The sequence below is a fragment of the Sphingobium sp. C100 genome (assembly GCF_000508185.1).
Lineage (GTDB): Bacteria > Pseudomonadota > Alphaproteobacteria > Sphingomonadales > Sphingomonadaceae > Sphingobium.
Genome location: NZ_AYOY01000144.1, coordinates 1 through 52,465 on the forward strand (window position 1 = coordinate 1; position 52,465 = coordinate 52,465).

A 52,465-nucleotide genomic window follows, 5' to 3' on the forward strand; every position below is an offset into this window, starting at 1 on the left:
TACAGAATTGACTATTCTGTCACTCATTGGATCTGTGAGGGGCGATATGGTTGGCGCAGGAGCACAAGGCACGATATTAAGCAAGGCTTGCTCCACCAGAGAATATCTTGCGATCTTCTTGGGTGTTGATGATGGCGACAAGGCCTGCGTTGCATATGCCCTCGCGCCCGTTCAGCCGCTGGTGGATCATAGAACCAATCATCGGCTACCAACTAGTCACACCTCATCTTCGTCAACGCGGACAGTTCTACAGGCCCAAATGCACGCGAACCGCTCCTTGCACGGAATGCGGCGATCAAAAGCAGCGCATCACAACCGGACAAGTGTCCTCCGGCAATTTCATGCCGCGATCCGCGATCAATTCAGACAAAAACCTTCTTTGCCATAGAAATATTGGAGCTTTTCAGTCCAAATAGTGTCCGATTTGGATTAGAATTAACATTTCATGGAATTTAATCCGCAATAATATTCCCGGATCATCAATATTGCTGATTAAATAAGGCACTACCCCCCCAACAACAGGGAGATTGATCATGGCAATTCTCAACCTTGACCTTCTAGCTAGCGATCAAACGATCAACAGCGAAAATGCAGATGACACGAACACCATCAATCTCACAGCGCTGGGGACCCACACGCTGACGGTCGATGGCGTTAGCGCAACCGTATCCTCCATTGCAGGTGTACAGGCGGCATCCTCTCCCACCTTCTCGGCCATTAACGATGGCAATCTGAATATCGATTACGGCGTGCTGGGCGCAACCGCATTGTCGGGCGTCACTTATAATGTCGGCGACACCTCGAGCATCTCGGTTCAGGGTCCAGCGCTGCTCGGCATCAACCTGGGCACCCAGACGGTCAACTTTTCCGGCAACGGCTTTGGTTCCTTCACCTATGACAAGGGCCTGATCGACACCACCTCGTCCTTCAATGTGAACGGCTTCCACTGGGGCGACAGCGTCGGCGTCGATGGGTATGAATTTGACGACTTCGACTATGACTCCGTCTCGGGCAACGCCACGCTTGTTCTGACCAATGGCGCGCTCATCGGCGCCCAGACGGTCACGTTCAACCTCAACGGCATCGATCCCGATCTGGCCGCCGCCATTCTGGCGGATCCGTCCAGCTTCGTCGATGGCACAGGCCAGTTCGTTGCGCCGGTCTGCTTCCTGCGTGGCACCATGATCGACACCGATCGCGGTGAAGTCGCAGTCGAGGACATTCAGGTTGGTGACAAGGTGCAGGGTCGCAGCGGTCTCCGCGAAGTCCGCTGGGTCGGCTATCGCCATGAATGGGCGCATCGCATTCCGCAGGCCCATCTCGACGACATCTGGCCGATCCTGATCAAGCGCGATGCCGTCAGCGAGAATGTCCCCAGCAAGGACATTCGTGTTTCACCCTGGCACCATCTCTATGTCGATGGGCTGCTGGTCCGCGCGAAAGACCTGGTGAACGGCTCGACCATCGTTGCCGACAAGAGCCTGAAGCGCATTTCCTATTATCATATTGAGCTCGACCAGTTCGACGTGATCCGCGCCCACGGCATCTATTCGGAGAGCTACACCGACGGCGGCAATCGCAACTTCTTCCATAATGCGGATGTCACCAGCCTGACCTCTGTGGACCAGATGCGCCGCGAAGGCAGCCGTCCGGGCTTCCATGCGGTGCGCGACCAGAAGACGATCCGCGCGATGCACAAGCGCCTGGCCGACCGTGCCATCGTGATCGAAGGTCAAGTGCAGCCGCTCAAGCGCTCTGCCTGATCTACCCGGTCCGCGCCGGCCCCTTGACCGGCGCGGACCACCCTTACTGCGCGCAACGGCTGATCAAGAGCCGGGAAGAGGATGAAATGGACCAGCCCGTCGCCTCCTTCGAAACTATTTCGTTCGACGATGAGCGCGACCTCGTCCCAGGCACAAGCCATGAAGCGGATATCCGGCAGCCCGATTCACACCAGCTGCCTGCGCTCATTCCCGTGGCCGATGCAATGGCGGGCGCTCGCCTGGTCTCCTATCCCGACTATACGGCCTCCAATCCCTATCAACACGGCCTGTACAGCGCCTTCCGCCTTTCCGGCGAGGTCGAATATGGCACTATTCAGCGCGCTTTGGAGCTGATCGCAACCGCTGCGCCTGACCGCCCTATAATCTTCCATCTTCACTGGCCCGACCCCCTTTTCGCGGACGTCAAAGATGCTTTCGACTATCAGTCGAGGGCGAGCAATTTCCTGCGGGCCGTGCGTGCGTTCAAGGCGATGGGCGGCATCTTCCTGTGGACGATTCACAATAGACTGCCGCACGAAACGGCATTCGGCGAGGTCGGCGCCGATTTTCATCGCCGGCTGGCGGATGCCGCGAATATCATCCACCTGCACGACGACGCAGCCATCGCGCAGGTTTGCCAAAGCTATCCCATCGACCAGCGCAAATGCATCATCGTGCCGCACGGCAGCTATGAGGGCTGCTATGGCCCTGCCTTCAACAAATATCAGAGCCGCCAACTGCTGGGCCTGAAGGACGTGGACGCGCTGATCCTGCTTTTCGGGCAGATCCGTCCCTACAAGGGACTAGATGAACTGCTCCACGCATTCCAGGCGCTGGGCGACGACGCCGATCGGGATCAGGTGCATTTGTTGATCGCGGGCAAACCCATGGCGGGCTTCACGGCAGCCCATGCCCGGCTGATCGAAGAGAATAATCCCCGCATTCACATATTGGATGGTTTCATCCCGGATACGAAGGTGCCGCTGTTGTTTGGCGCGGCGGACCTGATCGCCCTGCCCTATAACGACGTCCTGACATCCGGCACGATGATGCTGGCGGCCCATTATGGAAAGCCGGTCGTCGCCCCACGCTCACCCGCGCTCGCCCTGGTGGACGAGGCGGGGCTGGGCATCACTTATGACGCCGAAGTGCCTGGCGCCTTGACCACGGCGCTGGGCCGGGGGCTGGACCTCGATCATGATGCGCGGACCGCCATTTCAATGGCCGGTCGCAAGCTGTCCACATCGCTGTCCTGGACCAACGTCAGCGCCCGGTTTCATGAAGCTTTAGCTCAACGGATCACCCCGAAAGCGGAAGTCGTCCGCGTCGGCCGATCGTCACGCACGGTGCACTATATCCGTCGACAGGATGCGGAACAGGCGCAACTGGGCGTTGGCATCGTCAACACCGGGTGCGCGGCTCGGGTCGCCGCTCAGCTCGCCGAAATCAGCATGATGACGGACCGCAGCATCCGGACCTATGTGTTCGATGCCGCGTCGAACGGAATTCCTCATTATGGGCTGCAAACGCTGACTGACGTCCTCGCCTATATCAACACCCCTGCCAGCCTGGCCTGCGCGACCAACTTGCTGCTCGCGATGATGCGCGACGACGGCTGTGAGCAAGCGTTGCTGCTCAATCCCGACATGCTCCTCGACAAGGAGGCCGTCACCGCGCTGCTCGCCCAGGGGAGAGCGGATGCGATCGTCGCGCCGCTGGCTTTGGCCGATAATGGTCGTATCGATCAGGGCGGTTATCGCAGTTACCATGGCCCTGGCGGTTGCCTGGAACTGGAGCCCTTGCTCGCTGGCGACAAACCGCTGCTCGATCGCCAGCCCTATCTGGCGCAAGCGCTGGACCATTACGGCCTGCTCCTGCCGACGATGCTGCTCGACAAGACGGGATTTCTGCCTGAAGACCATGTTACGTCGCAAGCGGTGGTCGAGTGGAGCATGGCCGCAAAGCGCAAGGGTATAGCCCTTATAGTCCAGCCGAGCAGCCAGGCACGGCCGATCGCCGAGCCGACGCAAAACGCCTTTCCGGGCATCGAACCGCTCTATTACCTTATCCGCGGCCGGTTCCATCTTGCGCGTAAATGGGCGCCTCGCAACATGCGTCCCACCCCTGCCGCAATCATCGATCACCTGAACGGCGGCCTCATCACGCCGCTGCGCAAGATGGTTGCCAAATCATCTACAGATCTTCTCCCCCTGTTCGATCGATGTGTGCACGCCGCCATCGAGGATGGCGCTGACAATGTCAGGGGGATGATCGATGTCGGGCAACGGATCGACGAGGTTATACTGTTCGATGAAGGGGAAAGCCAAGGCCGTATCGATCGGAAAACTGATGCCCAGTTATGTGGGTGGATCGCCGAACGCGCGGCCCCGACGGCTGAATGGCGACCCGGCGTCGCCTGGCTATTCAGGAACGGCCAACCGGTGAGCCGCATCGAGCCTAGCCTGCCGCGAGCGGATGTAGTCGAAGCCGGCTATGGCGAAGGGACCGGATTTACCTTTCCCATCCCGCGACGCATTGATGAGGACCGCGCCCATTTCGAGCTGCGCAATAGCATCAACGGACGGCGTCTGCCGGTGTCCGGCAGCTTGAAAGGTGATGTCTGGAGCACGGACAAAGGCGTGGGAGCGCCCAGGAAACCGATCCTGAAGGCCATGGTCGAGACCGTCAGCGACGGAATGCTCAGGGGTTGGGCGGTCGATCTTGCCCATCCCGACATCAAGATACGGCTGGACATTTTTATCGACAATGATCTGGTCGCAACCGCAATCGCCGCCGATATCGACCGGGAAGATCTGCGGAGGGCGCGGATTGGCGACGGTCGCCATGGCTTTTCGTTGCAGTTGCGCAACCGGCATCTTCTTCAGGAGAGCCTTCAGGTCGAATTGCGGCTGGCCGGCGAAGACAAGAGTCTGACCAAGAAGACCGTCGCCGTAAAGAACGACAATCGCGGCTTCTCTCCTTATTTTTCCATGCGCTCGTTCCTGCAATGGGCCTATTGCGAAGATCGAATGGGCGCCGGTCATTCCGAACTCGCGACCAGCCTGCTGCGGCAACTGGAGATGGAAAAGCGCCTGCTCAAGAAACGCACCGCGCCATCGGACGCCGGCGAACTCGTCTCCATCATCATGCCAGCCTATAATCGCGCCAGCGTCATCAACATGGCGATCCAGTCCGTACTGGACCAGAGCCATGAGAATTTCGAGCTGATCATCGTCGATGACGGCAGCACCGACGAAACCGCAGCAATCGTTCAGGCCATCGACGATCCCCGCATTATCCTGATCCGCCTTCCGGAAAACAGGGGCGTTTCGGTCGCGCGCAATCGGGCCCTGGATGAGGCAAAGGGAGACATTATCGCCTATCTGGATACCGACAATCTGTGGGACACGGACTATCTGGCGATCATGACCGGCGCGCTGTCGGAACGGCGCGGATATCAATCCGCCTATGCCGGTCAGGTCATCTATCAGACGGTGGCCGGATCAGGCGACATTCCGGACAGGCAAGAGCAAAAGGCCATCCGCCTATGTCCGTTCAACCGGAGCCGGTTGGAGGAGCGCAACTTCATCGACCTGAACGTCTTCGTCCATAGACGGCATCTCCATGGCCTTCATGGCGGCTTTGACGAGCAACTCCGCCGACTCGTCGACTGGGATCTGATCCTGCGCTACACGCGGGATACCCCGCCGCTGATGGTGCCCGCGCTGCTTGGCGGCTATCAGGCCGGCAGGGTCGATAACCAGATCACCGCGACCGAGGACTTCAACAGCAACCGCAGCCGGCTGCATGTTCCCACGCCCGCCACCATGGTGCAGACCGCCCGTCACGAGCCCCGCGGGCTGAACATCGTGGTGCAGGCGCAATCGGAAGAAGATCTGAAGAATTGGATGAAGGCGAATGGCAACCTGCTCGGTTCGGCGATCGGCACGGTCGCGGGCGTATGGGAAACCGCCGATGGCGCCTGTTGCCTCGCCTTTGACGCGCAATCTCACCAACCAGGGGAACGAACCGCACTCGCCACCACGACAGCGCTATTCGATCGGTTCCTGCACGACGACCCACCCCGTTCGCTCCTGATCACGCGAAGCGACCATGCTATCCGGGGCGATTGGGCGCGGACGCTCGATCGGTTGCGATCGACCGAGGCCTTCGCCGCGGCGACCGGCCGGCTTTATCAGCACTCCACCCATGGCCGGTTCGGCAGCGTCTATCACGACATGACCCCCGCAAGGATCAAGGGCCATGTCCTCGACTGGACGATCAGCCCCTCCATCTCCGGGCAAAAGAGCCGACAGCTTCCGCGCGACTATCTCTTCATCCCTGCGGACCATGTCGACCGGATGCAGGTGGCGGCCGCATTGACCAGGGATTTTGAAGACATGCTGGATCGTTATTTCGACTCCTTCGCCCTGTCCGACACCGCCTGCCTCTATGCCTCCGACCTGATCGCCTGCCATCGGGACGATGTGCTGCCATGGTCATGACGAACAGAGCCTACACTTATTTTCTGCTTAACATCGGTTCCGCAGGCCCCCGACCCGCGGAACCGCCCCGGCGGCACGCCCCCCACACTCGCTGAAGCGATGCGGCCGCCGGGGGTTCGCTCACATCGGCAATATTGGTCGGGGTTGGATACCGTTCTCTGCTTATTGAAGTCTTTACCAAGGCGGGTCTAGGAAAGCGCATCTGTCGATTGCCGGGATTTGCGATGCGCCACCTCCTCGCCCTGCCCTTTTTTGTCCTGATCGCCTTGCCGCAGCCCGCCCTGGCCCAGATCGCCGCCGCCGACAGTGGTGATACGGGGTGGTCGATGCTCTGCTCGATCCTGCTGCTTGCGGCTGCGCTGCCGGGGCTGATGCTGCGCCATGCGGGGCAGGTCAATGTCCGCAACGCGCTGTCGGTCATGGCGCAAGGCGCAGCGGTGGCGGCAACCATATCGATCGGCTGGGGGATTGCAGGATATAGCCTGGTCTATGCGCCGGGCGGCGACTGGATCGGCGGCGGGGCGAACCTGATGCTGGCCAACCTCGCAGCGCTGCGTGATGGGCTCACCATTCCCGAATCCGCCTTTGTGCTCTTCCAGATGGGTCCAGCCCTGATCGCTGCTTGCCTGTTGGTCGGCGCGGTTGCCGAAAGGACGCAGATCGGCTGGTTTCTGGGCTTTGCGCCGCTGTGGCTGTTGCTGGTCTATGTGCCCCTGGCTCATGCCATCTGGGCGGGCGGTTGGCTTGCGACGGCGGGTGTGATGGACTTTGCCGGCGCGCTGGTCGTCCATGTCACGGCGGGCTTTTCCGCCCTCGCCCTCGCCCTCATCGCCGGACCGAGGCGCGAGCGCACCGGCGCCGGTCACAGTCCGGTGCTCGGCCTCGCCGGCGGTGCGCTGCTCTGGATCGGCCTGTCAGGGCTGGTGGGCGGCTGGGCGCTGGGCGCCACCGATGATGCCGCCGCCGCGTTGCTCAACCATCATTTCGCCGCCTGCGCTGGTGCGCTGACATGGGGCCTCCTTGATCGCGTGTTTCCCGGACGCGGCAGCGCGACCGGTTTCATGTCGGGTGCGTTGGCGGGGATCGCCGCCATATCCGCATCCGCGGCGTTGGTCGGCACGGGCGGGGCAATGCTGATCGGCATCATCACAGCGTTGGTCTGCCGGCTCTGCACAGGGCTGGTTGCACGGCGCGTGGATGACGGGGCGGCCATTTTCGTTATTCACGGCCTTGGCGGGGTCACGGGCGCATTGTTGCTGCCGCTGTGTGTGATGCCCCTGCTGGGCGGCGTCGGTTTCGACCCGAGCATCAGCTTGACGAGCGCCCTGACCAGCCAGGTCATCGGCGTAGTGGTTGTGGCCCTTTGGGCGATGGTGGGCAGCGCGATTGCTGCGCTGGCGGTGTCGGTCGTCATTCCCATGCGCGCGAGTGCGCAAGCCGAAGCCGATGGGCTGGACGGCGCGCAGCATGGTGAACAGAGCTGGGACTTCCGCTAAGGCTATGACGGTCGCCGTCGCTATCTTCGCGCATCAGGAGGAGCGGCGGATCGGCGTCTGCCTTGCCTCGTTGTCGCTGGATCGACCGGACACCCTTTTCCATGTGCTGATCAACGGAACGACCGATGCGACCGCAGAGCGCGCCAGGGTGGCGGCCGGTGGCCGCGCCAATGTGATCGTCCATGACATAGCGCAAGGCGGCAAGTCGCGGACCTGGAATCATTTCGTCCATGATCTGCTGACCGGCGAGGATGAAGTGGTGATCTTCATGGATGGGGACGCCGAAATCGAACCCGGATCGCTCGACGCGCTTGTGGTCGCGCTGGGCGCCCACCCCAATGCCAACGCCGCGGCGGGGATGCCGCTGAACGGCCGGATGGCGGCCGCTTATCAACAAGGGCTGCGCGACGAAGGCGGGCTGTTCGGCGACCTTTATGCGTTGTCGGGGCGGTTTCTGGCGGACATTCGCAAGCGCGGGTTGCGCCTGCCCGAAGACCTGATCGGCGACGATGGCATGGTCGCGGCCTGGGCGCATACCGGCCTGGAGCGCGACAGCCAATGGGTGCACGAGCGCGTGCTGGCCTGCGAAGGTGCGGGCTTTCGCTGCGAGCAGGTGAGCCTCTTCCGCCCTTCGACGTGGCGGATGCAATATAAGCGGCTGATCAACTACTCGGTTCGCTTCTACCAGAACCGGATCGTGTCGGACATCATGACGCGGGAGGGGCCCGATGGCCTCCCCGCGCGTCTTTCAAGCCTTTATGAGGAATGGCTGCCCCGCTGGCATCCGCGCCCCGGTCTCACCGGCTGGTTCGACCGTAAGGCGCTGGCGCGGATGCGGGACGCGGTCTAGCGGTCCTTGCCCGCCAGTTCCTTGTTGACATAGAGCGCCACCATCGTCGCCACGGCACCCGAGAGCAGGTAGATGCCCGATGCGGCAAGCCCGAACTTGACCGACAGCAACAGGGCGACCAGCGGTGCGAAGCCCGCCCCGACCAGCCAGGCAAGGTCTGACGTCAGCGCGGAACTGGTATAGCGCGCTTCGGTGGCGAAGTTCGAAGCGACGACGCCGGAGGACTGGCCAAAGGCGAGGCCCAACAGCATGAAGCCCAGGATCATGAAGGCGACTTCACCCAATTCCCCGCCGGTCAGCAGCAGCGGCGCCATGACGCTGAAAATCGCGATGCCGAGCGCCGACCAGCCGAGCAGCGATCGACGGCCGATCTGGTCCGCAACGAAGCCCGACACGACGATGGCCAGCAGGCCGACCGACGCTCCAATCATTTCGATCACCAGAAAACGGTCAAGCGGCTGATCGGTGTACAGCGCGATCCAGCAGAGCGGGAAGACCGTAACCATGTGGAACAGCGCAAAGCTGGCCAGCGGCGCGAACGCACCGATGATGATGTTGCGTCCTTCGGCCTTGACCGTCGGCAGAACCGGCGAGGGCACCAGGTCGCGTTGTTCGAACAGTCGTTCGAACTCATGCGTCACGACAATGCGCAGGCGCGCAAACAGGGCCACCACGTTGATCGCAAAGGCGACGAAGAAGGGATAGCGCCAGCCCCAGCTTAGAAAATCCGCTTCCGACATGTTGGTCAGGAAGAAGGCGAACAGGCCGCTCGCCACCACCAGTGCCAGCGGGGCGCCCAGTTGCGGTACCATGGCGTACCAGCCGCGCTGATGCTGCGGCGCGTTCAGTGAAAGGAGCGAGGCGAGGCCATCCCATGTCCCGCCGAGCGCAATGCCCTGTGCGGCGCGCAAGATGACCAGTACGACCGCTGCATAGTGGCCAATCGTCTCGTAACCGGGCATGAAGGCGATGGCCGCCGTCGATCCGCCCAGCAGGAACAGGGCGCCGGTCAGCTTCGTTCCGCGGCCATAATGCCGGTCGATCGCCATGAACAACAACGAACCGATCGGCCGCGTGATGAAGGCGACGGCGAAGATGGCAAAGGAATAGAGGGTGCCGGTCAGCGCATCCACATAGGGAAAGACCAGGCTGGGGAACACGATCACCGAAGCGATGGCGTAAACGAAGAAATCGAAGAACTCGGAGGTGCGACCGATGATCACCCCTATCGAGATATCCCCCGGCGCAATCCTGTGGTCGCGCGCATTGATCTTGCGCGCGTCATCCTCAAGTGGCTTGGAGGTGAAGGCAATGGCCCCAGAACTCATATACATCCGCTCCTTGGCTGGGCCACCGGCGCGGTTTTCTCGTCTGCCAGCGGCCTGGGAATGGCAACATAACAGAAAACCTGCAGAATCTAAGCAGTATCCCATAGCCAAAACATTTTTTGCGTCCGCACATAATTGGACAAATTGCCCACTGGCCGACTCGTCGCGGAACGGTTAGGCGCGCTGCCATGTCACAGCCAAACTCACCCAAATGGATCCCGCTTTTGCGCTGGTCCGCCCCGATCCTTGCGGCGCCGCTGGCGGGCTGCAACTGGGTCGTGATGAACCCATCGGGCGATATTGCAGTGCAGCAACGCGATCTGATCCTGATCTCGACCGCGTTGATGCTCCTGATCGTCATCCCCGTCATGGCCTTGGTGGTCTTCTTCGCGATGCGCTACCGTGCGACAAACAAGTCCGCGGATGCAGATTATGATCCCGACTGGGATCACAGCACCAAATTGGAGCTGCTGATCTGGTCGGCGCCGCTGTTGATCATCATCTGCCTTGGCGCTCTGACCTGGGTGAGCACGCACAAGCTGGACCCCTATCGGCCGCTCGACCGGATCGACGCGACGACCGCGATCGATCCCAAGGTCAAGCCGCTGACAGTGGAAGTGGTCGCGCTGGACTGGAAATGGCTGTTCATCTATCCCGAACTCGGCATCGCCACCGTCAATGAATTGGCGCTGCCCACCAATGTTCCGGTTCGTTTCGACATTACGGCATCGACCGTCATGAACAGTTTCTATGTTCCTGAACTGGCCGGCCAGATCTACGCCATGCCGGGCATGAAGACGCAGCTTCACGCCGTCGCCAACAAGCCCGTCACCGGCACCGGCTTTTCCGCCAACTATTCAGGCGCGGGTTTCACCCATATGCGCTTTGGCTACAAGGCGATGGACCGGGCCGGCTTCGACGCCTGGGTCGCCAAGGTGAAGGCAAGCAGCACCCAGCTCGACCGGAATGTCTATCTCGCTCTTGCCAAGCCCAGCGAGAAGGCGCCCACCGCCTATTTCGGCGCGACCGACCCCAAGCTGTTTGACGCGGTCGTCAACCTCTGCCCCAAGCCCGGCCAGCGCTGCATGGGCGAACTCATGCACATCAACATGATGGGCGGCGCGGGCAAAGAGTCGGCCAGGGAGACCGAGGGGCTGCAATATGACTTCCCCGACAGTCATGTGATCGACCAGAGCGACCGGAATAAAGGGCAGGAAACGGCCCCGGACGCGCCGGGCGCACCCGGCCCGCACCATGAACCCGCGATCGACCTTAATCCCCACAGCGGCGCTGACGCGCACGCGCAGCATCGGTAAGGCCCATGACTGGCACACTCACAACAACGCAGATGATCTTCGGTCGTCTGACATGGGATAGCTTCCCATGGCATGAGCCCATCGTCGTCGCGACCTTCGTCGCGGTGGTGCTGGGCGGCGCGGCGGTCGTCGGCGCGCTCACCTATTTCCGCCTCTGGGGCTATCTCTGGAAGGAGTGGTTCACCAGCGTCGACCATAAAAAGATCGGCATCATGTACATGGTGCTGGGCCTCATCATGTTCCTGCGCGGCTTTGCCGACGCGATCATGATGCGCCTGCAACAGTCGCTCGCCTTCAACGGGTCCGAAGGCTATCTCAACGCCCATCACTATGACCAGGTGTTCACCGCGCACGGCGTCATCATGATCTTCTTCGTGGCGATGCCGTTCATCACGGGTTTGATGAACTATATCGTCCCGCTCCAGATCGGCGCGCGCGACGTCAGCTTCCCGTTCCTCAACAATTTCAGTTTCTGGATGACCACGGGCGGCGCGGTGCTGGTGATGTGCTCGCTGTTCCTGGGCGAATTCGCCCAGACCGGCTGGCTCGCCTATCCGCCGCTTTCGGGCATCGACTATAGCCCGGCCACGGGGGTCGACTATTATATCTGGGCCTTGCAGGTGGCAGGCGTCGGCACGACATTGTCGGGCATCAACCTGATCGCGACTATCGTGAAGATGCGCGCACCGGGCATGTCCCTGATGAAGATGCCGGTCTTCACCTGGACGTCGCTGTGCGCGAACATCCTGATCGTCGCCTCCTTCCCGATCCTGACCGCCACGCTGGTCCTGCTGTCGCTCGACCGCTATGCCGGCACCAACTTCTTCACGAACGACTTCGGCGGTAATCCGATGATGTACGTGAACCTGATCTGGATCTGGGGCCACCCGGAAGTCTATATCCTCATCCTGCCGCTGTTCGGCGTTTTCTCCGAAGTCGTGTCGACTTTCTGTGGCAAGCGCCTCTTCGGCTACACGTCCATGGTCTACGCGACCTGCTGCATCATGGTGTTGTCCTATCTGGTGTGGCTGCACCACTTCTTCACCATGGGATCGGGCGCCAGCGTCAACAGCTTCTTCGGCATCACGACAATGATCATCTCGATCCCGACGGGCGCCAAGCTGTTCAACTGGCTCTTCACCATGTATCGTGGTCGCATCCGCTTTGAGCTGCCAATGATGTGGGCGATCGCGTTCATGCTGACCTTCACGATCGGCGGCATGACCGGTGTACTGCTGGCGGTGCCGCCCGCCGACTTCGTGCTGCACAACTCGCTGTTCCTGATCGCGCATTTCCATAACGTGATCATCGGCGGCGTGCTGTTCGGCCTGTTCGCAGCGATCAACTATTGGTGGCCCAAGGCCTTCGGGTTCAAACTCAACCAGTTCTGGGGCCATGTGTCCTTCTGGTGCTGGCAGGTCGGCTTCTGGCTTGCCTTCGGTCCGCTCTATGTCCTGGGCCTGATGGGCGTCACTCGCCGGATGCGGGTGTTCGACGATCCTTCGCTGCAAATCTGGTTCGTCATTGCCGCTATCGGCGCTGTCATCATCGCGGCGGGCATCGGCGCCATGCTCATCCAGTTCGCCCTTTCGATCTGGAAGCGCAAGGAACTGGCTGTCGAAGGCGATCCCTGGGACGGCCGCACGCTGGAATGGGCGACCAGTTCGCCTCCGCCGGAATATAATTTCGCGTTCACCCCGGTTGTCTATGACACCGACAGCTGGGCGGACATGAAGCGGAACGGCTACCAGCGCCCGCTGAGCGGCTACAAGGCGATCCACATGCCCAGCAGCACTGGCACCGGCGTCATCCTGGCCGCTCTGGCCACGCTCTGCGGCTTTGCGCTGATCTGGTATATCTGGTGGCTTGCGGGCATCAGCTTCATCGGGATCGTCGCGGTCGCCATCGGCCACACCTTCAACTATAAGCGCGACTTCTACATCCCGGTCGAGGATGTGACGCGCACCGAGGAAGAGCGCACGCGCATCCTCGCGGCGGGAGTCTGACCCTCATGAGCAGCGCAACTGCAACCATGGAACCTCGGGCCTATCATCTGCCCGAGGAACCCCACCTCCACGAAGGCCACAGCACCATGCTGGGCTTCTGGATGTACCTGATGAGCGATTGCCTCATCTTCGCCATCCTGTTCGCCACCTATGCCGTGCTGGGCGGCAGCTTCGCCGGCGGCCCCGGTCCCAAGGACTTGTTCGACCTGCCGCTGATCGCGCTCAACACCGCGATGCTGCTCTTTTCATCGATCACCTACGGCTTTGCCATGCTGGCGATGGAGAAGAACAAGATCAGCGCCACCCAGGGCTGGCTCTTCGTCACCCTGCTGTTCGGCGGCGCATTCCTGTTCATCGAACTCTACGAATTCTCGCACCTCATCCATGAGGGCGCGGGTCCGTGGCGCAGCGCGTTCCTGTCGGCCTTCTTCACGCTGGTCGGCACGCACGGGCTGCACGTCACTTTCGGTTCGATCTGGCTGATCACGCTGATGGTGCAGGTCGCCAAAAAGGGCCTGATCCCCGCAAACAAGCGCCGCCTGATGTGCCTTTCCATGTTCTGGCATTTCCTGGACGTCATCTGGATCGGCGTTTTCACCTTTGTCTATCTGATGGGAGTGCTCCGGTGAGCGACGCCGTCCACACGCATGATCACGGTCATCATGACGAGCATCATGATGATCATTCGCATGGCAGCTTCGGCAGCTACATGATCGGATTCGGCCTGTCGGTCATCCTGACGGCCATCCCCTTCTGGCTGGTGATGTCGGGAACGCTCGGCGACCCGCAACTGACCGGCTTCATCATCCTGGCCTTTGCCGCGGTGCAGGTGATCGTCCACATGATCTACTTCCTGCACATGAACACCCGCGTCGAGGGCGGCTGGTCGTTCATGGCGATGATGCTGACGATCGTGCTGGTCGTCATCGTCCTGTCGGGTTCGATGTGGGTCATGTATCATCTTAACGCCAACATGATGCCGCATCCCGAAATGCACATGGACATGGGTTCGACGCAGGAAATGCGCACCATGGATAATATGAGCGGGATGCCGTGACATCCGCAGGCACCGGGGAACGCCGCCGGCGTTCCCCGGGCTTTCTGATCGGCCTGACGCTGATCACCCTGCTTCTTTTTGCCGGCTTTGGCGCTCTGGGCGTCTGGCAGGTCCAGCGCCTGGCGTGGAAACGCGATCTGATCGCACGGGTCGATGCCCGCATCCATGCCGCGCCGGTGCCGGCGCCGCGCGCAGCGACACGCGACGACGAATATCGCCGCGTCACGACCAACGGCATATTCCTGCATGACCGCAGCGCCCTGGTCCTGGCGTCTACCGTCCGGGGCGCGGGCTATTGGGTGCTGACCCCGTTGCGCCATCCCGACGGCACCATCCTGATGGTCAACCGCGGTTTCGTGCCGCCCGACGCAAAGACTCATTATGATCGGCCCAACGGCCCGGTGCAGATCACGGGCCTCATCCGCCTGACCGAACCGGGCGGCGGCTTCCTGCGGGCCAATAATCCCGCCGCCGACCGCTGGTATTCGCGCGACGTCGCCGCGATTGCATCGGCACGTCGGCTGGCGCCGGCCGTCACAAGCTATTTCATCGACGCGCAGGCCGGATCATCCCCCGGCCGCCTACCCATCGGCGGGCTGACCGTCGTAAGTTTCCCCAATAATCATCTGCAATATGCGATCACCTGGTTCGCACTGGCGATCATGACCGTCGGCGCCTACATCATCGTCATGCGACAGACGGGCAAAGACAACCGGAAATGACCGATCAGGGGCCGACCCGCGCGCGCTGGTTGCCCAGCCGGTGGCCCGCCGACGCCGCCGGGCGCAAGAATATGGCGCTGCTGGTCCAGTTGCGATGGATTGCCATTGCCGGACAGGTCGCCACCATCCTGATCGTCCATTTCGGCATGGGCATTCGCCTCCCCTTGCTGCCCATGCTGGTGGTGCCATGCATCGCCGTGGCCATGAACCTGGGCAGCCTGATGGTGTTGCGTGGCCGGACCGACATCAGTCATGCCGAACTGTTTCTGGCGCTGTTGTTCGATGTCATCGCACTCACAACCCTCCTCTATCTGAGCGGCGGCGCGACCAATCCCTTCATGTCCCTCTACCTGGTGCAGGTCGCGCTGGGCGCGATGCTGCTCCATCACTGGAGCGCCTGGGGAATCGTTGCAGTCTCGGCGCTATGTGCGGCGGGGCTGGCTTTTGCCTACCGTCCGCTGAACCTGAGCGAAATGCTCGAAGGGCGGCTGTTCGACCTGCATATCGTGGGTACGTGGATCTGCTTCACCATGATCGCGGTTTTGCTGGTGCTGTTCATGACCCGCATCAACCGCAATTTGCAGGATCGCGAGTCCTACATGGCGCAGATGCGCCAGCAGGCGGCGGAAGAAGAACATATCGTGCGCATGGGGCTGCTGGCGTCGGGTGCGGCGCACGAACTGGGCACGCCCCTCGCGCAACTGGCGGTCGTATTGGGTGACTGGCGCCACATGCCCGAAATAACCCGCCATCCCGTCCTGATCGAAGAGGTGGAGGAAATGCAGGCGGCGGTCACGCGCTGCAAGGCGATCCTCAGCGGCATCCTGTTGTCCGCCGGAGAAGCGCGGGGCGAGGCCCCTCAGGCCACCGACATCCGCGCCTTCATCGACGGCATCGCGCATGACTGGCGCAGCGCCAATCCGGCTATGCCGCTGCGCTGCGACTTCGGCCCGCATGACTATCCCCGGATCGTCGCCGACCCCGTGATCCGCCAGGCCGTAACCAATCTGCTGGACAATGCCCGCGAAGCCGGCGCAACCTATATCAACCTGATGGTGAGCCGCGACAGCCAGTGGCTGAACATCGCGGTGCGCGACAATGGGCGGGGATTCAGCCCGGACATGCTGACCGACTTCGGCAAGCCCTACCGGTCGAGCAAGGACAGGCAGGGCAGCGGCCTGGGCCTGTTCCTGGTCGTCAATGTGGTTCGCAAGCTGGGCGGCCGGGTCGATGCCAGCAACGGCGCAGAAGGCGGCGCGATGATCCAGTTGCGCCTGCCCTTCGCCACTCTGGCGCTGGAGGAGATGACCGATGGTGAGTGAAAAGCAGCTTTTGATCGTCGAGGATGACGAAGGCTTTTCCAGGACGCTCAAACGCTCCTTCGAACGGCGCGGCTATGATGTGCTGGTGGCAAGCAGCCTGGAACAAGTGAATAGCCTTCTGAAAGAAAACAGGCCCGGTTTCGCCGTGGTCGATCTGAAGCTCGGCCCGCAGTCGGGACTTGCCTGCGTCCAGGCGCTCCACGCCCATGACCCGGCAATGCTGATCGTCGTGCTGACCGGTTTCGCCAGTATCGCCACAGCAGTCGAGGCGATCAAGCTGGGCGCGGCCAACTATCTGGCCAAGCCGTCGAACACCGATGACATCGAAGCGGCCTTCGCCCGGTCCGGCGGCGATCCCGACGCGCCGCTGGCGCCGCGGCCGACGTCGATCAAGACGCTGGAGTGGGAACATATCCATGAAGTGTTGAAGGATAGCGACTTCAACATTTCGGAAGCCGCCCGCCGACTGGGAATGCACCGCCGCACCTTGGCCCGTAAGCTGGCCAAGCGGCAGGTTGGATAGAAGAGCAAAAAACGGGTTCGGATTTCCTGTAGATAGACAATTTTCGGCACCCCGATCGGACATGTGGCGGTGGTCGCCCGGATCAATGTCCCGGCCCTGACGTTGAAGGCCGATATGCCAAAGGGCATGTTGGGGGCACGCTATGACGGATTTGCTGAAGACCTTCCTCAAGGCCACGCGACTGGTGAAGAAGCGACGCCCGTTATCGGCGGCGTTCGCGTTGCAGGACATGTTGAAGCCTCCACCATCGCCGGCCAAAAAAAAGCGCCCTAAAACAGCGACCCGGCCGCTGGTTGCGCGCGCGCGCCGCCCAGCCAAGGATACACCCAGCCGCCCCGCGCCCGGAAGTTTCATCACCGGCCGACATGAAACCCGGTATGGCGCGATCGGCTACAAGCTCTACACACCGGAAGGATCGTCGCGTCGGCGAATGCCGTTGGTCGTGATGTTGCATGGCTGCACGCAAACGGCAGATGATTTCGCTACCGGAACGAGAATGAACCGGCTCGCCGACGAGCTGGGCTTTCTGGTGCTCTATCCCGAGCAATCCCAAAACGCCAATTTTGCGCGCTGCTGGAACTGGCATGCCCCGGAAAACCAGAGCCGTGGTGGTGGCGAGGCGGGGATGATCGCTGCCCTCACCCGCCATGTGATGAGCCTGTGCAACGCCAATCGATCCCGCATCTATATTGCGGGCATTTCCGCAGGCGGGGCGGCGGCAACGATCGTCGGCGCGGCCTATCCCGATCTATATGTCGCAGTCGGTGTCCATTCAGCTGTGCCGCAAGGTGACATCCGCTCGCTCCGCGCGGCGCTGGCCGCCATGCAGGGGAAAGGCGGCACCATACAGACCGCCAAACTGCCCCGGCAATTGCCGACGATCGTTTTCCACGGGGACAAGGATCGGGTGGTCCACCCCTCCAATGCCAGCGGCTTCCTTCGCAATCTGGAACGCACGAGCGTCGGCCCGCTCACGCTGCGCACTCTGGCCGGACGTTCGGAAGGCGGCCGGGATTTCACCCGGCGCATCTATCAGGATCGCTTCAAGACCGTATTGCTGGAGGATTGGACCATTCACGGCAGCGGCCATAGCTGGTCCGGCGGCAGCGCGATGGCCTCCCACACCGATCCCGCCGGACCCGATGCCTCGCGCGAAATGCTACGCTTTTTCCTGGCACGGCGTCGCGCTCTCTAGCCCGAAGCGCGATATGTCGCGGGGAATTGGAGCGGGTGAAGGGAATCGAACCCTCGTCGTAAGCTTGGGAAGCTTCTGCTCTACCATTGAGCTACACCCGCCCGATCCTGCGTCCATGGCCCAGCCATCAGGCGCTGTCAACGGGACTTAATAAGGGGCTTCGGCGTCCCTGGCGGGGATGGCGCCGCGGCGGCCGATGTTCCATCCAGCCAGGCGATGGCCCGACAGCGCCGCGTCGTCCGGCGCGGCGCCGGCCAACCGCGCGTGCAAATAGCCCGCGTTAAAAGCGTCGCCCGCGCCGCTGGAATCGATCACATCGATCAGCCGCGGTGGCGCGACCAGCTGCTCGCCGACCCAACACCCCTCGCCGCCCAGCTTGACGATGATTTCCCGCCCAAGGCCAGCGCCCCAACGCAAGGCGGCGTCACGGGCATCGTCGGCTTCGCCCATCTCCACCTCATCGGCCAGGGTCGGCAGGCCAATGTCGGCAAGTGCGATCGCCCGGTCGCGCCAGTGCCGCGCGACGGCAGGGTCGGACCAGAGCCGCGCCCGATAGTTGCCGTCGAACGCGACCCTGCCCCCCTGTGCGCGCACCCGCTGGCAGAGCGCCAAGAGCGCCTCCCGCCCCTCGTCCGGCAGGATGGCAAGGGTGATGAGCGAGAAGTAGAGCAGGTCGGACTGCGCGGCCTGCGCGATCATGGACTCGCTTTCGGGCAGCGCGAACATCTGACGGGCCGCCGCCTCACTGCGCCAATAGTGAAAGGTCCGCTCGCCCACGGCGTCGGTCTCGATCGCATAGAGGCCCGGCAAGCGATCGGCCGCTGCCAGCACCAACCGGGTGTCCACGCCCTCCGCTTCCCATTGCGCGCGCAGGTCGGCGCTCATTGGATCGCAACCCAGCGCGCTCGCGAGACGCACCGTGTCGCCACTGCGCGCCAGATGCACCGCCGTATTGATGACATCGCCGCCATAGCGCAGGTTCCAGCCATCCCCGTCGCCGCGGCTGAGTTCCAGCATCGCTTCGCCAATGACCGTAATCGTTCCGCCCGGCCCCATGTTCATGCCCCGTCGCGCTCCTTCACCTGCGCTGCGTGGTGGGGAGACGCGTCGCCTGAGTCAAGACATGACCTTGTTTCAGCGCAACGCTTTCTACCCTATGGGAACGATCGCCGCGATGCCGCGTTTTGCGGAGGCAAAAGAGGCATATGCCACATTCAGACGATCCGATCGGGGAATTCATGACGACGGTCACTTCGGACTATAGCGGTAACCGTTTCGAGCTTCTGGTCCAGAGCGTGACGGATTACGCGATCTTCATGCTGAACCCCGATGGCATTGTCGAAAGCTGGAATGCCGGGGCCCGCAGGTTCAAGGGGTATGAAGCCGAAGAAATCATCGGTCAGCATTTTTCCCGCTTCTACACAGCCCAGGACAAGGCGGACGGCGTGCCTGCGCGTGCGCTGTCCGTCGCCGAGCAAGAGGGGCGATTCGAAGCCGAAGGATGGCGTGTTCGCAAGGATGGCACGAATTTTTGGGCGAATGTCGTCATTGATCCGATCCGGGATCCTCAAGGGCATCTGCTGGGCTTCGCGAAGGTCACGCGCGACCTCACGGAACGCCGCGCATCGCAGGAAGCGCTCCGCAAAAGCGAGGAGCGATTCCGCCTGCTGGTCCAGAGCGTCACGGATTATGCGATCTACATGCTCGATCCGGTCGGCACGATCACAAGTTGGAACAGCGGCGCGGAAAGGTTCAAGGGCTATAAGACTGACGAAATATTGGGCGAGAATTTCGCCCGCTTTTATTCCGAAGAGGACCGCATCGCCGGCCTCCCCTCCCGCGCATTGAACACAGCCGAGCGCGAGGGTCGATTCGAGGCCGAAGGATGGCGAATCCGCAAGGATGGCACGCGTTTTTGGGCCAACGTGGTCATCGATCCGATCCGCGATTCCCAGGGGGCGTTGCTCGGCTTCGCCAAGATCACACGCGACCTCACCGAACGGCGCGAATCGCAACAGGCGCTGGAGGATGCGCGGATCGCCATCATCCAGGCCCAGAAGATGGATGCCATCGGCAAATTGACCGGCGGCGTCGCCCATGATTTCAACAATCTGCTCGCAGTCATTGTCGGCAGTCTCGACCTTGCCCGCCAGCGACGGGCCAATGGCGGCGAGATCGACCGTTTTCTCGACAATGCGATGGCTGCGGCCGAACGGGGCGCGACCCTGACGCAACGGATGCTGGCGTTCGCGCGGCGGCAGGAACTCAAACTCCAAAGCGTGGACTGCATGGCGCTGGTGCAGGGCATGGCGGACTTGCTGCAAAGCACGATCGGTCCCACCGTCACCATCGACACGCGCTTTCCGCTGAACCTTTCCCCCGCCCATGCCGACCCGGCCCAGTTGGAACTCGCACTGCTGAATCTTACCGTCAATGCACGCGACGCCATGCCGCTAGGCGGCCGGATAATCATAGAGGCGAGCGAAGCGCAGCTCGCGGATGGGGCCGTCGCTGTTGCAGGTGCCTATATCCGGCTGTCGGTAATCGACGAGGGCGAAGGTATGGATGCCGCGACGCTGGAACGCGCGCGTGAGCCTTTTTTCACGACCAAGGGGGTGGGCAAGGGAACGGGCCTTGGCCTTTCGATGGTGCATGGCTTTGCCGAGCAATGCGGCGGCGCGCTGACTATCGACAGTATCGTGAACGCAGGCACGACCGTCTCCCTGTGGTTGCCGGTATCGCAAGGAAATCCTGTTCACCAGGAGGACGCCACCCAATATATCATCGACGATGCAGACACGCCGCTAGTCATTCTCGCCGTCGATGACGATGATCTTGTGCTGATGAACACGGCGGGGATGCTTGAGGATCTGGGCCACACCGTATTCCAGGCGGCGAACGCGGCCGACGCACTGCGGATGCTGGCGCAGTCCAGCGTCGACCTGGTGGTGACGGACCACGCCATGCCCGGCATGACCGGCGCCCAACTCGCCGACGCCATTGAGGAAGCGCATCCGGGACTGCCGGTCATCATCATCACCGGTTTTGCCGAACTGCCACCGCATGTTAGCGGCCGTCCCCGGCTCGACAAACCATTCAAGCAGATCGAGCTGGCAAAAGCGGTGACGGCCGCCCGCCGTCAGGCCACCGCCGGGCGGGTGATCCATTTTGCAACGCCCCTCGACCAGGATTAAACGATGGCACGGGCAGTGACAGTCTTTCCAGACGTCACTTCTTTTCATCGCATGGCAATATTTCCGCCTATTCCTGTATAGAAATATAAGGAAAATAAGCTTTTTATTCATTCGCGCTTGCAAGAGCGCGTAGGGTCGCCAATGGGATGCAGACCGCCCATCCTACCACCCACCGCAGGATATTGGACATGCCGGCCGCACCGACCCCGACTTCGCATTTCTTCACGTCGCTGCGGTCGCGGCTTCACTATCTGGATTGGGGCAATCCGTCCGCGCCCTTGCTGATCCTGGTCCATGGGGGTTTCGACCATGCGCGCAGTTGGGACTGGACGGCGCGCGCCCTGGCGCAGGACTATCATGTCATCGCCCCGGATCTGCGCGGTCATGGCGACAGCGCCTGGTCGCCCGACGGATCCTATATGATGGCGAATTTCGTCTATGACCTAGCGCAACTGGTCGACCTGTTCGACCGGACGCCTGTCTCCATCATTGGCCATTCACTCGGCGGATCGATCAGCCTACGCTATGCCGGACTATTTCCCGACAATGTCGGCAAGCTGATCGCCCTCGAAGGATTGGGCCTGTCGCCCGGCCGGTTGAAGCAGAAGGCGGAGGAACAGGCGCCCGACACCTGGCGCAAATGGATCGACGGCCGCCGCGCCAAGGCTCAACGCACGGCCCGACGCTATCCCACGATCGAGGCCGCTGTCGGCCGAATGCGCGAGCGCAATGAGCAACTGTCGCTCGAGCAAGCGATGCATCTCACCCAACATGGGGTCAACCGCAACGAGGATGGCAGTTACAGCTGGAAATTCGATCCCTATATGAACAGCAGCGCGCCGCAAGCGGGCACCGATGATGAACTTCCCGCTTTCTGGGCACGAATAACCTGTCCCACATTGCTATGCCTGGGCAACAATAGCTGGGCGTCCAATCCGGCCAAGGACGGGCGCATGGCGCATTTCCGCAACGCCCGCCTGGTGGAGTTTGAAGATGCCGGTCATTGGCTGCATCATGACCAGTTCGAGCGCTTCATCGCTGAACTGCGCGTCTTTCTCCAGCCCGAGCCAGCATCGAGCGCGATCGACAGCGCAGTCCGAAGCATCAGGCCGTAAAGCCCGCCACCGTGTCGCGATAATCCGCCTTCAGCCCGGCGATGAAATCAGCCGCCGGCTGCACCTCGCTGATCGCGCCGATGCCCTGCCCCGCGCCCCACACGTCCCGCCACGCTTTTTTCTCGCCACCGGTCATGGTCGCGAAATCCATGTCCTTCGCCTTGGGCAGGGCATCGGGGTCAAGACCAGCGGCTACGATGCTGGGACGCAGATAATTGCCAAGAACGCCGGTGAACACGTCAGAATAGACGATGTCGGCTGCGTTGCTGTCGACGATCATCTGCTTGTAGGCGGCGTCGGCATTGGCCTCCGCCGTGGCAATGAAGGGCGTACCCATATAGGCGAGATCGGCCCCCATCATCCGCGCGGCGGCAATCGCCCGCCCTGTCGCGATCGACCCCGACAGGGCTAGCGGCCCGTCGAACCATTGGCGGATTTCCTGGATCAGGGCGAAGGGCGACAAGGTGCCAGCATGGCCGCCCGCGCCCGCCGCAACGGCGATCAACCCGTCAGCGCCCTTCTCGATCGCCTTGCGGGCGAAACGGTCGTCAATAACGTCATGCAGGACGATGCCGCCATAGCTGTGGATCGCCTGGTTCACATCCTCCCGCGCGCCGAGCGATGTGATTACGATCGGCACACGATACTGGACGCAAAGCTTCAGATCCTCCTCCAGCCGACTATTGGTCCGGTGGACGATCAGGTTGACGGCGAAAGGCGCGTCCTTGTCGGTCAAGCCCTCGCCCAATTGCTGCAACCAGATCTCGAACATGCCGGACGGTCGTGCATTGAGGGAGGGAAAAGCGCCGACGACGCCGCTGCGGCACTGCGCGATGACCAGTTCGGGCTGCGAGATGATGAACATCGGCGAGCCGATCAGCGGTAGCGAAAGGCGGTCGCGAAGCAGCGGCGGCAGGGTCATGAATTACGTCCTCTCTTGTAGTCCTTCCCGCGCTATCATCGCTCAAGCCGCGGAAAAAGCCGAAAAACACTGTATTGATAGAATAATACAGTGGTGGTAGCATCGTCACATCCGAAGCATTCGGGAGCAGGACCAATGTATAGCGAAAGCGATTTGCAGGATGCCGTAACGGCCGGTGCATTGACGCCGCAGGCGGCGCAGGCCTTGCGCGACCATGTTGCGCAGTTGCAGGCCACTTCGGTCGTCGATGAAGAACATTTCCGGTTGTTGACCGGGTTCAACGATATCTTTGTCGCCATCGCCAGCGTCATCCTGCTGTTGGCGCTCGGATGGCTCGGCAACAGCCTGCGATTCGGCGCACCCGAACATCATCCCGCCTTCATGTCGGGCCTGCTGGTCGCGGTGGCGAGTTGGGGCCTGGCCGAATATTTCACCCTTCAGCGGCGTATGGCGCTGCCATCCATCCTGCTGCTCTGCGGTTTTGTAGGGGGCATCGCTTTCGCGGCAGGCGCATTGGGCGCGCAACTGGTTCCCGATGCCGGGGACCGGGAGGCCGCTCTTATCCTGTCCGCCGCAGCCGCCGTGGGTGCAGCGGGCGCCGGGCTGCACTGGCGGCGCTTCATGGTGCCGATCACAGTCGCGGCGGGTGCAGCCGCGGCGGCAGGCGTGGTCGCGGGCCTTGTCCTTGCGGCCTTCCCGAACAACGATATTTTGCCCTTCCTTATGCTGCTCGCGTCAGGGATTGCGATCTTCATTCTGGCGATGCGCTGGGATATGAGCGATCGCGCACGGCTCACCCGCCGGTCCGACGTGGCCTTCTGGCTCCATCTCGCGGCCGCGCCGATGATCGCCCATTCGCTCTTCCACCTGCTCGGCGTTCTTGACGGCGACGAGATCGGCGCCGGACGGGCATTGCTGGTGATCGCCCTCTATATCGCCTTCGGCCTGGTGGCGCTGGCGATCGACCGCCGCGCCCTGCTGGTGTCCAGCCTGGCCTATGTCCTCTTCGCCCTCTATGCCCTGTTCAAGCAGGCGGGCGCGGTCGAATTGTCCTGGGCGCTGACCAGCTTGGTCATCGGTTCAGCGCTGCTGCTGCTCTCCGCTCTTTGGCATCAGGCCCGCGCGCTGATCGTCCACGGCCTGCCTCCGGCGCTGACCGACCGGCTGCCCTATCTGGACCGCGCACCCGCCTGAGCGCGACAGCGGATTATCGCTGACGGTTCTGGCCGCAGACCCCGCGCCTGCGGCCATATCATTGGGCGAAACGCTTGAAGAAACTGTCTTCATTCCAGCGGGGGCGGTCGGCCGCGTTGGCGACCCGCAAGGTCACCGCCGTCACATAGGCATTCAGCTTCGCCGTCTCAGCCGGGAGGACCGGCTGGTTCAGATCGTCAAATGGCGAGTGATAGAGGTTCGCGCGCCACGCCTTTTCCGTTTCGGCCTCCGGCGTATTCGCCTTGAAGCCATATTTGAAGAAGAGCGCCGGTATGCCCTCCCGAATGAAGGCATATTGATCGGATCGGATGAAAACATTGCGGTTGGGAAAGGGATCGGGCGTGATCGGCAAATTCATCGCCGCGCTCACCGCCGCCGCATCCTGCCCCAGCGAGCTCTGGTCATAGCCGATAGGGGTAACGCTGGTCAGTGGAAAAATGGGCAGCGCCATGTCGAAATTCAGGTCGGCGACCATGGCGGTGGCAGGCACCGTGGGGCGCCGCGCGAAATAGCGCGAGCCAAGCAGGCCCTTTTCCTCCGCCGTAACGATGGCGAACAGGATAGAGCGTTTGGGCTTCACCTTGCCTGCCTTGAGCGCGCGGCCGATCTCCAGCAGGCTGGCGACGCCGGAGGCATTGTCGAACGCACCATTATAGATGCCGTCGCCTTTTACTGGTGTGCCTATGCCATAGCCATCGAGATGCGCCGACAGAACAATATATTCGTTGCGCAATATGGGATCGCTGCCGGGCATGACGGCAATGAGATTGGGCGAGGACAGGTTTTGCCGGGTCGCCGCGACCGTCGCCTTCAGGCGCTGCACCAGTGGAAAGCCAGTCAACGGCGCCGATGCGTCAGCCGCCGCCGCGATCGCCGCGAAATCATGGCCAGATCCGGCGAACAGCAAAGCCGATTTGGCGGGATCAAGCTGTGCGCCAAGGAACGGCGTGTCGGTTTCGCGCAGGCTGGCGTCGGCATAATAAAGCGCCGGCGCTCCGGCCAGATTGATGCGGCGGTTCCACGGAATCTCCACCTGCCCCGGAGTCACCAGGCTGATGAGGCCGACCGCACCCTGCGACGCCAGATATTTTGCCCGTTCCGACCGGGCGTGCGACTTGAGCGCCCCCGAAATGTCGGCAGGACCGCCGGATAACACGACGACGAGCTTGCCCTTGAGATCGAGTCCCGCGAAATCGTCATATCCTGCCTCCGGCAAGTGCAGGCCATAGCCGGCGAAGACCATCGGCGCGTCGATCTGCTCCGGCACCGGCCCGCCACCACCGGAGATGATCAGGTCGCCCGGCACAGCAAGCCGCTGCTCCCCCTGCGGCCCGACCAGAAAAGCACTGCTCTGGTCCGACTGGATCACCTGCTCGACAAAGGCCACGGGCTGCTTGTAGCCGTCCACGCCCATGGGCTTGAGGCCCAGGGCCTTGAACTGGCCGATCACATAATCCGCCGCGCGGTCGTAGCCGGGCGTGCCGGTGCCACGCCCTTCCATGCCGTCATTCGCGATCGCCTGCACATGGCTCCACCATTGCGCGCCGTCATCTTCCTGCGCTTGTGCAGGGACGGCCAGGGCCAGCGCAAGGAGCGGGATAGCGAGGGGCAGGCGCATCATGGGGAGACTCCGCTTTTTCAATCATCGATCATGTCTGAAATGGTGCGACGAACAAGGGGCTTGGAACCGCCATTCCGTTGTGTATTATGATAACAATACACGTTGAGGAGATTGCGATGTCCCGCCCCCATCCTTTGTTCGCCCTGATCCTGCCCGCTGTGATCCTCTCTGCCAGCGCCTGTTCACGCACAAATGACTCGCGAACGCCCGAGTCGTCTGCAGCCGATGACGGCGCGCGGGCAGCGCAGGACTGGTCCAGCCTCAAAGACTTTGCGGAAATCGAAGCGACTGGTCCCGACCATGTCGCCGTCACCATCGCGTCCGACTTCGCGGTCAGGGCGGAAGGCGACCCCAAGGCGGTGGCGGATCTCGACATCCGGGTGAAAGACGGCAAGCTGGTGATCGGCCGCAGGTCCAAGGGCAGCTGGAACTGGGGCCGCGACAATGGCGGCAAAAGTGCGACCGTATATGTGACTATGCCGGCGATCAAGGGGGCCGACCTGACCGGCGCGGGCGATTTCGATCTCGACAAGGCGGAGGGCGACAGCCTGAGCCTTTCGCTCACCGGCGCGGGCGATTTCCGCATCGGGACAGTTAATCTGGGATCGTTGACCGCCGACATCACCGGCGCCGGATCGATGAGGATTGCCGGCACCGCCGACACCGCGAAACTGTCCATCACCGGCGCCGGTGATATTGACGGCGACGCACTGAAGGTCGGCAGCGCCGACGTATCGATCCTGGGCGCAGGCGACATCGACTTTGCCTCCGACGGCAAGGTCGCTATCAGCATCATGGGACCAGGCGATGTAACGGTGAAAGGCACGGCGCAATGCACGACCATCGGCATGGGACCGGGCAAGGCGCGCTGCGCGCCCTGATCGCGGCGAGCGTGGCCGTGGCGTCGCCCGCGGTCGCTGCTACACGTGGCTATACCATCACCAGCTTCGACGCGATCCGTGTCGATGCTCCGGTCATCGTCATCCTGACCACTGGCGAAGGCGCATCGGCGCGCGCGCAAGGCGACCAGGGCGCGCTCGACAGGCTTCAGGTCAACGTGTCCGGGCGATCTCTGAGCATCACGATGGATCGGCTTCGTCCCGGTGAAAAAAGCGTCGGCGCACCAACGCTACGCCTGTCCACCGGCATGGTCGATCGGGTGATGCTGACCGGCGGGGGATCGGTCTTGGTCAACCGGTTGAAGGGCCTGCGCGGCCAGATCGTGCTGGGCGGCAATGGCGATGTCGAGATAGCCGATGTGCAACTCGACCGGATCGACCTCATGCTCGCGGGCGGCGGGCGGGCGACACTGGCTGGGCGAAGCGGCGTGGCGAATATCCACGTCAACGGCCCGGGCGCAGTAGCGGCCGAAGGGCTGCGCGCACGGCAGGCTGACATCAGCAATGACGGGCCGGGCAGCGTCGCACTGACGGCGGAGGTCACCGCGAAGATCGTCGCAAGCGGGTCAGGCGACGTGACGGTTGACGGAAAGCCCGCCTGCACCGTCGATAATCGGGGCACCGGGCGCATCCTGTGCGGCGGGGTGCCTTACTGAGCCTGCGCTGAGCAGCCTATTATCTTAAGTCATCATGCCGGCCGAGGCCGGCATGATGGATGTCCAATAGATTGGCGAAGTCGCGAATCCGCGTCAGGCCGGGACGTTCGCCAGCGCGGCCTTGACCGCGTCGAGCGCAGCCTGCGCCTTATCACCGTCCGGGCCGCCGCCCTGGGCCATGTCGGGACGGCCGCCGCCGCCCTTCCCGCCCAATGCTTCCACGCCTGCGCGGACAAGATCGACCGCATTGATGCTGCCGACCAGATCGTCGGTCACGCCCACCGCAATGGTGGCGCGGCCGTCGACCACGGCGAGCACGGCAGATACACCGCTACCCAATGCCTTCTTGTTGCCGTCTACGATGCCACGCAGTTCCTTGGGGTCGAGCCCGTCGATCACCTGCCCCATGAAATCGATCGCACCGATCTTCTCCGGCCCGGCCGGCTGCGCTGCGCCCCCGCCGCCAAGCGCCAGCGCCTTCTTCGCTTCGGCGAGTTCGCGTTCCAGCTTGCGACTGGTTTCGACCAGGGCGGCGATGCGCGCGGGCACATCCTCCGGCGTGGTCTTGAGCGCGGCAGCGGTCTGCCGCAGCTTGTCATCGCGTTCAGTGAGCCAAAGACGCGCGGCCTCGCCCGTCAGCGCCTCGATCCGACGCACGCCCGAGGAGACGGCGCTTTCGCCGATGATCTTGAACAGGGCGATGTCGCCGGTCGCGCGGACATGGGTGCCGCCGCACAGTTCGACCGAGTAATGCGCGTCGTCGCCCAATGGACCCGAGCGGCCCATGGAAAGGACGCGGACCTCGTCGCCATATTTCTCGCCGAACAGCGCCATGGCGCCCGCCGCGACGGCGTCGTCCGGCGTCATGAGGCGGGTGGTCACGTCCGCATTATGGCGGACCTGCGCGTTCACGTCCGCCTCGATCGCGGCGATCTGCGCATGGGTGAGCGCTTCGGGATGCGAATAGTCGAAACGCAGCCGGTCGGGCGCGACCAGACTACCCTTTTGCGTCACATGCGCGCCCAGTTCCTTGCGCAGCGCGGCGTGGAGCAGATGGGTGGCGCTGTGGTTGGCGCGGATGCGGTCGCGGCGGTCGACATCGACAGCGAGATGGACAGTATCGCCAACCTTGATGCTGCCGGCTTCCACCGTGGCGCGGTGGGCGTGGACGCGGCCCAGCGGCTTGGCGGTATCCTCGACCGCGGCGGCGAACCCGCCCTGCGTCGTGATGCGGCCCGCGTCGCCCATCTGCCCGCCGCTTTCGCCATAGAAAGGCGTCTGGTTGGTGACGATCGTCACCGTCTCACCAGCGTTTGCGCTGTCGAAGTTCACACCGTCCTTGACGATGGCCAGAACCTGCCCTTCGCCGTCCATCGCGGTATAGCCGATGAATTCGGTGTTGCCCGCCTTTTCAGCGATGTCGTACCAGATTTCGTCCGACGCCTTTTCACCCGACCCCTTCCACGCGGCACGGGCGGCGGCCTTCTGCTCCGCCATGGCGGCGTCGAAACCGGCGCGATCGACGCTGAGACCCTGCGTGCGCAGCGCATCCTCGGTCAGGTCGTAGGGGAAGCCGTAGGTATCATAGAGCTTGAACGCGGTTTCGCCCGGCAAGGTGTCGCCTTCGTTGAGGCCGACTGTCGCTTCATCGAGCAGGCGCAGGCCGTTTTCCAGCGTCTTGCGGAAGCGGGTTTCCTCGCGCAGCAAGGTTTCCTCAATCAGCGGCTGGGCGCGCACCAGTTCGGGGAAGGCGCCGCCCATTTCGGAGACGAGGCTCGAAACCAGACGATACATCAGCGGGTCTTTGGCGCCGATGATGTGCGCATGGCGCATCGCGCGGCGCATGATCCGGCGCAGGACATAACCGCGCCCCTCATTCGCCGGCAGCACGCCGTCGGCGATCAGGAAGCTGGTCGAGCGGAGGTGATCGGCGATGACGCGGTGGCTGGCCTGAAATTCGCCGTCGGTGGCGGTGCGGGTGATCGCGCCCGATTCCTCGATCAGCGCCCTGAACGTGTCGGTGTCGTAATTATTGTGGACGCCCTGCATGACGGCGGCAATGCGTTCCAGACCCATGCCGGTGTCGATGGACGGGCGGGGCAGTTCGCTGACGATCTCGTTGGCTTCCTGCTCATATTGCATGAAGACCAGGTTCCAGATTTCGACGAAACGGTCGCCATCCTCTTCCGGCGACCCGGGAGGACCGCCCCATATATGGTCGCCATGGTCGTAGAAGATTTCCGAGCAGGGACCGCAGGGACCGCTGTCACCCATCGCCCAGAAATTGTCCTTGGTCGGGATGCGGATGATCCGCTCTTCGGGCAGGCCGGCGATCTTCTTCCACAGGTCGAACGCCTCGTCATCCGTGTGGTAGACGGTCGCGGTCAGTTTTTCGGCGGGCAGCCCCCATTCCCTGGTCAGCAGCGTCCAGGCATGGGTGATCGCTTGTTCCTTGAAATAGTCGCCGAAGCTGAAATTGCCCAGCATTTCAAAGAAGGTATGATGGCGCGCTGTGTAGCCGACATTGTCGAGATCATTATGCTTGCCGCCCGCGCGCACGCATTTCTGGCTCGACGTCGCGGTCTTGTAGGGGCGGGATTCAAGGCCCGTGAAGACATTCTTGAACGGCACCATGCCCGCATTGACGAACATCAGCGTCGGGTCGTTATGCGGCACCAGCGGCGCGGACGGAACGATGCGGTGCCCGGCGGCCCCGAAATAATCGAGGAAAGAGCGGCGAATGTCGTTGGTCGATGTCATGAGCGGGGATTTAGTGGGAAGCGGGTCGACGCACAAGCGGGGGATTTGAGCGCAGTGGAGTCGCGAACCGAGGTCGATATGGGTGGAGAGCGGACTGGCGGGTTTTCTTGACCCTTGGTCGTCACCCCCAGCCTCATCTCCTTCTGAAAGGCGATGCAGCGGAGCACGGCTCTGGGCCGGGATGACAGCAAGCGAGTGTCAGCCGATCGGCGCCTCGATCGAAACCGGCGGCTTCGAGAACCATTTTGCTCCCTGCGCGGTCATATGGAAACAATCCTCCAGCCGCACGCCCATCGTGCCGGGCAGATACAGGCCAGGTTCGTTGGAGAAGCACATGCCGACGTCCAGCTTCGTGGTTTCGCCATGGACGAGGTTGACCGGTTCATGCCCCTCCATGCCGATGCCGTGGCCGGTGCGGTGGGAGAGGCCGGGGAGCGCGTAGCCGGGGCCGTAGCCGAGGCGCTGATAATAGCCGCGCACCGCGTCATCGACCGATCCGGCCGGAACGCCGAGCTTCGCCGCTTCAATGGCAATTTTCTGCCCCTGCGCCACATCGTTCCAGACCTTGCGCTGCTGCGCTGTCGGCGTCGCCCCATGGACCCAGGTGCGGCTGATGTCGGACTGATAATCCTCCACCGTACAGCCGCAGTCCATCAGCACCACCTCCCCCGCGCGCACCGCCTGCGGCTTGCCCGATCCGTGGGGATAGGCGGCCGCTTCGCCGAGCAGGACGAGGTTGAATTCGACCTGCCCGCCAAGCTGCTTTGTCGCCGCGCTCATCAGCGCGCCGATATCGGCCGGGGTCATGCCCGCCTTCACCTGCGGATAGGTCCAGCGATAGGCGGCGATGGTGACGTCGGAGGCCATCTGCATTAGCGCGATTTCGGCGGCGGTCTTGCGCATACGGATGGCGCGGGTGACGGGGTCTTTCACCAAGGTCGCGGCGGGCAGCGCGGCCTTGAGGCCATCGACCGCGAAATAACGCACCGTTTCCTCGATGCCGATACGGCCCTTCGCCAATCCCCCGGCGGTCAAATAGTCGGCGATCAGGGCATAGGGGCTTTCATGCTCCTGCCACACGCGGACATCGGCGGGGATGGCGAGCGATTCGTCGATCGAGGGTTTCTCGAAGAAGGGACAGACGATGAGCGGCGCGCCACGCGCGGGCAAGATGGCGGCGGTCAGACGTTCCGAGCGGTGCCAGCGTATGCCGGTATAATAGATGAGGCTGGCGCCCGGTTCGATCAGCAGGGCATCAATCCCGGCAGACTGCATCATCGCCTGCGCACGGGCGAGGCGGTCGGCGCGCTCGGCCTTGCCGATCGGGGTGACGGCGCCGGTCAGGGGCCGGAGCGCTTCGGCCGCCCGCTCCTGCGCGAAGAGGCGGGGACTGACAATGCCGACAGCGAAACCGACAGTTGCAAGGTGCAGGAAGGAACGACGATCAGACGTAGGCATAAGGCCCTCCCGCCGCGAGCGCCGCCTGGTACGAAGACCGCGCGTGCATAGTGTCGAGCCAGCGGATCAGATGGGGTCGGCGATCATCGAGGCCGCCGCGCGCGCAGGATGCTTCGAGCGGGAAGCTCATCATCATGTCGGCGGCGGTGAAGACGTCGCCCGCGAAACAGGGGCGGCTCGCCAGCTCTGTTTCCAGCCAGTCGAGATGATCGTCCAGCATCCGCTGCAGCGTCGGGCGCGCCGGGCGACCAAGCAGGCCGAGTTTGCCCACGACCAGCAGCGCCAGCAGCGGCGGCATCATGGAGCCTTCAGCATAATGCATGAACTGGCGGTAGCGGATCGCGCCCGGTGCATCGGACGGCGGGCCGAAGCGACCGCCAGCACGGGTAACGAGATAGTCCATGATCGCGCCAGTCTCGATCAGCCTGTGGCCGTCCACCTCGACAATGGGCGAGCGGCCTAGGGGGTGGACGGCGCGTAGTTCCTGCGGCGCGCGCATCGTCTTGCGGTCGCGTTCGTAACGGCGGACCTCATAAGGTTCGCCCAGTTCCTCCAGCAGCCAAAGGATGCGCTGCGAGCGGCTGTTGTTGAGGTGATGGACGATGATGGTCATAGCGCGGTTCCCATGCTGCGGGCTGGTGTGGGCGTAACGCAGCGCGGGGATTGCGACAACAGCGGAGAGCCGCCTTTGCCATCGCAGCGAAGCAATCCACTGGCGCGCCTCTGGATTGCCTCGCCGCGCCCGCAGTGACGAGGGGTCAGGCTGGGATCAAAGCCTCCGCCTTCTTCTTTGCGCGGAAGGCGTGGAGCAAAGGTTCGGTATAGCCGCTGGGCTGCTGGACGCCCTCGAACACCAGCGCGCGGGCTGCCTGGAAGGCGAGGCTATCCCCTTCCCGGCCGCTCATCGGCTGGTAGAGCGGGTCGTCGCCATTCTGTGCATCGACCTTGGCGGCCATACGGGTCAGCGCGGCATCGACCTGCCCGGCCGTGCAGACGCCGTGGAGCAGCCAGTTGGCCATATGCTGCGAGGATATGCGCAACGTCGCGCGGTCCTCCATCAGGCCGATGTCGTGGATGTCGGGCACCTTGGAGCAGCCGACACCCTGATCGATCCAGCGGACGACATAGCCAAGGATACCCTGCGCATTATTGTCCAGTTCCTGCGCAATTTCTTCTTCTGAGAAGTTGCGGCCGACAGCGACCGGAATGGTCAGCAACTTGTCCAGAGAGGCGATGCCCTCCTCCGCCCGCAACGCCTGCCGGGCGAACACGTCGATGCGGTGATAGTGAGTCGCGTGCAGCGTCGCGGCGGTCGGCGACGGCACCCAGGCGGTGTTGGCCCCGCTCATCGGATGGCCGGACTTTTGCGCCAGCATGTCCGCCATGCGATCGGGCGCGGCCCACATGCCCTTGCCGATCTGCGCCCGGCCCGACAGACCGCAGGCAAGGCCGATCTGGACGTTGCGATCCTCATAAGCCGTGATCCAGTCGGACGACTTCATCTCGCCCTTGCGGATCATCGGACCAGCCTGCATCGACGTGTGCATCTCATCCCCGGTGCGGTCGAGGAAGCCGGTGTTGATGAAGACGATGCGGTCCTTCACCGCATGGATGCAGGCGGCGAGGTTGGCGGAGGTGCGGCGTTCTTCATCCATGACGCCGACCTTGATCGTGTGGCGGGCGAGGCCCAGCATGTCCTCGATCGCGTCGAACAGGCGGTTGGTGAAGGCGGCTTCCTCCGGCCCGTGCATCTTGGGCTTGACGATGTAGATGCTGCCGGCGCGGCTGTTGGCGTGCGCGCCCTTGATGTCGTGCAAGCCGATGAGGCTGGTGACGATGCCGTCCAATATGCCTTCAGGCGCCTCCTCGCCACCCGGCAGGCGAATAGCGGGCGTCGTCATCAGATGGCCCACATTGCGGACGAACAACAGGCTGCGGCCAGGCAGGGTGAGGTTGCCGCCGTCGGGCGCGGTATAGCTGCGGTCGGGGTTGAGCGCGCGGGTCATCATCGCCCCGCCCTTTTCGAATGTATCGGTCAGGTCGCCGCGCATCAGGCCAAGCCAGTTGGCATAAGCGGCGACCTTGTCTGCGGCATCAACGGCAGCGACGGAGTCTTCCAGATCGCAGATGGTTGTCAGCGCGGATTCGAGGATGACGTCAGCGATGCCGGCGGGATCGTCCTTGCCGATCGGATGCGCCGTGTCGAAGATGATTTCGATATGCAGGCCGTTGTGGCGGTAGAGCCGGCCCTTCTCGCTGGTGCCGATGAATTGCGTGGGATCGGCCAGGACGATGTCGCCGCCGGTCAGATCGGCCCAGCTCCCGCTGGCGAGCGGGACGGCCTCGTCGAGAAAGGCCTTGGCCCAGGCGATGACCTGCGCGCCGCGCGCCGCGTCATAGCCCTTGCCGGAGGAGGCGCCGGGGATCGCGTCGGTGCCATAAAGTGCATCATAAAGGCTGCCCCAACGTGCGTTGGCGGCGTTCAGCAGGAAACGGGCGTTGAGGATGGGCACGACCAGTTGCGGCCCGGCAAGCCGCGCGACCTCATCATCGACATGCTCGCTGCCGATCTGGAAGGGCGCGGGTTCGGGGACGAGATAGCCGATTTCGCGCAGGAACGCCTGATAAGCGTCGGCGTCGTGCGGCTGGCCCTTGCGCTGCTCATGCCAGCTGTCGATCTGCACCTGAAACATGTCGCGCTTGCGCAGCAATGCGGCATTGTCCGGCGTGAAGCGGGCGAAGATGTCGGCGGCCGCGCTCCAGAAGGTGTCCGGCGCCAGGCCGGTGCCGGTTAGCGCGCGGTTGTCGATGAAATCGGCCAGTTGCTGTGCGACCTGGAGGCCGGCTTTGTCGATCATGCGGTCGGTCATGGGTCCACTCCATAGATTGGCAATGGATATAGCCGATTCCCATTATGCCGTGTAGGCGATATTATTCGAAGATAGTCATTCCTATGGTGAACGAATGTGATGGACCCCGATCATGAGCTGTTCGTGATGATCGTCGATGAAGGCGGGCTGGCGGCGGCGGGGCGGCGGCTGCATATTTCGCCGGCAATGATGTCCAAGCGGCTGGCGCGGCTGGAAGAACGGCTGGGCGCAAAGCTGGTCCATCGCACGACACGGCGGCTGGCGCTGACGCCGGCGGGCGAGCGGCTGCACGCCGACCTGCGCGGCATTCTCGCTGCGCTGGAGGAGGCCGAGCGGCGCGTAACCGGCGTGTCCGCGATCGCCTCCGGCCCGTTGCGCGTCACCGCGCCCACGTCCTTCGGGCGGATGCATCTGGCGCCTCATCTGCACCATTTCCTCCGCGCATATCCCAAGGTGGAATTGAGCGTCGATCTGACCGACGAATATGTCGACCTGATCGAGGCGCGCGCGGATGTCGCGCTGCGCATCGCCGCCGAACCGGGAGCAGGCTTGGCGGCCCGGCGGCTGAGTGACAATCGGCGCATAATATGCGCCGCGCCCGGCTATCTGGCGCAACTTGGGACGCCCGCGCGGCTGGCCGACCTCAAGAACCATCATCTGCTGGCGGCGGACGGACAATTGCCCTGGCGGCTGATCGGGCCATCGGGGCCGGTCCTGGTCGAGGGACGCAGCCATGTTCGGACCAACAGCAGCGAAGTGGTGCGCGAACTCTGCCTGACGGGCGCGGGCATCGCTCTGCGGTCATCGTGGGACATCAGCGAGGCGCTGACCAAGGGTCATGTCAGACAAATATTGCCCGATCACGAAGGCTCGTCCGAAGTCGGGCTTTATGCAGTCTGGTTGCCGCAGGAAAATCCGCCGCGCAGCCTCCAGGCATTTCTGGACTTTCTTGTCGGACTATATTCGCCCGTTCCGCCCTGGGCGCGTTCGGCCATTGCCCTTGGGGAAACCAGTCTCTAAGGCGCATCGCATGGACGATAATACCCGCCGCGCCGCCCTGGACTATCACCGCTATCCGCAGCCGGGGAAGCTCCGCATCGAGCCGACCAAGCGGATGGTCAACCAGCGCGACCTCGCGCTCGCCTATTCGCCCGGCGTCGCCGCGCCCTGCGTTGAAATCGCCGCCGATCCCGACAAGGCGATGGACTATACCGCGCGCGGCAACCTGGTCGCCGTCATCTCCAACGGCACCGCCGTGCTGGGCCTGGGCGCGATCGGTGCGCTGGCATCCAAGCCGGTGATGGAGGGCAAGGCGGTCCTGTTCAAGAAATTCGCCGACATCGACGTGTTCGACATCGAAGTCGACACCACCGACCCGGACAAGTTCGTCGAGGCCGTCGCGCTGCTGGAGCCCACCTTTGGCGGCATCAATCTGGAAGACATCAAGGCGCCCGAATGTTTCGAGATCGAGGCGCGCCTGAAGGAACGGATGAATATTCCGGTCTTTCACGACGACCAGCATGGCACCGCCATCGTCGTCGCGGCGGCCGTGCGCAACGCGCTGGTCCTTCAGGGCAAGACGCTGGCCGACGCGAAGCTGGTGACGTCGGGCGCCGGCGCCGCCGCCCTCGCCTGCGTCGACCTGCTGGTGTCGATGGGCCTGCCGATCGAAAATGTGACGATGACGGACAAGGACGGCGTCATCCATTCCGGCCGCGAGGGTATGTTGCCCAATATGGCGCGCTATGCCCGCACCACCAATGCGCGCACCCTGCCCGACGTGCTGCCGGGCGCGAACCTGTTCTTAGGGTTGTCGGCGCCGGGCGTGCTGAAGCCTGAATGGCTGCCGTTGATGGCGCCCAATCCGCTGATCTTCGCGCTTGCCAACCCCGAGCCGGAAATCCGCCCCGAAGCGGCGCGCGAAGTGCGGCCCGATGCGATCATCGCCACCGGCCGTTCGGACTATCCCAACCAGGTCAACAACGTCCTGTGCTTCCCCTATATCTTTCGCGGCGCGCTGGATGTGGGCGCGACCCAGATCAACGAGGCGATGAAGGTCGCGGCGGCCGACGCCATCGCCGCCCTGGCCCGGATGCCCGCACATGACAGCGTGGCGCAGGCCTATGGCGGGCGGCGGCTGGTGTTCGGCGCGGACTATATCATCCCGACGCCCTTCGATCCGCGCCTCATTGGCGAGATCGCAGTGGCCGTAGCGCAAGCGGCGATGGATAGCGGCGTTGCGAAGAAGACGCTGGATCTGGACGAATATCGCCGCAAGCTGACGCACCAGAATACGCGATCGGGCCAGTTGATGCTGCCGGTGTTCGAAGCCGCGCGGGGCAGCGGCACCCGCATCGCCTATGGCGAGGGGGAGGATGATCGCGTGCTGCGCGCCATCCGCGATGCGCTGGACGAAGGGATTGTCCGTCCCACGATCGTCGGCCGCCGTCGCATCCTGGAACAGAAGCTGCCCGAACTGGGCATCAGTTTCGACCTGGACAAGGATGTCGAGGTGGTTGACCCGGAAACCGACCATCTGATCCTGGGCGAACTGGTCGAGGCCTATCGCGGGGTCGCCGCGCGCAAGGGCGTGCCGGCCGACGAGATATTGCGCCACGTCTATCGCCGCCCGACCGTCACCGCCGCCATGCTGCTGCGCACCGGCCGCGTCGATGCCGCTCTGGTGGGCGGGCGATCGGAATATTGGGGGCAGGTCGAGCATGTGCTGCGCATCATCGACCGCCTGCCCACCCATAGCCGCGTCTATGCACTGTCGGGCCTGATCCTGGACGCGGGCGCGCTGTTCATCACCGATACCCATATGGTGCCCGATCCGACGACCGAGCAGATCGCGGAAATGACGATAGCCGCTGCGGCCGAGATTGCGCATTTCGGCTTGAAGCCGCGCGTCGCGCTGCTGTCCCACTCCAATTTCGGATCGTCGCACACCGAAAGCGCGCGCAAGATGCGGCGGGCCTATAAGCGGGTGCGCGACATGGCGCCCGAACTGGCGGCGGACGGCGAAATGCATGCCGACGCGGCGCTCAGCCAGGCGCTGCGTGAGCGTTTGATCCCGGATTCACGCTTCGAAGGATCGGCGAACCTGCTGGTGATGCCGAACCTGGACGCCGCGAACATCACTTTGACGGCGCTGTCGGCTTCATCCAGTTCGCCGACTGTCGGGCCGATGTTGATGGGCCTGTCCAAACCCATTCATGTGCTGACGCCGGGCGTCACATCGCGCGGTATTTTGAACCTGACCGCCATCGCGGCGGCCGAAGTGGCGCGGGAAGGCGGAGCTTAACCTTTTCCGCTTATCCTCCGCCACGACTGGAGGCATGACCATGGCAGCTTTGCTCAAGGCGTTGGCGAAAAACATTGGCCCCAAGCTGGTGATCGGCCTGGGGCTGAGTGGCGCGGCGCTGGCGGCGATGCACTGGATCGACCCGCCCGCCGCCCGTGACGCGGCGCCCGCAGAAGCCGAAACCATAGCGGCGCCGGTGAATGCGGCCGCCCCCTCCCCCACCCCTGCCAAACTGGTCGAGCGACGCAGCGACCAGCCCATGGAGATCGATCCCGGCGCCCTGATGGTGAAACGCGTGTTGCCGATCGACGGACCATTCCGCCACGGAGACTATGTCTGGGACGAAAAGGGCGCACCCGCGAGCGGCCCGGTCATCATCACCATCGACCTGAAAGCCGAAACGCTGTCGGTATTTCGCGCCGGTTATGAGATTGGGGCCGCTGTCATCCTCTATGGCGCGACCGACAAGCCCAGCCCACTCGGCGCCTTTCCGATCACGCAGAAGGACGCCGATCATGTGTCCAACCTCTACGACGCGCCCATGCCCTACGCTCAGAGGCTGACCAGCGACGGCGTGTTCATCCATGGCAGCGACGTGGAATATGGCCGGGGCACCCATGGGTGCATCGGCGTGCCGACCGCCTTTGCCAAAAAACTGTTTGGCGTGACGAAGCTGGGCGACATTGCCATCATCACCAATGGCAAGATGCTGAATGTCAACAACGCGCAGGCAGGCACCTAGAGCGGGGCATCTTCGATCCGGGGTTTGCGCGGGATCGTAAGCGCGCTGCCGGCGGAGGCGGCCATGATGCTGACAATCGCGATCCATTGTATCGGCGTCAGTCGCTCGCCCAGAACCAGGAAACCGGCGAGCGCGCCGATAGCCGGCGCCGAACTGAGCAGCAGACCGAAGACCGCTGCCGGCAGCCGGCGCATCGCCTCCATCTCAAGCGAATAGGGCAAGGCGCTCGACAAAAAGGCGACAGCGAAACCGACACCCAGAACATGCGGTGAAACAAAGACCGCGCCGGCCGTTCCCAGCCCCACCGGCGCGATCAGCAGCGCCGCAACCACCATGCCCCAGGCGACGGCGTCTCCGCCCAGCCCCCCCGACACGCGCTTGCCCGTCAGGATATAGAGCGCCCAGCAGACCGCCGCGCCGCAAGCGAAAGCGACACCCAGAGGATCGAGCCTGGCGTCGTTGCGGATCGGCAAGAGCAGCAGCAACCCGGCTACTGCGGCGGCCAGCCAGAGAAAATCGCGCGGTCGACGCGAGCCGAACAGGACGATCGCAAGCGGCCCCGTCACCTCGATCGCGATCGCCGTGCCGAGCGGAATGCGGGCGAACGCCTGGTAGATCAGCAGGTTCATGAGCGCTAGCGTCGCGCCATAAGCCAGCAGCGGCCAGCGCAACGCCGAAGGGATCGGCCGTCGCCATGGCCGACGGAACAGCAGCAGCAGGATCGCCGCCAGGACGATGCGCAACGCCGCGATGCCGGGCGCGCCGACCAGCGGAAAGAGAGACTTGGCGAAGGCGGCGCCCAGGTTCATCGACCCGAGCGACAGCAGGACGGCGCCTGCCCCTATCATCGCCGCGCCGGGCGCATCCTGTCGGTCATCCCTGATCATCTCATCCGCGTTATAGAGCATTTTAGGCGCTGCACTACCGGGTTGAGCCATGCGCCGATTGCAAGCGCCGGAGCGACAGATGCAATAAACTCATACGAATGCGGGATTGACCAGCGCTGTCATCACCCCCATCTGAGGAACTTCCGTATATTGCACTGCAACATGGAGTTCGCCTTGAGCGCCCAGCCCCACCAAGCGCATCCCGCGCTCGTCCTGTTCGCGCTTTCGGTCGGCGCCTTCGCGATCGGCACCACCGAATTCGCGGCCATGAGCCTGTTGCCCTTCTTCGCGCGTGACCTGGGGATCGATGCTCCCACCGCCGGCCATGCGATCAGCGCCTATGCACTGGGCGTGGTCGCCGGAGCGCCGGTCATCGCCGCCTTCGGCGCCCGCCTGCCGCGCCGCACCTTGCTGATCGGTTTGATGACGATGTTTGCATTGGCGAACGGCTTGTCCGCCCTGTCGCCCAGCTATCACTGGATGCTCTTGTTCCGTTTCCTGTCGGGCCTGCCGCACGGCGCCTATTTCGGCGTGGCCGCGCTGGTCGCAGCCAGCCTGGTGCCCATCGAGAAGCGCGCGCAGGCGATCGCGCGCATGTTCGCGGGCCTGACCGTCGCCACCATCATCGGCGTGCCGGTGGCGAACTGGATGGGGCAGGCGCTTGGCTGGCGCTGGGGTTTTGCGGTGGTGGCGGTGCTGGCGCTGGCGACGGTGACGCTGGTGGCGATCCATGCACCCCGCGACAGGGGCGACCCAAAGGCCAGCCCGATGCGCGAACTGACCGCGCTGCAACGGCCGCAAGTCTGGCTGACCCTGCTGACCGGTGCGATCGGCTTTGGCGGCCTGTTCGCGGTCTATACCTATGTCGCATCGACGATGATCGAGGTGACGCATGTTTCGGAAGCCTATGTGCCGCTGGTCCTCGCCATTTTCGGCGTCGGCATGACATTGGGCAATCTCGCCTCCGCATGGCTGGCGGACAAGGCGCTCAATCGCACGGTGATCGGCATCATGTTGTGGAGCGCCGCGTCGCTGGCGCTGTTCCCGCTGATGGCGGGCAATGTCTGGACGCTGGGCCTGGTCATCTTCATGATCGGGCTGGGCGGCGGCCTTGGCACCCCGCTCCAGGCGCGGCTGATGGACGTGGCCGGTGAGGCGCAGACGCTCGCCGCCGCCTTGCACCACAGCGCCTTCAACGTCGCCAACGCGGTCGGGCCATGGCTGGGCGGCCTGTCGATCGCGGCGGGGCACGGGCTTGTATCGACCGGCTGGATCGGCAGCGGGCTGGCGCTGGGCGGACTGGCGGTTTTCCTGTTTGCCATCATGGTCGAGCGCCGGCGATCATCGCTGATCGCCGCACCCGCCGAATAAGCCGCTTCCGCCGATGGTGCTTGCCCGATAAGGCGGGACCATGAACGACCAGGCGAGAGAGACCGGGCTGCGCGAAGCAGCCATGGCGGCATTGCGACGCGGGGATGCAGCAGCGGCGCTGGCCAATTTACGCGCGATGGATGCGCCGCCGCCGATGCTGCTGGCGCAGGCGCATAACCGCACTGGCGATCTGGACGAAGAAGCGGTCGCGCTGCGGCGCATATTGGACAGCGAACCGCGCAACATCCCCGCCCTGCTGGCGATGGGGCAAAATGCGCTGCGCCGGGCGGACGAGCGCGCCGCCACGAGCTGGTTCCGCGCCGCGCTGGCGCAGGCGGCCGCGACCGGCGCCCCGCCCCCGCTCCAGCCGCCGAGCGCGCCGCCACGAGCTGGTTCCGCGCCGCGCTGGCGCAGGCGGCCGCGACCGGCGCCCCGCCCCAGCTCCAGCCGCTGCTCCAGCAGGCGCAGGCCAGCATCGCGCAATCGGCCCAGCGGTTCGAGGATCACCTGACCGCCGCCGTTGCCGACCTGCCGCCGCTGCCCCGCATCGCGCTGGCGACCGACCTGTTGCTGGGCAAGCGCGAAATCTACCTTCAGCAACCCAGCATGTTCTATTTTCCGGGCCTGCCCCAGCGCGCCTTTTACGAACGCGATGCGTTCGAATGGGTCGCGCCGATGGAGGCCATGACCGACGCCATCGTCAGTGAACTGGAAGCGGTGCGCGCACAGGAGCCGGAATTCGCGCCTTATGTCGAAACGCCGGCCGATCGACCGGCACCCAACAATCCGTTGCGCGATGACGCCCGTTGGGGAGCGCTCTATTTCTGGCGAAGCGGCGGCCCGGTGGCGGAGAATGCGGCGCGCTGCCCGACGGTGATGGCCGCTCTTACCCATGTGCCGATGCCGCAGGTGGCCGGCCGATCCCCCATTGCCCTCTGGTCGCTGCTGAAACCCGGCACCCATATCCAGCCGCATCACGGCCTGCTCAATACCCGGCTCATCTGCCACCTGCCGCTGCTGGCGCCAGCCGGTTGCGCGCTGCGCGTCGGCGCCGAAACGCGCGCCTGGACCAAGGGCGAGATGCTGTTGTTCGACGACAGCATCGAACATGAGGCCTGGAACCGCAGCGCCGAAACCCGCGTGGTGTTGTTGTTCGAAACATGGCGGCCGGAAATTGATACGGACGAGCGCGCGGCGCTGACGCGCCTGTTCCAGGCGATCGACAGCTTTGGCCCGGCACAGGTCGATACCGGCGGCTGAGCGACTGGTTGCGATCGGGCCTTTGCAGCGGCGCCATGTATCGTTAAGAGGCCGCCCAACACCATAATAGAGGATGGCCCAGGGCGCTCTTCCACCACGGATTTCGCCATGCCCTCTGTCGTGCCCCCTATTGTAACACCGGTCGCGCCCCCGGTCGCGCCCCCGACCGCACCTTTGCAGGCCCAGCCTGCCCGTCCCCACAGCCTTGCCGAAGACGGCTATGCCATCGCCATCGGCTGCGCCTTCATCGCGCTGGGGCTGATGCTGCTCAAACAGGCCAATCTGGTGACGGGCGGCATGGCGGGCATCGCCTTGCTTGTGTCCTATCTCGTCCCCTGGTCGCCCGCGACGCTGTTCATCCTGATCAACATTCCGTTTTTCCTGTTCGGCGGGCGGGCGATGGGCCTGGCCTTTGGCCTGAAGACGCTGTTTGCCAATGTCGCGATCATGGCGCTGGGCCTGATGATGCCCTGGGCGATGCAGGTCGCCAAGATCAGCCCGCTCTTTGCCGCCCTGTTCGGCGGATCGATCATCGGCTTCGGCATCCTGGCCATCGCGCGCCATGGCGCGGGCGTCGGCGGCGTGGGCGTGGTCGCGCTGATCCTGCAAAAGTCGCGCGGCTGGAATGCGGGGCGCACGCAAATGGGATGCGACATATTGATCCTGCTCGCGTCGCTCCCTGTGCTCAGTCCCGACCGGTTCGGCCTGTCAATTCTTTCGGCGGCGGCGATCAACGCGGTGCTGATCGTCAACCATCGCCCCGGCCGCTATATCGGGCATTAGAGCGCGAATTTCACCGGCCGGCAAATCCGCTAGCTCCTGCAGAGCGGATCGCCGTCCCGATCGCGCGCGCGCAGGGCGGTGGCGGCGTCATTGGCGATGCGCGGGAAGCTGACGCCTTCCAGCGAGCCGCGCCCTTCGCACAGGTCGGCGCAGGCCATGTCGACGACGCCGGGGAGCGCCACCTGGTCGCCATCATATTGGGCGACGATGATGCAGCGGTCGCCGCCCTTGAAACTGAGGATCAGCTTGTCGCCCGCCCGCCGCGCCGTCCCGCGCCCCCGACAAGCGGGCTCCTCGCCGAACACGGCTTCCAGGCCGAAGCGAAAAGCACCCTCCGTGCCGGGAATGACGCATAAAGCGTCCCGCCCGGCCTCATGGCGGTTCTGGAACAGACCGACCGGGGAGATTTTGCCGGGGTCGGCGATGGCGCCGCTCTCGATCGCGGCGCGCTCCAGCCGGGACGCAGAGGCGCCACCGCCGGGCGCGGGTGTTGCGTCGCCACCTGCCGGACTGCGCTGGCAGGCTGCCAGAAGGACGAGAAGCGCGAGGCTATTGCGCCGCATCGACCCTGCTGAGACCTTCCGGCCCGACCCGGCGGAAAAAGCAGGAGCGGGCGCCGGTGTGGCAGGTGGGACCGGCCGGCACCGCTTTCACCCAGACCGCGTCCTGATCGCAATCGATGCGAATGTCGCGGACTTGCAGCATATGGCCCGAGGTTTCGCCCTTCTTCCACAATGCCTGCCGGCTGCGGGACCAGAAATGCGCCAAGCCGGTGTCGATGGTCAGTTGCAGCGCCTGCGCATTCATATGCGCCACCATCAGCAACTCGCCGCTCGCATCATCGGTCACGACAGCCGTGATCAGGCCGTCCCGGTCATATTTTGGATTAAGGGTCAGACCCCGGTCGCGTGCATCCGTCATGGCCGCGCTATAGAGGCGATTACGCCCTCTGCGAAGCCCATGCGCAGGAAAAACGAGAGAAATGGGGCGATCGACGGGATCCGAACCCGCGACCTCCGGTACCACAAACCGGCGCTCTAACCAACTGAGCTACGATCGCCACGGGGGCCGTTGGCCCCGAGAGACAGGGCACATATGCGGCCGATCCCCCCCCGTCAAGCGGACAAATCACGCATCCGCAAATTCTGTCACCGCCCCCCGGCGGCCAGTTGCGCACGCAGATTGGCCAGCGCGGTTTCCGACAGGCGAGGCCGCTCGCGCGCGGGCTTGCCCTTGCGCAGGCGCGCACGGTCCTTTTCCGGCGGATCGACGCGCCGCACCCGCACGGCCGCATGACCCTGCGCACGGATGCCCAGTTCATCGGCCGCGCCGCGCGACAGATCGATGATGCGCCCGTGCCCGGCAAAGGGGCCACGATCATTGACCCGCACCAGGATGGTCCGTCCGGTGTCGAGCGCCGTTACCTCGACATAGCTGGGCAGCGGCAGCGTGACATGCGCGCCGGTGATCCATTTGGCACGAAAGCGTTCGCCATTGGCGGTGCGATTGCCCGATTCCGATCCATACCAACTGGCATAGCCAAGCATGTCATAAGCCGGGTCGGCGGCGGGCACATAGGTCGCCCCGCGCACCTTATAAGGCGGCCCGATGCGAACGGGCGTATCCATGACCGGGCGGAAATTCCCGCCCCCACAAGCCGCCAGCGCAAGCGCCGGGGCGGCGCACACCATCCTTGTCCATAGTGTCATGCGCCTTCCCTAGCGCATCAGGCGCAAGGGTGGGAACCGGTTTTGCGCGGACGGTGACGCGATCGCAAGAGCCTGTGGCGCGCCCGCGCCGGCTTGGTGGGCAGCATCGGCGACTGCCATCGTCCATACATCGGGATAAGCGCATACGGAAAAGGGGCGAAGACAGCCTGTCTTCACCCCTTCGCTTTCGGCATCTCGCTGATCAGGGTTCATCCCTTCACGATCAGCGTCACTCTCCTAATGCTTTCCGACCGCGACGCCGGCAATGGTCAATCAGAGCGAGCGTCCGTTGGAGCGGACGCCCTGGCCCTTAGTTGACCGAGTCCTTCAGGCCCTTGCCGGCCTTGAACTTGGGCTGGGCGGAAGCCTTGATGGTCATCGTTTCGCCGGTGCGCGGGTTGCGACCGGTCGATGCCTTGCGCTGCGAAACGGAGAAAGTGCCGAAACCCACGAGGCGCACTTCGTCGCCCTTCTTCAACGCGCCGGTGATGGCGTCGAACACGCCTTCCACTGCCTTGGTCGCGTCATTCTTGCTGAGGCCGCTGCTTTCAGCAACTGCGCTGATCAGATCCTGCTTGTTCATGCCTTGGGAACCCCCTTGTGCTGTTGGTTGTTTAGGAATCGCGGCGTAGGCGGGGCAATAAGGCGCGGTTTCCTGCGCCTGTCAAAGAGAAAGCGACGAAGACCCCCGGTTTGTCCAAATTTTGCGGCCTGTCGCACAATATGGAGCAAAGTCGAGGAGTTCCGCCATTTGTTTCACTTTGGTGACATTTAGTGCCGCCAGGTGGGATCGCTATCACGTCCCGCCAAGTTGGATGGTTGTGCCGCGAGGTCATCTTCTTCCGTCCAGGCGATCGCCTCGGGCACCGAGAGGAGCGCCCGGGCCAGAACCTCATCGACGTGGGACACGGGAATGATGTCCAGCCCCTCGCGAATGTTGGATGGAATTTCCGCTAGGTCTTTCTCATTTTCCTGCGGGATGAGCACCGTCTTGATGCCACCGCGCAATGCCGCCAGCAGCTTCTCCTTGAGGCCGCCGATCGGCAGCACCCGGCCGCGCAAAGTCACCTCTCCGGTCATCGCCACATCCTTATGGACAGGAATGCCGGTGAGGGTCGACACGATGGTCGTGACCATGCCGATGCCGGCCGAAGGCCCATCCTTGGGCACCGCGCCTTCGGGCAGATGGATATGGATGTCCTTGCGATTGAACACGCTCGGCTTGATGCCATAGCCCGGTGAGCGCGCCTTCACATAGGAGAAGGCGGCCTGAACCGATTCGTTCATCACTTCACCGAGCTTGCCGGTGGTCTTGATCGCGCCCTTGCCAGGCACGGTGACCGCTTCGATGGTGAGCAGTTCCCCACCCACTTCGGTCCAGGCAAGGCCGGTCACGGCGCCGATCTGATGCTCTTCTTCACCCACGCCATGGCGGAATTTCCGCACGCCGGCATAGTCGGCCAGATTGTCAGGCGTGATGACGATCTTGTCATATTCGCCTTCCAAAATCTTGCGCAGGGCCTTGCGCGCCAGACGCGCCATCTCACGCTCCAGCGTGCGGACCCCGGCTTCGCGCGTATAGTAGCGGATCAAATCGCGGATCGCTGGCTGGGTGACTTCCACCTCGCCATCCTTGAGGCCATGCGCGTCGATCTGCTTGGGCAACAGATGCCGCTCCGCGATCTCGACCTTCTCATCCTCCGTATAGCCTTCGAGTCGGATGATCTCCATGCGGTCGAGCAAAGGTTGCGGCAAATTCAACGAGTTGGCGGTCGTCACGAACATGATGTCTGAAAGATCGACGTCGATCTCCAGATAATGGTCCTGGAATTTGCTGTTCTGTTCGGGGTCCAGCACCTCCAGCAGCGCCGAAGCCGGGTCGCCGCGGAAATCCTGGCCGAGCTTGTCAATCTCATCGAGCAGGAAGAGCGGGTTCATCGTGCCCGCTTTTTTGAGGTTCGACACGATCTTGCCCGGCAGCGAGCCGATATAGGTCCGCCGGTGGCCGCGTATCTCCGCCTCGTCGCGCACGCCGCCCAGCGACTGGCGCACGAATTCGCGGCCGGTCGCCTTCGCGATGCTGCGGCCAAGCGATGTCTTGCCGACACCCGGCGGGCCGACGAGGCACAGGATCGGCCCTTTCAGCTTGTTGGTGCGCGCCTGCACGGCCAGATATTCGATGATCCGGTCCTTGACCTTCTCCAGCGCGAAATGATCCTCATCCAGAATCCCCTGCGCTTTTTTGAGGTCGGTCTTGACCTTGCCCTTCTTGCCCCAGGGCAGGCCCAGCAGCACGTCGAGATAGTTGCGCACCACCGTCGCTTCGGCCGACATGGGCTGCATCGCCTTGAGCTTCTTCAACTCGGCGGTCGCCTTGGCGCGGGCTTCCTTGCTAAGCTTGGTCTTGGCGATCTTCTCGGTCAGTTCGGCAAGTTCATCGCCTTCCTCACCCTCGCCATTGCCCAGTTCGCGCTGGATCGCCTTCAATTGCTCGTTGAGATAATATTCGCGCTGGGTCTTTTCCATCTGGCGCTTCACGCGGCCGCGAATCTTCTTTTCGACCTGGAGCACGCCCAGTTCGCCTTCCATGAAGGCGAAGACCATTTCCAGCCGCTTGACCGGATCGGCTTCGACCAGCAGCGACTGCTTGTCGGACACCTTCACGTTGATGTTGGCCGCGACGGCGTCGGCCAGACGGCCGGCATCCTCGATCTCGCGCAGCTGAACCGGCGTTTCGGCCGGCAGCTTCTTGTTGAGCTTGGCGTAATTTTCGAACTGTTCGGCAACCGAGCGCATCAACGCGGCGGCTTCCGGTCCTTCGGCGACGACTTCATCCACGGCCGATATTTCGGCGGTCAGATAGGTGTCGGTCGTCTCCATCGCGCTGAGCTGCGCGCGATGCTTTCCTTCGACCAGAACCCGCACGGTCCCGTCAGGCAGCTTGAGCAGTTGCAGCACGACGGCCACGACGCCGGTGTCGTAAAGCGACTCCCGGCCCGGATCATCCTCCGCCGGGTCGAGCTGCGAAACGAGGAAGATTTCCTTGTCGCCTTCCATCGCGGCCTCAAGGGCGGCGACGCTCTTGTCACGCCCGACGAAGAGCGGAACGATCATCTGCGGGAAAACGACGATGTCGCGCAACGGCAGAAGGGGGTAATGCGTAGTCATTCAGTCTCCGGGGCCATGGCTGCGGCCCATCCATGCGGTTCATCGCCTTTATGGGGATGCCCACCGCGTCAATCAATCTGCACTTGTCATAACAGGGCAACAATGAACCGGCGGTGATCGCACCCGCGCCGCGCCCGATCAGAAAGGCAGCTTGAAACCGGGGGGCAGCGGCAAGCCGGCGGTCATCTTGCCCATTTCGGCATTGCTGACCTCATCGGCCTTTTTGCGCGCATCATTGAAAGCGGCGGTGACCAGGTCTTCCAGCATCTGCTTTTCCGACGGCGCCAGCAGGCTGTCATCAATCGACACGCCGACGATCCGCCCCTTGGCCGAAGCCCGCACCTTGACCAGGCCGCCGCCTGCCGAACCCTCGACCTCCAGCTTGTCGAGATTGTCCTGCGCCCGTTGCAATTCTTCCTGAACACGGCTCGCCATGCCCAGGATTTCATTCAGGTCTTTCATCTGTCACGCACTCCATTGTTCGAGCCGGTCGTCAAGCTCGGCATCGGGGAAGGCCGCCATCGCCGCCTTGACCACCGGGGTTTCCAAAATCTGCGCGCGGGCGTCGGCCGCCCTGCGCTGTTCCTGCTCCAGCAGCGTGGGTTCGCCGGGTGCGTCGCTCTGCGCCACCTGCCATGCCGTCCCCGTCAACTCGCGCAGCGCGGGCAGCAGCCGGGAGGCAAAGTCCGCGGGCAACTGCGGCGTCGGACGATAATCGAACTGCGGCGGCGCATACCGCACGACACCCACGCAATCGTGCAGTTCCTGCGCCAACTGCCCCTTGCCGCGCTGCCAGAAAGCCTCGATCAGATCGGCGAAGGTTGCGGGCAACTGCGCGGACGGCGGGGACGTCGCCGCGGGGGCGCCCGGCCCGGCCCCAACCCCAGCCCCAGCCCCGCCGGGCGCCGCGACCGGCCCGCCATCGCGCAGCATCCGCGCAATCTCACCGGGATCGGGCATGGTAGCCGCGTGCATGACGCGCAGCAGCGCCATCTCGCAACTTTCGATCGGCAGGACGGCGCTCGCCACCTCATCATGCCCCTTGAGCAGCAATTGCCAAAGGCGATGCAGCGGCGCGAAGCCCAGTTGCGCCGCCCAGTCGGCCAGCGCCTCACGCTCCTCGGCCGACTGGCCGGGGTTGGCAATATCGCGCCCGGCCTTCACCAGCGTCACGGCATGGACCAGTTCCATCAGCCCGCGCATCAGCGCCAGCGGCTCGACCCCCAGCGCATAATGATCGCGCACCGCGCCCAGCAGGGCGCTGGTCTCTCCCTCCAGCAGCAGGCCGAGCAGCCGGCGCACCGATCCGCGATCGGACAGACCCAGCATGTCGCGCACCTGCGCGGCGGTGACGAGGGGCGCGCCCTCCCCCATTTCCGCATGGGCGATCGCCTGGTCCAGGATCGAAAGCCCGTCGCGCGCCGAGCCTTCGGCCGCCTGCGCGATGAGGGTCAGCGCCTCCGGCTCCGCCGCGACATTTTCCGCCTCCACCACATGGGCGAAATGCGCGCCGAGCAGTTCCGCTGGAATGCGCCGCAGGTCGAAACGCTGGCAGCGCGCGAGGATGGTGACGGGCACCTTGTTGATTTCCGTCGTGGCCAGGATGAACTTCACATGTTCGGGCGGCTCTTCCAACGTCTTCAACAGGGCGTTGAAGGCGTTTTTGGACAGCATATGCACTTCGTCGATGATATAGACTTTGTAGCGCGCCGAAAACGCGCCCTTCCCCGCTATATCGATGATCGCCCGAATATCGTCGACGCCGGTGTGACTGGCGGCGTCCATTTCGATGACGTCCATGTGGCGACCCTCCGCGATACCCCGGCAGGGATCGCACACGCCGCACGGATCGATCGTCGGACCACCCTTTCCATCAGGGCCTTCGCAGTTGAGCGCCTTGGCAATGAGGCGGGCCGTCGATGTCTTGCCGACCCCCCTGACCCCCGTCATGATGAAGGCGTGCGCCAGCCGCCCGCGCCGGATCGCATTGCCCAGCGTCTGCACCATCGCATCCTGCCCGATCAGTTCGCTGAAGCTGCGCGGACGATATTTGCGCGCGAGGACGCGGTAGGGCTGCGGTGAATCGGACATTGGCCTGTCCTAACCGTTCGGGCCGGCATTGTCGAAGCCGGATGAAGAATGGAGGGTGGGAGCCGGGACGACCCGCGGCGGAATCACTGTGGCTGCTTCCGTCAGGACCTGACCAGGTTCGCGACGGCCTCGTCCGCCCGACTCCCGATCGGGCATATGGCGAAGTGACGCCGGGATAGCAAGAGGGCGCATATTGCGGAGGCCGCGCTACATCATCAACGCACCCTCGCGAACGATCCTAGCGATCAGATGCGGTGGCTTCGTCGGCGGCGAAGAAATGCTGGATGACGTCACGCGCCAGGCGGACCGGGCGCAATGTGCTCGCATCGACGCAGCACCAGCTCGACTTGACCTCGGCCAGGACTTCCTCACCCCGACGGATGATGGTTTCATAGAAGGCGCGCGCGCCCTGCACTTTTTCCAGCAGGACCGTCGCGATCACCTCATCATTAAGGAAAGTCGGGTTGCGGTAGGTGATTTCGTGCTTGAGCGCGACCCAGAGATGCTCGGCGACCGCTTCGGCCGGCGCAAGCGCCCTCCAATGGTCGAGCACGGCGCTCTGCACCCATTTGAGATAGCTGGCATTGTTGACATGACCCATGAAGTCGATGTCGTCCGGCTCGATGCCGACGGGATAGAGATGGGGAATCGCGTTACTCACAATGATGTAAATATCATCCCTGCACGCGGGCAGATAGGGGGTTTGCGGTCATGGACGCAATTTTGGCCCTGGCCGATGCCTATCGGGCGGCCTGGCCCCCCGCATTTTCATCCCATTAGGCGACACGCCCACCTTTTGAGTTGAAAGGAGGATTATCCTTGCTGCACCGCAGCGTTAAACATTGACTTGATCGCACATTGGTTCATTCTGTGTCGCAAGCGTAATCAACAATTTGGGTGGGATTTATAATGGCGATTAGCAAGGACGCGGCGGCGCAAGCGGCGGCACAATTGACCCAGGCCTGGGCCATCCGATCCGGCGTCAAGAAGCCCGATCCCAAAAAGCCGATCGAAGATCAGGTAATTACCATATACAATCGCTTTCTTGCCGCAGTGCAACAATCGGACTAGCCGACAGAGGAGGGGGGACGGCAGTCGCCGATCCTTTCGCCTGCTTCGCAACGGACCTGGTGATTCGGATCAATTTTGGATGGTCCCGTCCCGATGACGAAGGGCAGGTCACACGGCCTGCCCTTCGCTCGATCCGCCTAGAAGCGCCAGCCGACGCTGGCCACCACTTGATGGCGGTCGGTGTCGATGTCGAAATCGCTGCTGGTCCCGCCGTCCATATAGTCGATATGGGCGTCGGTATAATTGGAATAGCGATATTCGAGTTTCGCGAAGGTGTTCGTGTTGATCGCGCGTTCAACGCCGGCACCGACTCGCCAGCCATCCAGCTTGAATGAGGTGTCGGTCGTGTCGTTCGTATTGCCGGCCAGCACGTTGAGCTTGCTGTTCGTGTAGCCGCCCTTCACATAGACGAGGGTTTGAGGGTTGGCGAGAATACCGGCGCGCGCGCCGATATAGAGATCCCGGCCCTGGCTGACCCGGCCGAAACCGAACTGGTCCGTCAGGTCGTAGCGATCGCTCTTGGCCGTGGAATCCGTCCATTCGCCTTCAACGCCCACGACGGCGCTGCCGAGATTAACGTCATAACCAGCGCCAATGCCGTAGAGCAGGCCGTCGATCGACTGGTCGTCGCGACCATCATCATTGTCGATATCGCTGCCGGCGCCGACATGGTCATAGCCCAAGATCGCTTCGACCCTCGGCCCGGTGAAAGTCGGGCCGACATCCTGCGCGAGCGCTGGGGTGGCGACGGTTGCGCCGGCCAGAAGAGTTGCGACCATCAACTTACGCATAACAGATACTCCATTCGTCATTCGTTTCCCCTGCCGGGGACGTGACGCTGAAGCCGGAGCCAAGCCGTTAGTTTCATGAACGGGAGATAAACGCTTGATTATGTAGCATTAATGCCACGAAATTCGCTCAATTCGTCGCGTCGCCGTGCGGAGGAAGCGACCAAGCGAAAAGCCATCCCCTCAACATTCCACAACATTGACGGCCAGGCCACCGAGCGAGGTTTCCTTGTAACGGCTCGCCATATCCTCGCCGGTCTGGCGCATGGTTTCGATCACCGCGTCCAGGCTGACGATATGCCGGCCGTCGCCCTGAAGCGCGAGATAGGCTGCGTTGATCGCCTTGACCGCGCCCATGGTGTTGCGTTCGATGCAGGGTATCTGGACGAGACCGCCAATCGGATCGCAGGTGAGGCCCAGATTATGCTCCATGCCGATTTCGGCGGCATTTTCGATCTGGGGATTGGTGCCGCCCAGCACCGCGGCAAGGCCCGCCGC

44 protein-coding genes, 2 tRNA genes, 1 other RNA gene and 1 pseudogene are annotated in these 52,465 nt (G+C 63.4%); 26 read left to right on the top strand and 22 right to left on the bottom strand.

What is annotated here, in order from left to right:
* The 5 genes from C100_RS49130 to C100_RS36070 form a co-directional block, all read left to right on the top strand.
* The coding region (locus C100_RS49130; protein ID WP_235219067.1) for a hypothetical protein at nt 1–388 on the top strand (388 nt) is incomplete at its 5' end.
* A 145-nt stretch (nt 389–533) separates the two neighbouring features.
* Entirely contained in the window at nt 534–1,763 is a 1,230-nt protein-coding gene (locus C100_RS47520) for a Hint domain-containing protein (protein ID WP_024019929.1), read from the top strand.
* Between the two features lie 86 nt (nt 1,764–1,849).
* A complete protein-coding gene (locus C100_RS47525; RefSeq protein WP_052028282.1) occupies nt 1,850–6,268 on the top strand; it encodes a glycosyltransferase in 4,419 nt (1,472 codons plus the stop codon).
* A 224-nt stretch (nt 6,269–6,492) separates the two neighbouring features.
* Nucleotides 6,493–7,764 (top strand): ammonium transporter, encoded by a 1,272-nt coding sequence (locus C100_RS36065; RefSeq protein WP_024019931.1) that lies wholly within the window; start codon nt 6,493–6,495, stop codon nt 7,762–7,764.
* Between the two features lie 4 nt (nt 7,765–7,768).
* Nucleotides 7,769–8,614: a glycosyltransferase gene (locus C100_RS36070; RefSeq protein WP_024019932.1), complete on the top strand. Its 846-nt coding sequence runs from the start codon at nt 7,769–7,771 to the stop codon at nt 8,612–8,614.
* On the opposite strand, the gene C100_RS36075 is transcribed toward C100_RS36070, so the two are convergent.
* Entirely contained in the window at nt 8,611–9,942 is a 1,332-nt protein-coding gene (locus C100_RS36075) for an MFS transporter (RefSeq protein ID WP_024019933.1), read from the bottom strand. The genes C100_RS36070 and C100_RS36075 overlap by 4 nt on opposite strands.
* A gap of 188 nt (nt 9,943–10,130) precedes the next feature.
* Between C100_RS36075 and cyoA the strand changes: the two genes are divergently transcribed.
* The 9 genes from cyoA (at nt 10,131) to C100_RS36115 (ending at nt 18,083) form a co-directional block, all read left to right on the top strand.
* Nucleotides 10,131–11,258, top strand: a complete 1,128-nt coding sequence (gene cyoA / locus C100_RS36080; protein ID WP_031309457.1) for a ubiquinol oxidase subunit II — start codon at nt 10,131–10,133, stop codon at nt 11,256–11,258.
* Nucleotides 11,259–11,263: 5 nt separating this feature from the next.
* Nucleotides 11,264–13,264, top strand: coding sequence for a cytochrome o ubiquinol oxidase subunit I (gene cyoB, locus C100_RS36085; RefSeq protein WP_024019935.1), 2,001 nt, complete (start codon nt 11,264–11,266; stop codon nt 13,262–13,264).
* A 5-nt stretch (nt 13,265–13,269) separates the two neighbouring features.
* Nucleotides 13,270–13,893 carry a cytochrome o ubiquinol oxidase subunit III gene (gene cyoC / locus C100_RS36090; protein WP_024019936.1) on the top strand — a complete coding sequence of 208 codons (624 nt, stop codon included), beginning with the start codon at nt 13,270–13,272 and terminating at the stop codon, nt 13,891–13,893.
* A complete protein-coding gene (gene cyoD / locus C100_RS36095) occupies nt 13,890–14,321 on the top strand; it encodes a cytochrome o ubiquinol oxidase subunit IV (RefSeq protein ID WP_024019937.1) in 432 nt (143 codons plus the stop codon). Before cyoC ends, cyoD begins: the two co-directional genes overlap by 4 nt.
* On the top strand, nt 14,318–15,043 hold the full coding sequence (locus tag C100_RS36100) for an SURF1 family protein (RefSeq protein ID WP_024019938.1): 726 nt from the start codon (nt 14,318–14,320) through the stop codon (nt 15,041–15,043). The genes cyoD and C100_RS36100 overlap by 4 nt, the downstream gene beginning before the upstream one ends.
* Nucleotides 15,040–16,365, top strand: coding sequence for an ATP-binding protein (locus C100_RS36105; RefSeq protein ID WP_024019939.1), 1,326 nt, complete (start codon nt 15,040–15,042; stop codon nt 16,363–16,365). Before C100_RS36100 ends, C100_RS36105 begins: the two co-directional genes overlap by 4 nt.
* Nucleotides 16,355–16,888: a response regulator transcription factor gene (locus C100_RS36110; protein WP_031309473.1), complete on the top strand. Its 534-nt coding sequence runs from the start codon at nt 16,355–16,357 to the stop codon at nt 16,886–16,888. Before C100_RS36105 ends, C100_RS36110 begins: the two co-directional genes overlap by 11 nt.
* Nucleotides 16,889–16,951: 63 nt before the next feature.
* Complete coding sequence (locus tag C100_RS49135) at nt 16,952–17,161, top strand: hypothetical protein (RefSeq protein WP_235219072.1); 210 nt, start codon at nt 16,952–16,954, stop codon at nt 17,159–17,161.
* Nucleotides 17,118–18,083, top strand: coding sequence for an extracellular catalytic domain type 1 short-chain-length polyhydroxyalkanoate depolymerase (locus C100_RS36115; RefSeq protein ID WP_268746848.1), 966 nt, complete (start codon nt 17,118–17,120; stop codon nt 18,081–18,083). The genes C100_RS49135 and C100_RS36115 overlap by 44 nt, the downstream gene beginning before the upstream one ends.
* Before the next feature lie 27 nt (nt 18,084–18,110).
* On the opposite strand, the gene C100_RS36120 is transcribed toward C100_RS36115, so the two are convergent.
* Both C100_RS36120 and C100_RS36125 read right to left on the bottom strand, forming a co-directional pair.
* Nucleotides 18,111–18,184: transfer RNA gene (locus C100_RS36120), tRNA-Gly, on the bottom strand.
* A gap of 46 nt (nt 18,185–18,230) precedes the next feature.
* Nucleotides 18,231–19,139 (bottom strand): sugar kinase, encoded by a 909-nt coding sequence (locus C100_RS36125; RefSeq protein WP_024019942.1) that lies wholly within the window; start codon nt 19,137–19,139, stop codon nt 18,231–18,233.
* A gap of 182 nt (nt 19,140–19,321) precedes the next feature.
* Here C100_RS36125 and C100_RS36130 point away from each other — a divergent pair, with 182 nt between their 5' ends.
* Together C100_RS36130 and C100_RS36135 are read left to right on the top strand one after the other, a co-directional pair.
* Nucleotides 19,322–21,277, top strand: coding sequence for a hybrid sensor histidine kinase/response regulator (locus C100_RS36130; protein ID WP_052028285.1), 1,956 nt, complete (start codon nt 19,322–19,324; stop codon nt 21,275–21,277).
* 188 nt (nt 21,278–21,465) lie between these two features.
* Nucleotides 21,466–22,392 (top strand): alpha/beta fold hydrolase, encoded by a 927-nt coding sequence (locus C100_RS36135; protein WP_024019944.1) that lies wholly within the window; start codon nt 21,466–21,468, stop codon nt 22,390–22,392.
* Here the strand turns inward: C100_RS36135 and C100_RS36140 are convergent.
* The gene (locus tag C100_RS36140) at nt 22,382–23,314 is read right to left on the bottom strand and encodes an NAD(P)H-dependent flavin oxidoreductase (RefSeq protein WP_024019945.1); all 933 of its coding nucleotides are present in this window, start codon (nt 23,312–23,314) and stop codon (nt 22,382–22,384) included. The genes C100_RS36135 and C100_RS36140 overlap by 11 nt on opposite strands.
* Before the next feature lie 135 nt (nt 23,315–23,449).
* Here C100_RS36140 and C100_RS36145 point away from each other — a divergent pair, with 135 nt between their 5' ends.
* Nucleotides 23,450–24,508, top strand: coding sequence for a hypothetical protein (locus tag C100_RS36145; protein WP_024019946.1), 1,059 nt, complete (start codon nt 23,450–23,452; stop codon nt 24,506–24,508).
* A 58-nt stretch (nt 24,509–24,566) separates the two neighbouring features.
* Here C100_RS36145 and C100_RS36150 read toward each other — a convergent pair whose 3' ends face one another.
* Nucleotides 24,567–26,150: a M28 family metallopeptidase gene (locus C100_RS36150; protein ID WP_024019947.1), complete on the bottom strand. Its 1,584-nt coding sequence runs from the start codon at nt 26,148–26,150 to the stop codon at nt 24,567–24,569.
* A gap of 116 nt (nt 26,151–26,266) precedes the next feature.
* On the opposite strand from C100_RS36150, the gene C100_RS36155 reads away from it, so the two are divergent.
* Together C100_RS36155 and C100_RS36160 are read left to right on the top strand one after the other, a co-directional pair.
* Nucleotides 26,267–27,031: a head GIN domain-containing protein gene (locus C100_RS36155; RefSeq protein ID WP_031309462.1), complete on the top strand. Its 765-nt coding sequence runs from the start codon at nt 26,267–26,269 to the stop codon at nt 27,029–27,031.
* Nucleotides 26,983–27,705, top strand: a complete 723-nt coding sequence (locus C100_RS36160) for a GIN domain-containing protein (protein WP_024019949.1) — start codon at nt 26,983–26,985, stop codon at nt 27,703–27,705. Before C100_RS36155 ends, C100_RS36160 begins: the two co-directional genes overlap by 49 nt.
* Nucleotides 27,706–27,798: 93 nt before the next feature.
* Here C100_RS36160 and alaS read toward each other — a convergent pair whose 3' ends face one another.
* From alaS to C100_RS36180, 4 genes are all read right to left on the bottom strand, one after another.
* Nucleotides 27,799–30,465 carry an alanine--tRNA ligase gene (gene alaS / locus C100_RS36165; RefSeq protein ID WP_024019950.1) on the bottom strand — a complete coding sequence of 889 codons (2,667 nt, stop codon included), beginning with the start codon at nt 30,463–30,465 and terminating at the stop codon, nt 27,799–27,801.
* Nucleotides 30,466–30,663: 198 nt separating this feature from the next.
* Nucleotides 30,664–31,923: a M24 family metallopeptidase gene (locus tag C100_RS36170; RefSeq protein ID WP_024019951.1), complete on the bottom strand. Its 1,260-nt coding sequence runs from the start codon at nt 31,921–31,923 to the stop codon at nt 30,664–30,666.
* Nucleotides 31,910–32,536: a glutathione S-transferase family protein gene (locus C100_RS36175; RefSeq protein WP_024019952.1), complete on the bottom strand. Its 627-nt coding sequence runs from the start codon at nt 32,534–32,536 to the stop codon at nt 31,910–31,912. Before C100_RS36175 ends, C100_RS36170 begins: the two co-directional genes overlap by 14 nt.
* A gap of 145 nt (nt 32,537–32,681) precedes the next feature.
* Nucleotides 32,682–34,793, bottom strand: coding sequence for a malate synthase G (locus C100_RS36180; protein WP_024019953.1), 2,112 nt, complete (start codon nt 34,791–34,793; stop codon nt 32,682–32,684).
* 99 nt (nt 34,794–34,892) lie between these two features.
* Between C100_RS36180 and C100_RS36185 the strand changes: the two genes are divergently transcribed.
* From C100_RS36185 to C100_RS36190, 3 genes are read left to right on the top strand one after another with little or no spacing between them, the layout of a single operon-like run.
* Entirely contained in the window at nt 34,893–35,813 is a 921-nt protein-coding gene (locus C100_RS36185; RefSeq protein WP_024019954.1) for a LysR family transcriptional regulator, read from the top strand.
* Nucleotides 35,814–35,823: 10 nt separating this feature from the next.
* A complete protein-coding gene (locus tag C100_RS0124675; RefSeq protein WP_031309463.1) occupies nt 35,824–38,097 on the top strand; it encodes an NADP-dependent malic enzyme in 2,274 nt (757 codons plus the stop codon).
* Nucleotides 38,098–38,137: 40 nt separating this feature from the next.
* On the top strand, nt 38,138–38,839 hold the full coding sequence (locus C100_RS36190) for a L,D-transpeptidase family protein (protein ID WP_031309466.1): 702 nt from the start codon (nt 38,138–38,140) through the stop codon (nt 38,837–38,839).
* Here C100_RS36190 and C100_RS36195 read toward each other — a convergent pair.
* Entirely contained in the window at nt 38,836–39,726 is an 891-nt protein-coding gene (locus tag C100_RS36195) for an EamA family transporter (protein WP_031309468.1), read from the bottom strand. The two genes, C100_RS36190 and C100_RS36195, sit on opposite strands and share 4 nt — an antisense overlap.
* A 162-nt stretch (nt 39,727–39,888) precedes the next feature.
* Here C100_RS36195 and C100_RS36200 point away from each other — a divergent pair, with 162 nt between their 5' ends.
* The 3 genes and pseudogenes from C100_RS36200 to C100_RS36210 all read left to right on the top strand — a co-directional run bounded on the left by C100_RS36200 (nt 39,889) and on the right by C100_RS36210 (nt 43,140).
* A complete protein-coding gene (locus C100_RS36200; RefSeq protein WP_024019957.1) occupies nt 39,889–41,097 on the top strand; it encodes an MFS transporter in 1,209 nt (402 codons plus the stop codon).
* A gap of 40 nt (nt 41,098–41,137) precedes the next feature.
* Nucleotides 41,138–42,357: pseudogene (locus C100_RS49375) on the top strand (aspartyl/asparaginyl beta-hydroxylase domain-containing protein).
* Between the two features lie 108 nt (nt 42,358–42,465).
* Nucleotides 42,466–43,140, top strand: coding sequence for a YitT family protein (locus C100_RS36210; RefSeq protein ID WP_024019958.1), 675 nt, complete (start codon nt 42,466–42,468; stop codon nt 43,138–43,140).
* A 29-nt stretch (nt 43,141–43,169) separates the two neighbouring features.
* Here C100_RS36210 and C100_RS36215 read toward each other — a convergent pair whose 3' ends face one another.
* The 10 genes from C100_RS36215 to C100_RS36255 all read right to left on the bottom strand — a co-directional run bounded on the left by C100_RS36215 (nt 43,170) and on the right by C100_RS36255 (nt 50,769).
* A complete protein-coding gene (locus C100_RS36215; RefSeq protein ID WP_024019959.1) occupies nt 43,170–43,703 on the bottom strand; it encodes a hypothetical protein in 534 nt (177 codons plus the stop codon).
* On the bottom strand, nt 43,690–44,061 hold the full coding sequence (hisI, locus tag C100_RS36220; protein WP_024019960.1) for a phosphoribosyl-AMP cyclohydrolase: 372 nt from the start codon (nt 44,059–44,061) through the stop codon (nt 43,690–43,692). Before hisI ends, C100_RS36215 begins: the two co-directional genes overlap by 14 nt.
* Nucleotides 44,062–44,123: 62 nt before the next feature.
* Nucleotides 44,124–44,200 (bottom strand) — tRNA-His (locus tag C100_RS36225).
* 88 nt (nt 44,201–44,288) lie between these two features.
* Nucleotides 44,289–44,849, bottom strand: coding sequence for a septal ring lytic transglycosylase RlpA family protein (locus C100_RS36230; protein WP_052028283.1), 561 nt, complete (start codon nt 44,847–44,849; stop codon nt 44,289–44,291).
* Nucleotides 44,850–45,159: 310 nt separating this feature from the next.
* A complete protein-coding gene (locus tag C100_RS36235) occupies nt 45,160–45,432 on the bottom strand; it encodes an HU family DNA-binding protein (RefSeq protein ID WP_024019962.1) in 273 nt (90 codons plus the stop codon).
* Between the two features lie 188 nt (nt 45,433–45,620).
* Nucleotides 45,621–48,017 carry an endopeptidase La gene (gene lon / locus C100_RS36240; RefSeq protein WP_024019963.1) on the bottom strand — a complete coding sequence of 799 codons (2,397 nt, stop codon included), beginning with the start codon at nt 48,015–48,017 and terminating at the stop codon, nt 45,621–45,623.
* 138 nt (nt 48,018–48,155) lie between these two features.
* Entirely contained in the window at nt 48,156–48,479 is a 324-nt protein-coding gene (locus C100_RS36245; RefSeq protein WP_024019964.1) for a YbaB/EbfC family nucleoid-associated protein, read from the bottom strand.
* 3 nt (nt 48,480–48,482) lie between these two features.
* The gene (locus C100_RS36250) at nt 48,483–50,108 is read right to left on the bottom strand and encodes a DNA polymerase III subunit gamma/tau (protein WP_024019965.1); all 1,626 of its coding nucleotides are present in this window, start codon (nt 50,106–50,108) and stop codon (nt 48,483–48,485) included.
* A 51-nt stretch (nt 50,109–50,159) separates the two neighbouring features.
* Nucleotides 50,160–50,257: signal recognition particle sRNA small type (gene ffs / locus C100_RS47890), an RNA gene on the bottom strand.
* 89 nt (nt 50,258–50,346) lie between these two features.
* A complete protein-coding gene (locus C100_RS36255; protein ID WP_024019966.1) occupies nt 50,347–50,769 on the bottom strand; it encodes an acyl-CoA thioesterase in 423 nt (140 codons plus the stop codon).
* Nucleotides 50,770–51,017: 248 nt separating this feature from the next.
* Between C100_RS36255 and C100_RS48610 the strand changes: the two genes are divergently transcribed.
* Nucleotides 51,018–51,179, top strand: coding sequence for a hypothetical protein (locus tag C100_RS48610; protein ID WP_024019967.1), 162 nt, complete (start codon nt 51,018–51,020; stop codon nt 51,177–51,179).
* A 137-nt stretch (nt 51,180–51,316) separates the two neighbouring features.
* Here the strand turns inward: C100_RS48610 and C100_RS36260 are convergent, their stop codons facing one another.
* Complete coding sequence (locus tag C100_RS36260; RefSeq protein WP_024019968.1) at nt 51,317–51,970, bottom strand: outer membrane protein; 654 nt, start codon at nt 51,968–51,970, stop codon at nt 51,317–51,319.
* Nucleotides 51,971–52,150: 180 nt separating this feature from the next.
* On the bottom strand, nt 52,151–52,465 hold a 315-nt coding region (locus C100_RS0124685), incomplete at its 5' end, for an L-serine ammonia-lyase, iron-sulfur-dependent, subunit alpha (RefSeq protein WP_031309472.1).

What these genes read in the sequence shown, in the direction of transcription:
- cyoB (WP_024019935.1), top strand. Translation starts at nt 11,264, where the DNA reads ATGACTGGCACACTCACAACAACGCAGATGATCTTCGGTCGTCTGACA.
- C100_RS36115 (WP_268746848.1), top strand. Translation starts at nt 17,118, where the DNA reads ATGTTGAAGCCTCCACCATCGCCGGCCAAAAAAAAGCGCCCTAAAACA.
- C100_RS36135 (WP_024019944.1), top strand. Translation starts at nt 21,466, where the DNA reads ATGCCGGCCGCACCGACCCCGACTTCGCATTTCTTCACGTCGCTGCGG.
- C100_RS36065 (WP_024019931.1), top strand. Translation starts at nt 6,493, where the DNA reads ATGCGCCACCTCCTCGCCCTGCCCTTTTTTGTCCTGATCGCCTTGCCG.
- C100_RS36260 (WP_024019968.1), bottom strand. Translation starts at nt 51,970, where the DNA reads ATGCGTAAGTTGATGGTCGCAACTCTTCTGGCCGGCGCAACCGTCGCC.
- C100_RS36250 (WP_024019965.1), bottom strand. Translation starts at nt 50,108, where the DNA reads ATGTCCGATTCACCGCAGCCCTACCGCGTCCTCGCGCGCAAATATCGT.
- C100_RS36195 (WP_031309468.1), bottom strand. Translation starts at nt 39,726, where the DNA reads ATGATCAGGGATGACCGACAGGATGCGCCCGGCGCGGCGATGATAGGG.
- C100_RS36180 (WP_024019953.1), bottom strand. Translation starts at nt 34,793, where the DNA reads ATGACCGACCGCATGATCGACAAAGCCGGCCTCCAGGTCGCACAGCAA.
- C100_RS36130 (WP_052028285.1), top strand. Translation starts at nt 19,322, where the DNA reads ATGACGACGGTCACTTCGGACTATAGCGGTAACCGTTTCGAGCTTCTG.
- C100_RS36190 (WP_031309466.1), top strand. Translation starts at nt 38,138, where the DNA reads ATGGCAGCTTTGCTCAAGGCGTTGGCGAAAAACATTGGCCCCAAGCTG.
- C100_RS36235 (WP_024019962.1), bottom strand. Translation starts at nt 45,432, where the DNA reads ATGAACAAGCAGGATCTGATCAGCGCAGTTGCTGAAAGCAGCGGCCTC.
- C100_RS0124675 (WP_031309463.1), top strand. Translation starts at nt 35,824, where the DNA reads ATGGACGATAATACCCGCCGCGCCGCCCTGGACTATCACCGCTATCCG.
- C100_RS36075 (WP_024019933.1), bottom strand. Translation starts at nt 9,942, where the DNA reads ATGAGTTCTGGGGCCATTGCCTTCACCTCCAAGCCACTTGAGGATGAC.
- C100_RS36210 (WP_024019958.1), top strand. Translation starts at nt 42,466, where the DNA reads ATGCCCTCTGTCGTGCCCCCTATTGTAACACCGGTCGCGCCCCCGGTC.
- C100_RS36160 (WP_024019949.1), top strand. Translation starts at nt 26,983, where the DNA reads ATGCACGACCATCGGCATGGGACCGGGCAAGGCGCGCTGCGCGCCCTG.
- C100_RS36185 (WP_024019954.1), top strand. Translation starts at nt 34,893, where the DNA reads ATGGACCCCGATCATGAGCTGTTCGTGATGATCGTCGATGAAGGCGGG.
- hisI (WP_024019960.1), bottom strand. Translation starts at nt 44,061, where the DNA reads ATGACGGATGCACGCGACCGGGGTCTGACCCTTAATCCAAAATATGAC.
- lon (WP_024019963.1), bottom strand. Translation starts at nt 48,017, where the DNA reads ATGACTACGCATTACCCCCTTCTGCCGTTGCGCGACATCGTCGTTTTC.
- cyoC (WP_024019936.1), top strand. Translation starts at nt 13,270, where the DNA reads ATGAGCAGCGCAACTGCAACCATGGAACCTCGGGCCTATCATCTGCCC.
- C100_RS36140 (WP_024019945.1), bottom strand. Translation starts at nt 23,314, where the DNA reads ATGACCCTGCCGCCGCTGCTTCGCGACCGCCTTTCGCTACCGCTGATC.
- C100_RS47520 (WP_024019929.1), top strand. Translation starts at nt 534, where the DNA reads ATGGCAATTCTCAACCTTGACCTTCTAGCTAGCGATCAAACGATCAAC.
- C100_RS36230 (WP_052028283.1), bottom strand. Translation starts at nt 44,849, where the DNA reads ATGACACTATGGACAAGGATGGTGTGCGCCGCCCCGGCGCTTGCGCTG.
- C100_RS36150 (WP_024019947.1), bottom strand. Translation starts at nt 26,150, where the DNA reads ATGATGCGCCTGCCCCTCGCTATCCCGCTCCTTGCGCTGGCCCTGGCC.
- C100_RS36105 (WP_024019939.1), top strand. Translation starts at nt 15,040, where the DNA reads ATGACCGATCAGGGGCCGACCCGCGCGCGCTGGTTGCCCAGCCGGTGG.
- C100_RS36175 (WP_024019952.1), bottom strand. Translation starts at nt 32,536, where the DNA reads ATGACCATCATCGTCCATCACCTCAACAACAGCCGCTCGCAGCGCATC.
- C100_RS36145 (WP_024019946.1), top strand. Translation starts at nt 23,450, where the DNA reads ATGTATAGCGAAAGCGATTTGCAGGATGCCGTAACGGCCGGTGCATTG.
- C100_RS36155 (WP_031309462.1), top strand. Translation starts at nt 26,267, where the DNA reads ATGTCCCGCCCCCATCCTTTGTTCGCCCTGATCCTGCCCGCTGTGATC.
- C100_RS36070 (WP_024019932.1), top strand. Translation starts at nt 7,769, where the DNA reads ATGACGGTCGCCGTCGCTATCTTCGCGCATCAGGAGGAGCGGCGGATC.
- C100_RS36200 (WP_024019957.1), top strand. Translation starts at nt 39,889, where the DNA reads ATGGAGTTCGCCTTGAGCGCCCAGCCCCACCAAGCGCATCCCGCGCTC.
- C100_RS36125 (WP_024019942.1), bottom strand. Translation starts at nt 19,139, where the DNA reads ATGGGGCCGGGCGGAACGATTACGGTCATTGGCGAAGCGATGCTGGAA.
- cyoA (WP_031309457.1), top strand. Translation starts at nt 10,131, where the DNA reads ATGTCACAGCCAAACTCACCCAAATGGATCCCGCTTTTGCGCTGGTCC.
- C100_RS36170 (WP_024019951.1), bottom strand. Translation starts at nt 31,923, where the DNA reads ATGCCTACGTCTGATCGTCGTTCCTTCCTGCACCTTGCAACTGTCGGT.
- C100_RS48610 (WP_024019967.1), top strand. Translation starts at nt 51,018, where the DNA reads ATGGCGATTAGCAAGGACGCGGCGGCGCAAGCGGCGGCACAATTGACC.
- C100_RS36110 (WP_031309473.1), top strand. Translation starts at nt 16,355, where the DNA reads ATGGTGAGTGAAAAGCAGCTTTTGATCGTCGAGGATGACGAAGGCTTT.
- C100_RS36245 (WP_024019964.1), bottom strand. Translation starts at nt 48,479, where the DNA reads ATGAAAGACCTGAATGAAATCCTGGGCATGGCGAGCCGTGTTCAGGAA.
- alaS (WP_024019950.1), bottom strand. Translation starts at nt 30,465, where the DNA reads ATGACATCGACCAACGACATTCGCCGCTCTTTCCTCGATTATTTCGGG.
- C100_RS47525 (WP_052028282.1), top strand. Translation starts at nt 1,850, where the DNA reads ATGGACCAGCCCGTCGCCTCCTTCGAAACTATTTCGTTCGACGATGAG.
- C100_RS36215 (WP_024019959.1), bottom strand. Translation starts at nt 43,703, where the DNA reads ATGCGGCGCAATAGCCTCGCGCTTCTCGTCCTTCTGGCAGCCTGCCAG.